The organism is Legionella pneumophila subsp. fraseri, from assembly GCF_000586315.1.
Classification (GTDB): Bacteria; Pseudomonadota; Gammaproteobacteria; order Legionellales; family Legionellaceae; genus Legionella; species Legionella pneumophila_B.
On sequence record NZ_KK074227.1, the window covers coordinates 115,344 to 173,014 of the forward strand.

The window sequence follows — 57,671 nt, forward strand, 5'->3', positions numbered from 1 at the left end:
TATGGCTTTTGGTGCGTTACAACATAGTATGGGTAATATTGCTGTATCAGTTACTGGTATCGCAGGTCCAGAAGGAGGCAGTATTGAAAAACCAGTAGGTACTGTATGCTTTGCCTGGGCAGTTCGTCATCAATTTCAACAAACATCAAGACAGCAATTCACTGGAAGTCGGCAAGAAATACGTTTGTCTGCCTGTCAATATGCTTTAAATGGAGTGCTTTCTACTCTTAAAAAAATTAGTAGTTAACCGAATAGTTTTTTAAAAATATAGATTAACTATTATTTGGTCTCAAATTCTTGTTTTTACCATTCAGCCAATAAAAATTACAATAAATCTCTTGCATAAACAGTGTCTTTTGTTTTATAGCTGTAACGCAAATAGTTCGTAGAGTGGATGTATACAATGAAAATCTACGAACCCATCGAAAATGTGTTTCTTGTTTTAAACTGAATAACTAAAGTTGCACAAGAAGTATAATAATTTGTTTGGTTAAAAAAATAGGGAAAAAATATGAGTCAATATACAAGGTTGTTTGAGTTTTTATGTGATCTGATTGATATCCAGATTAACAAATATCTTGAGCTCGCAAAACTTAAAGTAGGTGAAGATGCGATAATAAACGCCGCTCTCATATACGAAGAAGTGAATGAATTATTAGGATTCGCGGAGAAGTTATTAAAGGAAATAGAAGCCAATTCAAAATCTGACTCAATGGATATGACCATTTTTGATCATGTTTTTGAGCAAGTAAAATTTTATGTGGAACAAGAATATCTGAGATCCTATGCAGAATGGCTGCTTATTGAAAATAACTCTAAAGATACGGTCTACAATAGAACCAAAGAGCAATTACTCAGGCTTTCAGAAATTAAGAGTTTTAGTGATAAAGGTTTTTCACAGCCAAGCACTGAAATTCAACAGCAATGTCAACATGATAGCGTTCAGATAGTGTATTCCATTTTAAATTTGGCAAGAGAGGTAAGAAAAAATCCGGATATGGAGTTTGATGATAGCATCCCTCATAACAAGCTCAATGTATTAAGACGAAATGCAACGACAAGATATGTTGAATTCGGAAATGAAATAGACAAATTGCATCAGCATAGTGAAGCGTTTTTGCAACAGTCAGGCCTTGGGGTTTTCGACGCTGAATTAATCTATGAATCGGCACTCTCAAAGGCAAAAGACCATGATATTAAGTTAAATACCTTGCTTGGTCGTTATAAAGAAAATAAGGAAACTATTTCTGCTCCTCAGTCCCTCTCTTTGGACAACAAGGTGGATGAGGAAAATATTACGACAGAAAAAAAACCTTCAACTGAAGTGTCTGATAAAAAGAACTCCTTCTTTTCAACAAGCAATTTATTATTTTTCGGTGGTGTTGTTTTAGCCGCTGTTATTTTTATTCCCAGATTACTTACTCATCTCAAGGCCAATAAATTATGACACAGCATTATGATTAGCTGACATTTTGTTATTTTGATTGTAAAACCTTGGTTTTTGTGTCGGATTATCTGTATATTTTTTATATTGCCCCGTTACCAAGCTAAAAATCAAGGTTTGAAGCTCAAACGGACAACACCTTGATTTTTGGATAAGTGATCATGTCCTACAGCCTATAAATAAAAGTGCTAGAATCGATTGTTGTATGCTGCTTTTATTTAGCAATACACAACGATTACTGTTTGCTGCTCGCCCATATCTGTGTGATAATTTTGTTCTTGCACACATTATAATCTGGAATAAATTATGGAAGAGAATAAACAAAAAGCACTATCAGCAGCGCTTTCGCAAATTGAACGCCAATTTGGCAAAGGGTCTGTAATGCGCATGGGAGATAGCACGGTATCTCGGGATATCGAAGCAATCTCTACCGGTTCATTAGGTCTTGATATTGCCTTAGGGATAGGCGGTTTGCCAAAAGGCCGTATTGTTGAAATTTATGGCCCTGAGTCCTCAGGTAAAACCACACTCACTCTTCAAGTGATCGCTGAATGTCAAAAAATGGGCGGTACAGCAGCATTTATCGATGCGGAACACGCTCTGGATCCCAGCTATGCTCAGAAACTCGGTGTGAAGGTGGACGAGCTTCTGGTTTCTCAGCCAGATACAGGCGAGCAAGCTCTGGAAATTACTGATATGCTGGTGCGTTCAGCAGCAGTTGATGTAGTAATCATTGACTCGGTTGCTGCCTTGACTCCCAAAGCAGAAATTGAGGGAGAAATGGGCGATTCCCATGTTGGTTTACAAGCAAGGCTGATGTCGCAAGCTCTGCGTAAATTGACCGCTAATATTAAACGTTCAAACACACTGGTTATTTTTATTAACCAAATACGCATGAAAATTGGCGTGATGTTTGGTAGCCCTGAAACTACTACAGGGGGTAATGCTTTGAAGTTTTATGCTTCGGTTCGTTTGGATATTCGTCGTATTGGTTCAATTAAAAAGGGTGAAGAAATATTAGGTAGTGAAACCCGGGTTAAAGTAGTTAAAAATAAGGTAGCTCCACCGTTTAAAATGACAGAGTTTGATATTTTATATAACGAAGGTATATCTCGTGAGAGTGAAATTATTAATCTGGGTGTTCAATTGAATTTAATTGAGAAATCAGGCGCCTGGTACAGCTACAAACAGGAAAAAATCGGGCAGGGTAAAGAAAATGTCAGATTATATTTGAAAGAAAATCCCCAAGTCGCTGCAGAGCTTGAACAACAAATCCGTACCGAACTGTTGGAAAAAAAATTGTCTGTGTTGGCTAGTTCATCAGAAGATCTTTTTGAGACTATAGATGACTAAAGCATTCGATAGCGCCTTGCGCCTGTTAAGCAGGCGCGAGTATAGCGCTATGGAGTTATGTGATAAACTGAAACAAAAAGGATTTAATCTCAATGATGTTCAAAATGCTTTGAATGAATGCCAACGTCTTGGGTATCAGAGTGATGAACGTTATGTAGAAAGCTATATCAGAGTTCGAATTCATCAAGGCTATGGCCCTTTAAAGATCATGCAGGAACTAAAAAACAAGGGTGTAGACCCTGAACTCATTCAAAGTGTTCTACAGGAAGAAAGAGATAATTGGGTTGATTATGCTTTGCGGGCATGGGAGAAAAAATTTAAGAGACAGGATGATTTCTCTTATAGTGAAATGCAAAAACAGCAGCGCTTTTTGCTGTATCGAGGGTTTGATAGGGATGTTATTTCAAAGGTATTTAAAGAGGTTAAATCTTCTTACTTAATTTAACTGGTAAATATTAAAAAATGAAAAGTTCTGAAATTAGACAAGCATTCCTTAATTATTTTGTTCAACGCGGTCATCAATTAGTAGCTTCTAGTTCATTGATCCCTTCAAATGACCCCACTTTGCTATTTACCAATGCAGGTATGGTGCAATTCAAGGATCTTTTTTTAGGTCTTGAAACCCGTCCTTACCAGCGTGCTGTTACAGCGCAGCGCTGTGTGCGTGCGGGTGGTAAACATAACGATCTGGAAAATGTTGGCTATACGGCGAGACACCATACATTTTTTGAAATGTTGGGTAATTTTAGTTTTGGCGATTATTTTAAACGCGAAGCCATTCAATATGCTTGGGAATTTCTAACAGAAGTGTTACACATACCGACAGAACGGCTGTGGGTTACAGTTTATAAAGAAGATTCGGAAGCAGAGGATATTTGGCTAAAGGAAATGAAGGTATCTCCCGAGCGGTTTTCTCGATGCGGAGAAAAAGACAATTTCTGGTCAATGGGGGATACAGGTCCATGTGGTCCCTGTACGGAAATTTTTTATGATCATGGACCTGAAGTAGCGGGTGGTCCCCCAGGCAGCCCAGATGAAGACGGAGATCGTTATATAGAAATATGGAATTTAGTATTCATGCAGTTTAACAGGGATAGAGAGGGATGTTTGCACCCCTTGCCAAAGCCCTCAGTTGATACTGGCATGGGATTGGAGAGATTAGCTGCAGTTATTCAAGGTGTCCATAGTAATTATGAAATTGATAGTTTTCAGTATTTGATTAAAGCTATAGCACAATTGGGGTACGGTATCGATTTAAATCATACTTCCTTAAAAGTGATTGCAGATCATATTCGTTCCTGCTCTTTTTTGATAGTTGATGGGGTTTTGCCTAGTAATGAAGGCAGGGGATATGTATTAAGAAGAATTATCCGCAGAGCAGTCAGACATGGAAATAAATTAGGTTTGCCCAGCCCATTTTTTTCCAAACTTGTTCAGCCTTTAATTGACGTCATGGGGGATGCTTATCCCGAATTAATCAATTCAAAAGCGCATATAGAAAAGATCTTGCAACAAGAAGAAAATCAGTTCATCCGTACTTTGGAGCAAGGATTGCGTTTATTGCAAGATCATATTAAAAACTTGAAAGGTCAGGAGCTATCAGGAGAGGTAGCATTCAAGTTGTATGATACTTATGGTTTCCCTATCGATTTGACAGCAGACATCATTCGTGAACAAGGTTTGCATATTGATATGGAAGCCTTTAATCAATTGATGCAACAACAAAGAGAGCAGTCTCAGGCTGCCAGTCAGTTTACTACCGATTATCACGCCGTGTCTCAATTGGATCATCAGTCTGAATTTCATGGGTATGAAAAAGAATCCATGGATGGAAAGATTATTGGATTACTTCAAGAAGGTAAAGAAGTGAAATCCCTTAATAAGGGAGCAAAAGGCGCTGTAATTCTTGATCATACCCCATTTTATGCTGAAAGTGGTGGTCAGGTAGGAGATAAAGGTTTACTCATAGGAAAAGAATTTTCTTTTCAAGTGGATGATACACAAAAAGTAGGACAAGCCGTCGTACATTATGGAGAAGTAATCAAAGGCGAGCTGACTTTAGATTTATCGATTCATGCGCAAGTGGATAATATAAGACGTGATGCAATTCGATTGAATCATACTGCAACTCATTTGTTGCATGCTGCTTTAAAAAAAATTGTAGGACAACATGTTCAACAAAGAGGATCCTTGGTTGATGCTGAACGGGCACGTTTTGACTTTTCTCATTTTGAGCCATTGACTCCTCAACAAATCCTGCAAATTGAAGAGGTAGTTAATGCGCAGATTCGAGCTAATAATGAAGTAATAACTCAAGTAATGGACATTGAATCAGCCAAGCAAAGTGGTGCTGTTGCTTTATTCGGGGAAAAATACTCCGATGCGGTACGGGTATTATCCATGGGTGACTTTTCCAAGGAGCTTTGTGGAGGAACTCATGCACGACGGACTGGAGATATAGGTCTTTTCAAAATCGTAGCAGAATATGGCATTGCCAGTGGTATCAGGCGGATTGAGATGGTTACGGGTCGTTATGCATTGGCTTGGGTTAATGAACAATTAGGATTTATGAATAATCTGGCAGCTATCCTTAAAACAACACCTAATAATCTACAGGAAAAAGTTTCTCAATTATTGAATGATAATAAAAATCAAGAAAAAATGATTGCAAAACTTTTAAGTGAAAAAGCACAACAATCTGGAGCAGATATTCTGGGTGAGGTGGAGCAGATTAAGGGTATTAATTTATTGATTAAGCAGTTAGAAGGTATGGATAGCCAAACCATGCGCCATACTATGGATCAATTAAAATCAAGAATTGATTCAGGAGTGATAATATTATTTACTGTTGAACAGAATAAAATGAATGTCATTGCCGGAGTGAGTAAGAATATTATTGGTAAAGCACCAAGTGCTGCTCAATTAGTAAGGCATCTCTGCGGTAAAGGAGGTGGTCGAGATGACATGGCTCAAGGTGGAGGGGTTGTTCCTGAAGATTTGAACGGCAAGATCAAGGAAATAAAGGAAATGATTGAAAATTTTTAATATTTTTTAGATTACTCTTTGGGATTACTTAAAAGCAAATTATCTGGGGATTTGCTATAATATAAACATTGGTTCACTAATGAGCACTATTATGAATGACTTACTGAATTTAATCGCAGTGATAGTGGTTTTTGGTGTAGGCCTATGGTTAATTAATGTTTTTATACCTATGCCTGGGGCTATTAAAAGTCTGTTAAATGTTTTGGTGTTAATCATTTTAATCATTTATATTTTGCAATTTTTTGGGGTAATAAAAACAATATTACCAGTGATTAAAATTTTAAAGTGACTTTTTCCCCTCAAATTAATCAGGAGCGGCCTATTTTAATGGGCCGTTTTGTATTAGACAATCAAGATTTTATCCTGGAACATAAATTTCATCTCAAGTAAAAATTTGAGATGAAATTAATCCAAAAGACCTTAATGTGGCTTGAAAAACTCAGATTTGTATTTCATTAAGAAGAATTGATTTAATTTTGATCCCATGATATTTTGCACAAAATTTAATCGGAGAATTTGCTATGCCGCCACCATATAGTAGTCATGTGATTGTCAATGTATTTCGTAGTGTTGCCCAATTAGTATCACAAAACCCAGAGCTATTAAATAGACCAGGAGTATTTCGACTGGCTGGATCAAGAGAAGAATCTGAAAAGTTGCTTGAGCAAATCATTGATGAGAATTTTAGTGTACAGAATTTGGCGGATTATATCGTAGAAGATGGCCAGATAAATAATTTACATCTGAATAATGTTTTGGGAATGTTACCTTTAGTTCTTAAAGAAAGTGTATTGTTGAAAACCGGAGATCCATTGCTCAAGCATTTTACGACAGAATTAAAAAATCTATTGGGTTCTGACAAGAGTGATGTCGAAAATACTGATGTAATAGTACAGTTGCTGGATAATTTTATTGATTCTTTATTACTTTCAAAAATACTTGACCATCAACGGGTTGGAGAAATTCTTTATCATTATTGTTACTTAATGCATACGGCAGGAGGCTTTCATGAAACCAATCTAATGACATGGAAAAATCTTGCTATTATTATGGCTCCTCATTTCACTAACGAGTTTGGTTTATACCCTGCAGAAGATTTGTTGGGATTAATACAATTTACTAATCAGTTGAAACCCATCCTGGAATGTTTTATTGCGCATCCTGATAGCGGAGTTCCTTTTAAAGAAAGGCATGCTGACAAGTTAGAGCACTTGGCTAATACTCGACATAATATCATTGAAAAATTAACACATATGGGAAGTGAATCCAGAAGAATAGTTGTCGTTCCTATGAAAAGCTTGATGCTACAAGCATCTATGTTGAGATCTCAGATTGATGCTGTAGAAACTCAATTGAAGGACTCCTCTCTTAAAAAGAAGAATAAAAAGGAATTAAATAAACAGTTAGGGGAATTAACAGAAGAATTAGAAAAACTGAATATAGAAATTTCTGAATTAACAAGAAAAATTAAAAAAATGAATCATGGTCATGCGAAGATAAAAGAAGAAATTAGAGTAATATCGCGCTCTGAGGATGCTGTAAGTACTCATGCTACCCAACAATCAGGAGCATCATCAAGCAGTAGTAGCTCAGTTAGAGTTCAATTGGGAATTTTTGGTAACAATAGTGCTTCATCTGCTTATTTGATAGCAGAACAGGAAGAAGACGAAGTTACTGAAAATGATTACAGTGGTTTAGATAGTGCAAAGCTGACTTAAATCGGTAATTTTTAACGGGTATCTGTAGCCTGAGAGATTTCTTGAAACAGGGGTTGGGGTTCTGCAGATGCCTCGACAAGGCTATAAAGAGGTTTTCTAATTAGCAAGAGAAAAAGAACTTAATTCACTCGAGGTATTAACCCAATTGACCAAATTATCAATAAAAATACGGATCAATCGTTCATCTGTACGTTTCTTAAGAAAATGACAATAAAAATCAATGCTGGGAGCATAATCAGATAGTTCGAGTGGATTTAAATTAGGATTCAATAAGCGTTCATTAATCATGCTCCAGGCCATACCCTGTTCGACAAGAGCAATGTTATTATAAATTATATTGGCTTCAGCTCTTATTTTGAGTGTCAACTTTTGTTTTTCGGCTTCTTTATCAATAATTCGGCGTATTATAAAGTTTTTTTCCATAAGTACGGCATCAAATTCAACTAATTCAGTAAAGGATAGCTTTTCTTTAATTTGTGCCAGAGGATGTGATATTCCGACAACAGGAATAAGTTTTTCTCTCCATAAAGGTACAGATTTAATTTCAGCAGAATTATTCATGAACGGGGAGATAATCAGATCATAAGTCCCTTCACTTAAACCAAGAGCTACATCTTTGTCAGCAATCAGTTTCGTGTTAATAAAATAGTTCAAGTCCAAGGAGTTCATATGGATAATCAGAGGAGGAATAATGGTCTGAGCAATGTATACTGTGGTACCAATATTAAGCAGTAATTGAGGCTTTTTTTTATCTTTACCGGTATTGTTAATTAACTCATCGCTCAGATAAACCATCTGTCGAACATAAGGCAATAATTGTTTTCCTTTTTCAGTGAGCTCAGTTCTTAATCCTGAAGAAATAAAAAGTTGAGTATTCCACTCTGATTCAAGTTTTTTAATTCTTTTACTTAAAGCAGGTTGAGTAATATGCAATTTTTTTGCAGCTAAAGAGATAGAGTGGAGCTCCACGACTGCAAGAAAAGATTGCAAATCAGCAATATTCATTATTTTAATACCAATCCTGATATGGCTTAAATTAATACTAGGATAGTTTTTATCATTCTACAAAAGCCTATAACTGAGGTTATAACTGATAAAAACGAATTGTTGCGATAATATTACTTATATTTTTCCTATTCTTTTATAAATGAAAAAAGGGAGCTTTGTAATAATACCCATGATTACTTTCCAGAAAGAAGGATAGTAAAAAAATCTTTTTTTATGATTTATTTTTTCCCAGCATGCCTTTGCACATTCATGAGGTTGTGCCGCGTAAAAAATTCCTGATAGTCCATAAGTTTGTCTTGTATCAATGTATCCAAGACGAGCGATTAAGATATTCTGGCGTGGAGTTGCTTTTTGTTGCAAACCTTCGAGAAATAGTTCAATTGCTGCTTTACTGGCGCCATAAAGACTATTTTTGGCGCGGCCGCGGCAGGCAGCAACAGAACTTAAATAAACGATATGATGTCTTTCTTGTGTCGATTGTAAATAGGTATTAATCAAGATCGCCGTAGATGAGATATTGGTATCAATTAAATGTTTAATCGATTGAGGATTCAAATGGCTATTATCGGTGAAATCACAATGCGCAATAAATAAATCTAATTCTCTTTCTCCGGTTTCTAAAATGGTAAGCAATTGCTCATTAGGCTCGGATAAATTCATGGCGATCGCGTCACAAGGGATTTTATATCGCAATTGAATATCTTTTGAGATTAAGGCTAGTTGTTCGGAATTACGTGCAACCAAACATAAATGGTTACCAGCTAGCGCAGCAAGATGTGCGAATTGTTCGGCAATAACTGAAGTAGCTCCTAAAATAACCCATTTTCTCTGCATCATTTTATGATTCCTAAACGAATTGCAAGATCTGAACGCATGGGGCATCGATATTTTGTAAGTATTTGAGCAAATTTCGATTGATTTTCGTACATTGTAAAGTATTGTTCTGGGCTTAGTAATAAATCCTTAGCCAAATAAATACATCCATCATTTTCTACCATGAATTGATTCATCGCGCTTATCGCTTTTTTGGCCTGGGGATTATTAATAAAATCAATAGCCAGAGTAAATCCAGGTCGACAAAAGGAAAGCAAACCTAATCCAGGTTGTGTAAATAATTTGAGGACAGTGAGGGTTGGAGTAGCATTATGAGCCCTAATAATCTCTGCCAGGCGATTAATAGTTTGTATGGCCTTATCTTGATCAAATACGGCTTGAAACTGGATGAGGCCTCTGGGTCCGTAAAGTCGGTTCCAATGTGATATTTTATCCAGAGGGTTGTTGTATTGGGTGAGACTCATTATTTCATTTTCTTTTTGTCTTAAGTAAAAATATTGATTAAATAATTTTATGTTCCATTTTTTGATAAGTCCAAATGGTAATTTAGGCAGGCTATAACTTTTAAATTTTTTATCAGGACAGGTTGGGGATTCACAATAATTTGCTGTTGATAAAATGGATCGGGGTTCTGAGTATAACAAGTCTAACCAGGCTACTTGATAATCTTGTTGCAGACCATAAACCGTCATTTCTGCAATTAATTCTTGGATAGATGCAAATGGCTTATTTTTTATTGCCAGTTGGCGTGGTGCTTTTTTAAGGCGAATAGCGACTTGCGTAATAATGCCTGTTAAACCTAAACCTGCTATAGTTGCGAAAAATAAATCACTATTTTTTTCCCGGCTACAATGCATGATTTGATCACCTATCAATAAATCAAACCAGGAAATATGATGGCCAAAACTCCCTGCAGAATGGTTATTTTTACCATGAACATCATGGGCTATTCCACCTGCTACGGTGGCAAATGCTGTGCCTGGGAGAACAGGGGGAATGAATTCATCATGAAGTAAAAACAGATCCTTAAATGGTGTTCCACCCTGACATACCACAATGCCAGTTTCGACATCAAAATCGATGAAATGATTCAAGCGACTAGTATCAATTACCAGACCATCTTGATTTAGACAGCTATCGCTATAACTCAATCCCACCCCTCTTGTTAGCATGTTTTTAGGCCGATTTTGGGCAATATAGTGAATAAGTTCTTTCTCTGTATCAGGTCTTATGCAATAGGATTCACTATATATTGCGTGGGTAAAATTAGTTAATATGATTTTTTTGCTGCGCATATCAGAATTTTTTTTAAAATAGATAGTTGAGTGTCGCATGATTTTTTTATTATGGAAACAGGATCAAAGGTTATACGCTGTCTATAATTAAATCAAATCTCATTTGAAGGTATTCTAATGAACAAAATATTCAATCTTGTCAGCGTAACCTGTTTTTTCTTCTTTTCCTTGATAGCATTTGCAGCAGATATTCCTAACCTGGATGAAGGCACGGATAAATTAAATATGGAAGAATGTGTTGGGGAGAATTATCAGCAATGTCTGGATGATGTTTGTTTAACCTCTGAAGAAATAGATTGTAATTCCAATTGCCAAAGTTTAGCTGAAGATAAATGCGAACAACAAGCAGCAGATTAAGTGTACCCTCAAGAAATATTTTAAAGCTTAAAGTATAAGGATTATGAGCATAATGGTCCCATGTTCTTTTATCAGGATAAACTCTATAAAGGCAAAGTAATCAATAAAGTCTTGAGGTTTTTTATGTCAATACTTTGACAGAGTCACATTGAATGAGTTAATCAAAGTCGTATTATTAGATTATCTATTTGATTTATCAAAATATTTTTTGAATGGCATAGGCTTTGCATAAACATAATTATTCTTTGATTGTTATTCATTTAGGAATTTGATTTTAAACTAATCAACACTTCAACTTTAAAAAAGATTGAAAACCTGGTTGAGATGCAAATGGATTGCTTATGACTGAGAAAGATGTGTTATCACAAGAAGAGATCGATGCATTACTGGATTCAGTGGATGAGTCAATTGATGATGAAACGAGTAATGAAGCGGTGAACTCAACAGAGCAGCCAGCTCGTAAGAAATCAGAAGATACTGCTAACCAGGAAGTAAGTTCCTCATTTGATTCTGACAAAAAAACGGCAGAAGATAGTGTCAAAACACTTAATTTTACTGGACAAGAACGTATTGTTAAAGGACAGCTTCCGGTATTAGACAAGATCTATGATAGGGCAGTTCGTCTGTTTGCAGCAGATATTTATCATTTAACGGCTAGAGATTTTGAAATTAAACAGGATCCTCTACTTATTACAAAGCATAAGGAGTTTATGCAGAGTTTACCTAACCCTAGCCTGATAAGTATCTATAAATTCAAGCCTCTTCGTGGTAAAGGAATTATTCTGTTTGATAGTACCTTTGTGTATGACTTGGTCGATTATTATTTTGGCGGAAATAGCCAGTTTGGTGCACAAAAGGATAAAACGGATTTTACTGCTACTGAGCTTCGTGTTATGGAAGTCGTAACTAAAAAGCTGGTAGCTAATTTAATGCATGCCTGGGAACCCATAATTCAACTGGATGTAACAAAATTCAATGACGAAACAAATCCCCAATTAGTGAATATTGCCGAGCCAGAAGAAATGTTGCTTGTGGCACGGTTCATATTAAATTTTGGTAAGGAAACGGGAGCCTTTTACTTCATATTACCTTACTCTATGCTTGAGCCAATCAAGCAACAATTGGAGTTGGGGGCATCAAGACCAGATGATGAAATCGATCCTAATTGGATTAATTCTCTGAAAGAAGAGCTTATGGACGTTGAATTGACGGTAAGTGCTTCAATGGCTGAAACCGTGAGTACTTTAGGGCAAGTAATGTCCTGGAAAGTAGGAGATTTCGTACCTTTGGAAATGAATGACGAAGTGACCTTGGACATAGAGGGAACACCAAGCTTTACTGCGACCTTAGGTAGTGCAAATGAAAAACGAGCTTTGAAAATAATTAAAACAATACGTTATTAGGGGACAAGGATGACTCAAGTGAACGAAACCACTATGGAGCAATTAAATCAAGGGAATCCACTGAATCCAGATCCTGGCAGTGAAAAATTGGAATTAATTTTAGATATCCCTGTTTCAGTGACAGTAGAAATCGGTCGGACCAAAATGACTATTCGTAATTTACTTCAATTAAATCAGGGAGGCATCGTAGCACTTGATCGCTTAGCTGGAGATCCCCTTGATGTGCTGGTCAATGGTACTTTAGTCGCCCATGGTGAAGTCGTAGTGGTTAACGATAAATTTGGTGTCAGATTAACTGATATTGTTAGCAAGGCTGAACGAATAAAACGTCTCAAATGAAAAATAAAGTACTCTATTTGACATTTTTGAGCCTTTCTCTAATTAGTACGGTCGCTTGGTCATCTTCTTTAAGCCCAAACGCGATCAGCCATGGCGAACTGATACGAATCATTTCAGGGCTCCTGTTTGTTTTATTCATTATTATTTTTTTATCTTGGATAGTGAAACGTATGCATAAAGTAAGTATTACTTCATCTAAAGGCTTTCAAACTATAGCAAGCATAGTGTTAGGTCCAAAGGAAAGAGTTGTATTGCTGAAAACTGGGGACAGGTATTTATTAGTAGGCGTAAGTTCCTATTCTATTAATCTCTTATGTGATTTTGGTAATCAACTTCCTGAGGGGTTTGATGCTGATCATAAATCGTCTTTTACCGATGTGCTGAAATCAGCGATAGGAAAATCATAAATGAAAAGTAAAAGTTGGTTACTGATTCTTATAGTATTTTTCTTATTACCTATTACAGGTCATGCAGATCCTTTATCCTTTCCTGTTGTCACAATGCAGCCTGGAGTTAATGGTTCGCAATCTTATAGTATCAATCTGCAAATTTTAATTTTTATGACTTTATTGACTGTTTTGCCAGGGTTACTGATGGCGATGACATCATTTACAAGGATAATTATTGTCTTGTCAATTTTACGACAGGCAATAGGGATGGCTCAGACGCCTACCAATCAAATATTAATAGGCATTGCTTTGTTTATGACTTATTTTGTTATGTCACCAGTATTCAATAAAATCAATGAAACGGCACTACAACCCTATATGGATGAAAGGATTGATTTTTCTCTGGCATTATCCAATGCGCAAAAGCCGCTTCGCCAGTTTATGCTAAATCAAACGAGAAAAAATGATTTGTCTTTATTTGAAAAATTTGCTCACAATGTACCAAAAACTGTAGATGAAATTCCTATGAGTGTTCTCATCCCCGCTTTCATCACTAGCGAGTTAAAAACCGCATTTCAGATAGGATTTATATTATTTTTACCCTTTTTAATTATTGATCTTGTTGTATCCAGCGTTTTGATGGCTATGGGTATGATGATGCTTTCACCCTTGATTATTTCCTTGCCTTTTAAAATCATGTTGTTTGTGATGGTCGATGGATGGACCTTGGTTTTGGGTTCACTTGCGTCAAGTTTTGCCATTGCCTAGGAGGCTATATGACCCCAGAATCGGTTGTTTCGTTGTTTAGCGACAGTGTTTATATCATTTTGTTATTACTGGCAGTGTTGATATTACCAGGATTGATTGTTGGACTAATCATATCGATGTTTCAGGCTGCGACTCAAATCAATGAGACCAGTTTAAGTTTTATACCTAAATTATTTGTTACTTTTTTGGCTCTAATATTAGCAGGGCCTTGGTTATTAAAAACATTGATAAATTATACAGATACTCTGATAAGCAATATTCCTTATTTGATTGGATAGACAAATGAATCTCGATTATCAAACTATGATTCGCTTAATGAGTCAATTTATTTGGCCCATGGTGCGTATTGGCGGTTTGATGCTTACAGTGCCAGTTTTATCTTCAGCACTGTTACCGGCACGAATTAAAATACTCTTTGTTTTTACTCTAAGCTGTGTGTGTTTTGCCTATGTGCCTCACGACTTGTCTTTCGATAATTTTAATGGTCTTTATCTTGTCTATCTCGTACAGGAATTATTATTGGGCTTGCTAATGGGATTTGTTTTACAAATAGTATTTCAAGTATTCATTCTTGGGGGGCAAATTATATCCATGCAGGCTGGTTTGGGATTTGCTGTGATGGTTGATCCAACCAGCAACGCCAGTGTTCCTTTAGTCAGTCAATTCTATTTAATGATGACCACATTAATATTTTTAACATTGAATGGTCATTTAGCTGTTCTCAAAACTCTAATAGAGAGCTTCAAAGTAATGCCAATCGGTAAATCTTATCTGGATCCATCGATTATCTGGAGCCTGATTATGTTTTCAGGGTGGATGTTTAAAGAAGCGGTATTGATTTCAATCCCAGCGATTTTATCTTTGCTTATTGTAAGTTTGTCTTTTGGAATCATGACGCGAGTTGCTCCGCAATTAAATCTTTTTTCTTTAGGTTTTCCAATTACATTATTGATGGGTTTTGTCATCATAAAAATAGGTTTGCCTACTGTCGGGACAGAAATGGTAGAGAGCATTAAGCATGGAATTCAGTTTATAACAGGAATATTGCGCTGATGGCTGATGAAGAACAATCACAAGAAAAAACGGAACAACCCTCTTCCAGGCGATTAAAGGAATCACGAAAAAAAGGGCAGGTTGCACGTTCCAAGGATTTTAATGCAACGGTCATTTTATTATTTACAGGACTTGGTTTCTTTATTTTTGGTAAGCAATTATCACTGCAAATGGCCACTATAATGCAACGGGCGTTTGATTTCGATCAAGAAATTCTTGTTACCGGGAATAATTCGTTGAACAGTTTGTTTCAGTTAGCAAAAGCCGGGATTTGGTCGGTTGTTCCTCTGTTGGTTGTTATTTTTATTTTATCTTTGTTAGCGCCATTGCTTATGGGGGGATGGGTTTTTAGCGGGCAGTCCATACAGCCAAAATTTTCCCGTTTAAATGTACTTAAAGGGTTTAAGCGCATGATTTCTCTCAAAGGATTTGTTGAGATGCTTAAGGCTTTTTTAAAATTTGTTTTGGTAGCAAGCGCATCCATTATAGTGCTTAGATCGCAAGTTCCTTTGTTGCTTGAACTGGGTAAAGCACCATTAGAAACTGCGATCACTAGTGGTGTAATGATTCTTTTAAAATCTTTTGTATTGATTTCCGCAAGTTTGATATTAATTACGGCAATAGATGTTCCATTCCAATTATATGAACACAGTAAATCCATTAAGATGACCAAGCAGGAATTAAAAGATGAATACAAAGAGACAGAAGGAAAACCCGAGGTAAAAAGCGCTATACGTCGTGCACAGCAGGAGATTGCAAGGCGACGAATGATGAGCGAAGTGCCGAAAGCCGACGTCATATTGACTAATCCTACGCATTATGCAGTCGCTCTTAGTTACCAAAAGAAAGGAAGAAAGGCTCCAGTGGTGATTGCCAAAGGCAAAAACCTGATTGCTTTTCAGATATCCAAAGTTGCTAAAGAGCATAAGATCCCCATCATTTCAATTCCCTCATTGGCTCGAGCTATTTATTTTTCAACCAGACTGAATGCAGAAATTCCTAGAGGATTATATGTTGCTGTGGCTCAAGTGTTAGCCTACATTTTTCAGCTACGTGACAAGCAACGATATGATTATAAACCTGAAATTTTACAAAATGTACCTATTCCACCTGAATTGGCTCGCGAAGCAGAGGAGGATATTGAATGAATAATGTGATTAATTATATAGAATATTGGATGCGCCAAGGGTTTGGTACTCCATTAATACTGATTGTCATGATAAGCATGATGATGTTGCCTCTACCTCCTTTCCTCTTGGATATATTTTTTACTTTTAATATCGCTCTTTCTTTGGTTGTTTTATTGGCAGTTATTTATAGTGAAAGACCCTTGGATTTTGCCGTGTTTCCCACCGTGATACTCGTGGCAACTTTGTTAAGATTGGCTCTCAATGTAGCTTCTACACGAGTAGTCTTACTCAATGGTCATAATGGCACTGATGCCGCCGGTCAGGTCATAAAATCTTTTGGTGAAGTGGTGATTGGAGGTAATTACACGGTAGGTATAGTGGTATTTATTATCCTTGTTGTTATTAACTTTGTTGTAGTGACTAAAGGTGCTGGCCGTGTGTCTGAGGTAAGTGCGCGATTTACTTTAGATGCTTTACCTGGAAAGCAAATGGCGATAGATGCCGATCTCAATGCGGGTCTAATCAATCAGGAGCAGGCAATCAAGCGTCGAACAGAAGTAGCTCAGGAAGCGGATTTTTACGGTTCAATGGATGGTGCCAGTAAATTCGTCCGCGGTGATGCCATAGCAGGAATTTTGGTTTTAATCATTAACATCGTTGGTGGATTAATAATAGGCATATTTCAATACAATATGAATTTTAATGACGCTGTCCATAATTATATTTTATTGACAGTTGGAGATGGTTTGGTCGCTCAGGTTCCTTCACTCTTGTTGTCTACTGCAGCAGCAATCATTGTGACCAGAGTTTCAAGTGCCCAAAATATGGGGCAGGCCGTAATCTCTCAAGTGTTTGCAAAACCAAGGTCACTTGTCATTGCAGCAGCCATTATTGGTCTAATAGGAATAATTCCTGGTATGCCGCATATTGCATTTATTTTATTGTCGGCCGGATTAGCCGGGATTGCCTATTTGTTTATCAAGCGGGAAAAGGTTAAGCGTGAGAAGCAGGATAAAGAGCAAAATGAGTTCTCACAAGTTAGTGACTCTAAAGTGAGTGAATTATCATGGGATGATGTTAATCCTGTGGATGTCATTGGTTTGGAAGTAGGTTACCGATTGATCCCCATGGTTGATAATGCCCAGGGAGGAATTTTACTTTCGCGAATTAAAGGTGTTCGAAAGAAAATATCGCAAGAGTTGGGGTTCTTAATTCCATCTGTCCATGTTCGCGATAACTTGGATTTAAAGCCTAATCACTACAGATTGAGTTTGGCAGGAGTGGTTATGGGTGAATCCATGATTCATCCCGATAAATGGTTAGCAATAAATCCCGGACAGGTATTTGGTGATTTAGAGGGAATTCCAACAAGAGATCCTGCTTTTGGAATGGATGCTGTATGGATTAGTGAAAGCCAAAAGGAACAAGCGCACACTTTAGGCTATACAGTAGTGGATGCATCAACTGTAGTTGCTACTCATTTGAGCATGATCTTGGAACAAAACAGTCAGCAATTACTTGGCTATGAGGAGACACAGCAACTATTGGATAAATTGGCTCTAAGTTCCCCTAAACTGGTTAAAGAGCTTGTACCGGATGGGCTTTCTTTAGGTATGGTTAGCAAAGTATTGCAGGGATTATTATCAGAACATATTCCATTAACAGACATACGAACTATAGTCGAAACTTTGGCGGAATATGCGTCAAAATCTAAAGACACTGAATATTTGATCAGTCAAGTGAGGATTGCCTTATCACGATTGATAACTCAGAAAATCAGTGGTTTAAATGAAGAGTTGCCTATTATCACCTTAAAACCAGAGTTGGAACAATTGTTGCACAATACCATACAAAGCAGTGGACATGGCGGAATTAGCTTTGAACCTGGAATGGCGGATAAAATTCAACAGGCACTGGTTCAGTTTGCTGCGCAACAGCAGGCAAAACAAGAAAGTTCGGTTTTAGTAGTTCAACCAAGCATACGAACCGTTTTGGCACGATTTGTGCGTACAATATCCAATGACTTTCATGTTTTGTCTTATCAGGAAATACCTGATAACAAACAAATAAGAATAATAGGAACTGTAGGTTAGTTTCAAAAGTTGCACAACTGTGTTGAAGGCAGGAGGCATTATGAAATTAAAACGGTTTGTCGCTGCAGATACTCGCAGTGCCATGCAGCAAATAAAGGCTACATTTGGCCCTGATGCCGTTATTTTGTCAAGCCATAATATAAAAGATGGCGTTGAAATAGTTGCTGCTATTGATTTTGACGAAACAGTGATGTCAACTCAAGCTGCTGTAGCTGTAGCAGAACCCCCAAGTAGAACAGAAAAGTATTCTGTACAAACGCCATTAGACGACATGCGGCAAGAAATTTTGACTCTGAGAGGAATGCTCGAAGCACAACTGCGAGGAAATATTGGCATTCATGAGCCTTTACATACGGTTATGCTGCAAAAACTCTTGTATTTAGGTGTTAGTCCTGATACGGCGACAATTTGGGCTCGCTCAGTAAAGCCTGATTTGAATCAACAAAGAGCCTGGCAATTCATTTTGTCACAAGTGACAGAACAATTGCCAATTCGTGATTCTAATAGAATAGAAGAAGGTGGTGTCTATGCGTTTGTTGGCCCAACTGGTGTTGGTAAAACGACAACCTTAGCTAAAATTGCGGCACGCTTTGCTTTACGTTTTGGTGCTGATAAGTTGGGTTTGGTTACTATGGATACTTACCGAATAGCAGCACAGGAACAACTAGTCCTCTATGGAAAAATTTTGGGAATTAAGGTCTGTATCGCTCAGGATGAAGTCTCTTTGGCAAGAGTATTGCGTCAATTAAATGACAAAAAATTAATTTTGATTGATACAGCCGGGATGAATCCTGCTGATGAACGTGTAACCAAACAAATGACTGTTTTAAGTAATTATCTGCAATCCATAGAAAAAGTATTGGTATTACCAGCTACCAGCCATTACCAGGTATTAATCGATGCGATTAAGCGTTACCAGGCAAATCATGTGGATCAGTGCATTATTACGAAACTGGATGAATCTCTTGCAATAGGTGGGGCCATAAGTGCTGTTATTGAATCAAATTTAGCCCTGGGTTATTTAACCGATGGACAACGGGTTCCAGAGGATATCAAAATTGCTACGCGTCACCAACTTGTTGAGTTATTTGCTCAACAAGAGCGTCAGTTATTTCATCAAGAAAGGGACATCAGCAAAGTAAATCCCAATGTTAGGAGAGCGAATTATGTCGAAACTTAGCAAAGGTATAAAAGATCAGGCGTCTGGCCTCAGAAGTTTGTCCCGAAACAAACCTGTTAAAGTGATTGCTGTTTCCGCAGGGAAAGGTGGTGTAGGTAAAAGCAATATCTCGGTCAACTTAGCTATAGCGTTATCTCAGCTAAATTATAGCGTTATGCTTCTGGATGCCGATTTAGGATTGGCGAATGTGGATATTATGTTGGGTTTGCACACCAAATACAATTTATCTCATGTTCTTCAGGGCATATGTCATTTAAGTGATATTATTTTACATGGTCCTGCTGGTATAAGAGTTATTCCCGCTGCTTCGGGAACAGAGTTTATGACGCAATTGAGTCCTGCAGAGCATGCAGGAATTATTGATTCATTTAATGAACTAACTGATGATTTGGATTATATGATTATCGATACTGCGGCAGGGATTTCCGAGACCGTGTTGAGTTTTACCCGTTCATCACAAGAGTTGATTGTTGTTGTTTGTGATGAACCGACCTCTTTGACTGATGCTTATGCACTAATTAAGGTGATGAGTAAACGTTATGAGTGGATGCATTTTCATGTTCTGGCTAATATGGTTAGAAATATTAAGGATGGTCGTGACTTGTTTAATAAACTGTTTCGTGTCTCAGAACAGTTTCTGGATGTGCAATTAGATTATCTGGGCGCAATTCCATTTGATGAAAACATTCATAAATCAGTAAAAAAACAAAATCCTATTTTAATTGCTTATCCCGATTCACCTGCTGCTCTGGCTTTACTAGAGTTAGCTGAAACGGTGAGTAATTGGTCATTTAAACCGTCTTTAGGTGGAAACACTAGTTTCTTTTTGGAGCGTTTAGTTGCGGGACAATTTTAAATTATTCGCTATACTTAAAATTAGCTGTACTCTGTTTGTTTTAGATTTACCAAATTACTAATAATTACAATCTGCTGTTATGGTAAGGAGAGTATCGTGGATGCTTTGGCTGCATACAGCAAAGTAAATCAACAAACCCAGGAAGCTCTGGTAAAAAATCATGCCACATTGGTAAAACGCATTGCACATCATTTGCTCGGACGATTACCGCAGAGTGTTCAACTGGATGACTTAATACAATCAGGAATGCTTGGCTTGCTTGAAGCAGCAAGACATTATGATTCATCTAAAGGGGCGTCCTTTGAAACTTATGCGGGAATACGTATCAGGGGGCATATGCTTGATGAAGTGAGACGTAACGATTGGGTGCCTCGTTCTGTATATCGCAACTCCAGAATGATTGCTGATGCTGTGCGCATTTTAGAGCATAAGATTGGACGTGAGGCTAAGGACAATGAAATTGCCGAAGAGCTGGGTGTGTCATTAGATGAGTATCATGACATGTTGCAAGATTCCATTAGTAGTCATTTATATGGTTTTGACGATTTGGGAGTAACAGATGATATCTTATTTGATCATGAGGGGAATGGCTCAACCGAACCACACAGGAATGTTATGCGTAGTGATATGATGAATCAACTAACTCAAGTGATTGATAGCCTCCCTCGTAAAGAACGGTTGGTGCTTTCCTTGTATTATGAGCAAGATTTGAATTTGAAGGAAATTGGGGAAATACTGGAGGTTAGTGAGTCTCGAATTTCACAGATTCTAAGTCAAGCAACGCTCCGCATTAGATCAAGATTACCGGAATAAAAGATAAGTATGGACGCTTTGACTTTAATAGGATTATTGACAGGTTTTCTTGCCATTATCATAGGCCAAATGTTTGAGGGGGGCGATTTAAATTCCTTACTTAATTTTCCGGCCTTACTGATTGTCATGGGTGGAACCTTAGGAGCTGTTATGGTGCAAACTCCTTTGGCTACTTTTAAAAGAGCATTTAGAATATTGCCCTGGGTAGTGAAACCTCCTCACCATAATTTTGAAGAATGCCGTGCGACTCTCATAGAGTTATCTAGAAAAGCTCGCCAGCTTGGCCTTCTCTCCCTAGAAGATCGTTTGGATGTCGAAACCAATCCTTTAATTTATAAGGGGTTGGAATTACTGGTTACAGGAGTGGACAAGCTTACCTTACGACAAGTTTTGGAAGCAGAAATAGATCGAACGGAGCATCAGGATTTGCGTGCTGCGCATGTCTTTGAAAGCATGGGCGGGTATAGCCCCACCGTAGGAATTTTAGGTGCAGTGTTGGGTTTAATTCAAGTCATGAGGAATCTTGCTGATCCCAGTCAATTAGGTTTAGGGATTGCGGTTGCTTTTGTTGCAACCATTTATGGTGTTGGATTGGCGAATCTGATTTTTTTACCTGTTGCTAATAAATTAAAAAGTTGTATTTCTCATAGAGTACATTTTGATGAAATGGTTGTTGAAGGTTTGGTCGCGATGGCAAGTGGCGAGAGTCCTAATATGCTGCAGTTAAAATTAAACAACTATGGGCAACACAAGCAAGATGAAATCAAAACACAAGAAAGATGAAGAACATCAGGATAATCATCGATGGGTCGTATCTTACGCTGATTTTATTACGTTATTATTTGCTTTTTTTGTTGTGATGTATGCGATTTCTTCGGTTAATGATTCAAAATATAAATCTCTTTCTGAGGGGATGAAATCGGCTTTTAATCAAAAAGATCAAAATAAAGCGACTCAATCAACAGATAACCTAAAAGATGGCCCTGAAGAAAAGAAGACTAAAGGAACTTTTAAAGATGGTTTGGATGACCTGAATAAATCTCTTTCTGAACTGGAAGATGGTGATTTCAAGTTAAACAGGCAAGATGGCTGGGTTGAGATAGATATAAAGGCAGGGTCATTATTTGATTCTGGAAGCGCGGATATTAAGCCAGAAGCATTAATCAAACTAATGAAGCTGGCTGAGAAAATTAAGGATCTTCCTTTTCCAGTGGTTGTAGAGGGATATACTGATAATGTGCCTATTGAAACACCCCAATACCCTTCAAATTGGGAATTATCAGCTGCAAGAGCGGCTACTGTTGGTCGAATTTTAAATGGTTTTGGAATAGCCAATCATCGTATTTTGGTTACGGGGTATGGTGATCAGTATCCAATAACTGATAATGATACAGAAGCTGGGAGAAGTCAGAATCGAAGAGTGAATATTGTTATTACTAAAAATAGAAAAGTGGATAGAATTCTCAATCCTGATTTAAGCAGAGTCCATTTTAGTGTTATAAGTAATACTAACTCAGTAGAGTTTAATCAAAAGGATATTGAAATTAAGGAAAAAAAATGACACATATCATTCTGTATTTGAATGCGATAATTTTTGTACTCTTGGGCAATTATTTATTAAATCAACGAAAAAATATCAATAAATTGCAGGATAAAATAGATTTTTTGGAAAAATTGACTAACCAAATAGTAAAAGATCATCCTATGCTAATTAATGCCGATTTATTATTTGCGAAACAACTTAATGACATTAACCAACAATTAATTAGTATTGAGACTCAATTACAAGAATTGGAAAACATAAGACATAACGATGGCAGTTATCAACATGCCTTGAGAATCCTGGAAATGGGTGGTACTCGTGAGGAAATTGTCAGTAGTTGTCATTTATCAAATGCTGAAGCAGAGTTATTAATGAATCTTCAAGCTTATAGAACAGCATTAAAACATCAGAATTAGTGTAGATAGAATCTTGCTTTCGCTGTAAAATCTCCTATTTATTTTTAAAAGAGACACTGATGCTGGAAGTGAATCAAATTAATTTAAGTTTAATCGATCTTAATGAGCGCATAGAATCGCTTAGGGGGTATCTTTGACTTCGAAGGGAAACGTGAGCGCCTGGAAGAAGTAATTCGTGAATTGGAATCATCCAATGTATGGGACAATCCGGATCAGGCTCAGGCATTGGGACGTGAAAGAACTCAGCTGGAAACTATAGTCCACTCATTAAGCCAATTAAGCCAATCGATTAGTGATCAGAGGGAACTGTTTGAATTGGCTCGAGAAGAAAATGATGAGCAAACCATCAATGACATTGGTGAGGAATTAAAGTCAATTGAGCAACAAGTTGCCAGTTTGGAATTTAGAAGAATGTTTTCTGGCAAAATGGACCACACCAATGCTTATCTTGATATTCAAGCAGGTTCTGGCGGCACTGAAGCGCAAGATTGGGCTGAAATGTTATTACGTATGTATTTGCGTTGGGGCGAACATCATGGATTTACCACTGAATTGATAGAATGCTCTCCTGGTGAAGTGGCAGGAATTAAAAGTGCAACCATTCATTTTACAGGTGAGTACGCATTTGGTTGGTTAAGAACCGAAACAGGTGTGCATCGTCTAGTGAGAAAATCACCATTTGATTCTGGCAACAGGAGGCACACTTCGTTTGCAGCTGTCTTTGTCTCTCCTGAAATTGACGATGATATTGAAATTGAAATCAATCCGGCTGATTTGCGGATTGACACTTACAGAGCTTCCGGGGCTGGCGGGCAGCATGTTAACCGTACTGATTCTGCCGTAAGGATTACACATATCCCTAGCGGGATAGTAGTTCAGTGTCAGAATGATCGAAGCCAGCATAAAAATAAAGACCAGGCAATGAAGCAATTGAGAGCAAAGCTTTATGAATTGGAAATGCAAAAGAAAAATGCAGAACAGCAAGCATTGGAGGCTAGCAAGTCTGATATTGGTTGGGGATCACAAATTCGTTCCTACGTATTAGACCAATCTCGTATAAAAGATTTGCGCACCGGTGTTGAAACCAGTAATACTCAGGCAGTATTGGATGGTTCATTAGATCAATTTATTGAAGCCAGTTTAAAGGCGGGAGTAGGGCAAGCATGAGTGAAGAACATTTACATTTAGATGAAAGTGAAGTTTATCATATTCGCAAGCAAAAATTAGCAGAATTGCGTACAGGTGGGTTTAATTTCCCGAACAAGTTTCGCCGCGAACATCTAGCCGATGCTTTGCTAAAGCAATACTCCGAAACTGAGAAAGAAACATTAGAACAAAAGCATGTGAAAGTATCTGTTGCAGGCCGAATCGTTCTGAGAAGAATTATGGGTAAAGCCAGTTTTTTTCATATTCAGGATGTATCAGGTCGGATACAGGTTTATCTTCGTTCAAATGATCTTCCTGAAGTGTATGAACAGTTTAAACATTGGGATTTAGGAGATATTGTTGGTGTACAGGGTGAGTTGTTTAAAACGAATACTGGTGAACTGACCATTAATGCAGAACATGTTGAGTTGCTAACCAAATCTTTAAGGCCGCTTCCTGATAAATTTCATGGTTTGGCTGATCAGGAATTGAAATACCGTAAACGTTACGTTGACTTGATTGCAAATGAAGACAGTCGAAAAACTTTTTTAATACGTTCACATTTAATTAAAGCTTTCAGAGAGTTCATGGATGACAATCGTTTTCTGGAAGTCGAAACACCGATGATGCATCCAATTCCTGGAGGTGCTTTGGCTCGCCCTTTTGTCACTCATCACAATACACTGGATATGACCATGTATTTGAGAATAGCCCCCGAATTGTACTTAAAACGCTTGGTTGTTGGTGGTTTTGAGCGTGTATATGAAATTAACAGAAATTTTCGCAACGAAGGGATTTCTACTCGTCATAATCCTGAGTTCACAATGCTGGAGTTTTATCAGGCTTATGCTGATTACAATGATTTGATGAATTTCACGGAACAATTGTTTCATTACCTGTGTGATAAGGTATTGGGTACTCGACAAATTGAATATCAAGGTCAGATCATTGATTTCAATAAACCTTTTGGACGGTTGAGCGTAAAAGAAGCGATATTAAAATATCATCCTGATATGAAGGCGCAGCAACTGGAAACTGTTGAGGGATGTAGAACACTTCTTAATGATTTAGGGTTGCCTTATAAAGAAACTGATGGTCTGGGCAAACTACAAATTATTCTTTTTGAAGAGACAGTAGAACATCAATTATTTCAGCCTACTTTTATTACTGAATATCCAACAGAAATATCTCCTTTAGCCAGACGTTCTGATACAAACCCGGAAGTTACTGATCGTTTTGAATTTTTTATTGCTGGCCGTGAGATTGCGAATGGATTTTCTGAATTAAATGATGCAGAAGATCAAGCTGAGCGCTTTCGAAAGCAAGTTGAAGAAAAGGATGCGGGTGATTTAGAGGCAATGCATTTTGATAGTGATTATATTGAAGCATTGGAATATGGCTTGCCGCCTACAGCCGGTGAAGGGATTGGAATCGATCGCTTGGTGATGTTATTTACTAATTCGCAATCAATCAGAGACGTTATTTTATTTCCGCATTTGAGGCAGTAAAGTACAGCGATTTTTAGATAGCAATGGTTTGTTTAGAACCATTGCTATGTCAAGCAATACATAAAATACACTTGGTTTAGATAAAATTATCTATGTCCATGAACATTACTTGGAGTAGCGTGGACGTGAACATTATTACCATGTGTATGTACTGGATTAGAATGGGTATGAACGGTTCCTGAGTGATGAGTGTGGTAAGTACCGCCATTGTTATAAACAGGATGCGAATGAAAAGTTGGGTTATAGCCTGTATACCATGCACTGCTCCAAGGTCTGTAAGCTGGTGAGTTTGACACAGTATATACACTACGGCTGCTACCACAGCAGAGCAATAATGGAAGGCAGCAGATACCCACAGCGGCTAGTAATGCTCCTCCTACAAATAATAATGGCGATAGAGCGACACCTGTTGCTGCAACACCAAAACCCACGGCAGCTGTAGCAGTTGCTTTGACCACTAAAGCAGTTACTATCGCTGCTGTAGCAAGTGCTGCTGTAGCTGCTGCCATGCATTTTAATAGAAAGCTGTAATTTGTATTGTCTTCTTTTTTGTGTATTTTAGACTGCATAACTTACCTCATCTTGATTTTCAGTTAATAGAATGCATTTTTTCTGGATGTGTTATATGTTTTAGCGATGTTGTTATTATTTTGTTGGCATAGCATTATTCCTATGCGTTTGGGATTTTACCTGATCATACTGAAATGTCACCATAAATTTGGATTTGGAAGTTGATTTGTTCTAAATTAATCCAAAAATGATAGAAGTATGTAGAATATTATTGAATTTTCTTAAGTTAAAGACAGGGTATGCCATTTCTCACAAAGTGAGGGATTTCTCTAAATTATATTACAGAACTCCCTTACTTTGCTCAAGGTAACACATTAGACTCTATTCATCATCCCAGCTTAAAGTACCGCCAGCCTGATATTCAATGACACGAGTTTCAAAAAAGTTTTTCTCTTTTTTGAGATCCAGCATTTCACTCATCCAGGGGAATGGGTTTTCAGCGCCTGGATATTGATCTGGCAGACCTATTTGATTTAAGCGACGATTTGCAATAAAGTGCAAATATTCTTCAAACATCTCGGCATTCATTCCGAGAATGCCATGAGGCATAGTGTCTCTGGCATATTGGTATTCGAGCTCAACACCTTCCCTGATAAGTTGAATTATTTCATTCTTAAATTCAGGTGTCCATAAATGAGGATTTTCGATTTTGATTTGATTAATCACATCAATACCAAAATTCATATGCATGGACTCATCGCGTAGTATATATTGGAACTGTTCCGATGTTCCTACCATTTTGTTACGACGTCCCATGGACAGAATTTGAGTAAAGCCGACATAAAAGAAAATGCCTTCAAATACAACATAAAATGCAATTAAATCGCGTAGCAGGCGTTGATCATTTTCAGGAGTGCCTGTATGGAAGGCTTCATCACCTAAACTTTGAGTAAATGGTAATGCCCAAACTGCTTTTCTGGATACGGACGGTATTTCTCTATACATATTAAATACTTCAGCCTCATCCAGCCCTAAACTCTCTATAATGTATTGATAAGCATGGGTGTGTAACGCTTCTTCAAAAGCTTGCCTTAGAAGATATTGTCGACACTCAGGATTAGTAATATGTCTGTAAACTGCAAGAACCAGATTATTCGCAACGAGTGAATCAGCGGTTGAGAAAAATCCCAAATTACGCTTAATGATTAAACGCTCATCTTCAGTAAGGCCATAGGGATCTTTCCATAAGGCGACATCGGCACTCATACTGATTTCATTGGGCATCCAATGATTGGCACAGGCTGTCAAGTATTTATCCCATGCCCATTTGTATTTGAAAGGTACCAATTGATTTAAATCAGCACGACAATTAATGATTTGCTTATCATCGACATGAATGCGTGCTGCTCCCATTTCTAAAGTTTCGAGCCCTGTCGCGCCCATAAGAGGAGTTACGACAATTTCTTGAGTATCATTGTAGTTCATAAATTTCTCCTGATTATTGGCAAGCCTCGCAGTCTGGATCAGTAATAGAACAAGCTTTTGGTTCGGTATCTATTAATTTGACTGCGTTAAGTGCTCCGTCTGTAACAGTGGATTTTTCAGCATTACTTGCACCTAAACTGCGTAAGTAATAAGTGGTTTTTAATCCACGAGTCCAGGCATGCATATAAAGTTGATCCAGTTTTTTACCAGAAGGTTGAGCCATATAGATGTTCAAGGATTGAGCTTGATCTATCCATTTTTGACGGCGTGACGCAGCTTCAACCAACCACATGGGATCAATTTCAAAGGAAGTGGCATAACGTCTTTTCAGTTCATCTGGAATTCGACTGATAGGTTGTACACTGCCATTAAAGTATTTTAGATCATTGACCATGACTTCATCCCAAAGGTTCAGCGCTTTTAAATCAGCGACCAAATATGGATTCACCACGGTAAATTCACCTGACAAGTTGGATTTGACGTAAAGGTTTTGATAAGTTGGTTCAATAGATTGTGATACACCACAGATGTTGGATATTGTGGCTGTAGGTGCAATAGCCATTACATTGGAGTTACGCATGCCTTGTGTGCGAACTTTAACTCGTAATGGTTCCCAATCCAGTTTTTGTGAGCGGTCTTGTTCCAGATATTTATTACGGGATTGTTGCAAGAGGTTAATTGAATCGATAGGTAATATGCCTTTGCTCCATAAAGAACCCTCATAGGTTGAGTAGCTACCCCGCTCTTTAGCCAGGTCGCAAGAGGCTTCGATAGCATAGTAGCTGATTAGTTCCATGGATGAGTCGGCGAACTCAATGGCTTCTTTGGATGCGTAATCCATTTTTAATTCGTATAGCGCATCCTGAAAGCCCATGATACCTAGACCAATTGGTCGATGTTGCAAGTTGGAGTGACGAGCTTGGGGTACAGAGTAATAATTAATATCAATAACATTGTCCAACATACGGACAGCTGTTGATATTGTGCGCTTGAGTTTTTGCTCATCCAGTTTGCCATTTTTAATATGCGCGGGAAGATTGATACTGCCTAAATTGCATACAGCAATTTCTTCTTCAGAAGTATTTAGAGTAATCTCTGTGCATAAGTTAGAACTGTGTATTACTCCAACATGTTGTTGTGGTGAGCGCAAATTACAGGGGTCTTTGAATGTTAGCCATGGATGACCTGTTTCAAAAAGCATGGAAAGCATTCTACGCCATAGTTTGACAGCTGAAATAGTTTTTGTGTTTCTGATAATACCTTGTCGAGCTTTTTCTTCATATTCAACATAGAGAGCCTCAAACGCTTTACCATATTGATCATGTAAATCGGGTACTTCGTCAGGTGAAAATAAAGTCCAATTGCCATCTTCACGAACACGCTTCATAAACAAATCAGGTACCCAGAGGGCAGTATTCATGTCGTGAGTACGGCGGCGATCATCGCCGGTATTTTTTCTTAACTCCAGAAATTCCTCTATATCTCTGTGCCAGCACTCCAGGTAAGCGCAAACAGCTCCCTTGCGTTTACCACCCTGATTTACTGCTACGGCAGTGGCATCGGCAACATTCAGGAAAGGAACAACACCTTGAGATTTACCATTAGTCCCTTTGATATGAGCGCCCATAGCTCGTACCGGAGTCCAGTCATTGCCTAGTCCCCCAGCATATTTAGAGAGCAAGGCGTTGTCTTTTATAGCGCTATAAATACCATCCAAATGATCAGGTACTGTTGTTAAATAGCAACTGGATAACTGCGGTCTTACTGTTCCGGAATTAAATAAGGTTGGAGTGGAAGACATATAATCAAACGAGGAGAGTAACTGATAAAATTCTATTGCTTTCTCTTCCTTATGTTGTTCACGAAGAGCAAGCCCCATGGCTACCCGCATGAAAAAAGCCTGGGGAAGCTCATATCTTACTCCGCGCTCATGAATAAAATAACGATCATATAAAGTTTGTAAACTTAAATAGGTGAACTTCATATCTCGTTCGGGAAGAAGAGCTTGGCTAAGCTTGTCCAGGTCGAAGTCAGCCATCTTGGGGTCAAGCATCCCTTGGGCAATACCTTGCTCTATGTAAGATTTGAAATAAACTGGATAGATTTGAGCCATTTCATCAAATGTAGCTTCTGATTTGATATTGAGTTTAGTCAGTGCCTCAGAACGTAAGCTGTCTAGCAACAAACGCGCACTGACATAAGTGTAATTAGGTTCTTTTTCAACCAATGCACGCGCTGACATAATTAAAGCTTTATGGACGTCTTCATATTTGGCTTGGTTATAAAGATTACGCAAGGCATCTTTAATAACAGGTTCTGCTTTGACGTTGCTGAGGTCACGACATGATTCTTTGACGATAGTATTGACCCTGTCCATATCTAATGGTTGTACTTCTCCATTAGGCATAGTTATTAATAAATGCTTACTGTCTTTTGTTTGTTTTTGTTTCGATTCTGATTCGCGTGCTTTTCGGCGTTCTTCTCTGTATAAAACATAGGAGCGAGCTACTTTATAATGTCCGCTGCGCATAAGAGCAAGTTCAACCTGATCCTGGATCTCTTCGATATGAATAGCTCCACCACTAGGTAAACGGCGTTTAAATACCTGGGTGATTTGTCTGGTTAGTTCTTCGATTTGTTGGTGAATTCGATCAGAAGTTGGAGCTGTACCCCCTTCGTCGGCAATAAAAGCTTTGGTAATAGCAATTTTGATTTTAGTATCATCATACACAACTACCTTACCATTTCGTTTGATCGTTTTAAGCATGCCTGGGACATTAGCAGTCAATTCCAGTTGATTTGTTAGCGGTATATCCTTTACCGGCTCAAGAATTTCGGACATTTTTCCTCCACGAAATATATTTTGGCAAGCCATTGTTTCAGTGAAGCCAGCCTGTTTTACGAACTTGTTTAAGGCGATCCTGGTTTCATTGAAACGATGATTTGCTCCTGTTTTTACGACAGTCAAGAGAAGCTTTTATTTACTGTTACCATAATTATAGCAAAAAACCCAATATATAGGGTGTTTTAGGGGTTTTTATAACAAGATAATGTGTTTTTTTGTTTTGGTCAATAGGATAATCTGGGATTATTCTGTGGATAAGTTGTGGGTTAAAATACTCTGCGAGGGTTAAATTTATGAGAAATAATGTTTAATAAGCTAATTATAGGCAGCATGAATAGAAATAAAATTTTTTCTATTATTTTAAACGCGATTTTGGAGATTCCTGTTGATAATGCAAAACGACGGCTAAATTTCTCAAAAAAAGACCATTTGTAAATTTTAAAACCAGATTCTTCTTTATACCCCAAAAAAAAATTGCCAGTAAAATATCCATAATATTGGAAAAATTTTTTAGGATAAAACACATAAGTAGCGGCAGATGATGCATCAAGATACTCAGTGTAATGCCAACAATTTCTAGGCATGAACAACATATCGCCTTTCTCAAGCAGAACTTGATATCCTTCAGCCTGATTCAGTCTGGGGTATTGTTGAATTAAAACCTCCAAGGGCTGAGAGAAATCAATCAAAGAATCCCCAATAAAGGGGAGTTTATAAAGGTTGTCGCTTTGTTTTTTGGTAAACAGCAATACTTGTTTTTTCCCGCTCAAACACAAATGAAGATTGCAGCAATGTTCTCGGTCAAAATGCATTTCTGAAACAGCCCCCTTGCCTCCAAAAAAATAAGCCACTTTTTTTGTTTCTCTAAAATACCTTGGTCTAAAAGGAATTTTCTGCCAAAGTGGGACATGCTTTTCTATCTCTTTAGAGTGTTCTCTGGATAAAATTTGTCCAAAAATTCGAATGGGTTTGTTGCTTTTTATTTGATGGATGACTTCAGAAAAATTGCCTGCCTGGAAATCTACACATCGCTTGTTTTCAAAGGTACAATACGTGGTTTTGGCCTGAGTGAGTTGTTCAAAATAATCCAGTGAAAATTGACTGGTAAAATCAGGTATTTTAATTAAGATGGGTTCTTTAGATTCATACAAGATATGTTTAAGGATTTCTTCCTCACCATAGTGGTAGATGATTGTTCTGATTTTTTTTAATTTCATTAAATTACCTGTTGAATGGAGTAATTTATAAATATTTTTTATTCCAATAATCTATATTATATCATTAATAAAATCATGACATGATTGTGATTTATGCCTACGAATGATAGAGCAGATTCGGGATTACAAATCTGGCAAAAATGAAGACAGTATTTCAGAAGAGAACTTATATGCATTGTCTAGCTGGCGTGAATTTGGGTATATAGACAGTTTGACTCCAATCAATTGATAAGTTGTTTTCCTTGAATGATACTATATTTTCTTAACTATAATTGCATCACTGACATTAGAAAAGCCATGTACATTGAGTTGGAAACTATCAATCTTCGCATATAATTGACTGGAACTTCCGCCATCCAAATTGATTGCATCACTACAGGATAATGGAGGAGCTCTCATAATTTGAGCTAATTGTCTGGTTGACATGGCTGCATTTGTTGTAACTAGTATAATCACTTTGCCTTCGTCAGTGATACCTAAAGCCGTTCTGTCAGCAACCCCGGCCTTAAGAGAAGGGATATTTCCTCTGATTAATAATCTGGGTCCGCTTTGAATAGCAAAATCAATGTTACTGTCATAATGAAAATTGCGTATGTTAGTAATGCGAGGCTTATTATCCTTAACATAAAAAATTCCCCACCAGCTAATGCGTTTTAAGGGATTTTCCTGTTTTTTATTGTTAATCCTAAGCCCCAGAGGATTGAATTCATGATCAAAAAATCCACCATTGATACTGAGTAAAGCTTTACTGTGTTCGGCAAATTGATCAACAGATGCATTTTTTTGAGCAAGGTTTTTGGCTGTCACCAGCGCCATCTGATTTTTATTAAGATCGATACGAAATACATGAATGTGAGACCACGGATTTAACAAGCCTCCTTCGAGATCCTGATATTCAATACCTGGAGTAAGTTCTTGCCAATGACCGGCAGAGTAGGAAGTAAAAGGAATTACAATGGCGAGTGCTAAAATAAGCAAGTGCCATAAATTCAATCTGTTTGCAGGATAAACATTGGTTTGCGAAGACATGTTATTGTATCCTTATGTACATCATTCAACACCACGGAATCTCATATGCAAATTAAATCGCAAAATAACAATAGTGAAGTATATAAGTCAACAACAGATTTAAATCGAGTGATAAAAGATGTTTTAGAACTTGCCAAAAAAGAAGGTGCCACCGATGCAGCAGTAGCGGTAAATTATGATCGAGGTTTTTCAGTCGATGTGAGAATGGGGGAAGTGGAGACAGTCGCTTTCAGCGAAGATAAAGGAGTTGGTTTAACCGTATACATAGGTCAACGCAAAGGGGGCGCAAGTAGTACTGATACATCTCCTGAAGCATTACAATCTTTGGTTAAGGCAGCCTGTGAGATAGCGAAGGTTAGTGCTCAAGATCCTTGCTTTGGATTAGCGGATAAAGAATTGATGACAAAGAATCATCCAGATCTTGATTTATATCATCCTTGGGATATTACCCCACAACAAGCTATCGATTTGGCATTGAAATGCGAATCACATGCCTTGTCTTTAGATAAAAGGATTACTAATTCAGATGGTGTTAATGTTTCTTCCTATGAATCACATCACGGTTATGCCAACACGCGTGGTGGAGAGGGATTTATTCATAGTACTCGACATAGTATAAGCTGCTCGGTAATTGCCAAAGAAGGTGATGAAATGCAAAGAGACTATGATTATACGACTGCCAGAAATGCAGAGAATTTAGTCGCAGCCGAGTTGATAGCAGCCAAGGCCGTTGACAGGGCACTAAGCCGTCTGGGATCAAAACAAATTAAAACACAAATGACTCCTGTTATTTTTTCTTCAAGAGTTTCCAGTGGGTTATTGGGTAGCTTTGTGAGCGCTATTAGTGGTTCGAATTTATATAGAAAGAATTCTTTTTTGCTTGATTCCATTGGACAACAACTGTTTCCGGAATTTGTGCGTATCTACGAACAACCACATTTAAAAGGTGCTTTGGGGAGCGCCTCTTTTGATGGAGAAGGGGTGCCTACGCGACCCAATGTTTTAGTTGAGAAGGGACGTTTGCTTCAATATGTTCTTGGCAGTTATTCGGCGCGAAAAATGGGTTTAAAGACAACCGCAAACAGTGATGGTGTGCATAATTTAACCATTGACCCTACTTGCGGGGATCTAGGTGATCTTTTGAAAATGATGCAGAAAGGCTTGCTGGTTACAGAACTAATGGGGCAGGGTGTGAATGGTATTACAGGAGATTATTCACGTGGAGCAAGTGGATACTGGGTTGAAGATGGGGTCATACAATATCCGGTTGATCAAATTACTATTGCAGGGAATCTTAAAGAAATGTACCGGATGATACTGGCAGTAGGAAGCGATATTAATCCTAATATTTCCATGCGCTGTGGCTCTATTTTAATAGAAAAAATGATGGTTGCCGGGAAATAAAATGCTAAACCATGGAGGTTAACCGCTTACTCTGTAATCTTGGTGATAGTTCCTGAAATTTTTAGCGATATACCTATAAGTCTACCCTGGCTGCCTGCAGCCAGCTTTTTATAAATTTCAGCAGATTTTCTTTAATGAAAACAGAGAACAGCTATAGAAATTGGATAGAACGCATTTAGCCTTTATCGCGAAAGATGATACGACCTTTTGATAAATCGTAAGGGGTTAGTTCTACCTTAACCTTATCTCCAGTCAGAATTCTAATATAATTTTTTCTCATCCGGCCTGAAATGTGAGCCGTAACGATATGTCCATTTTCCAACTCAACGCGAAACATGGTGTTGGGTAGTGTATCTATAACAGTACCAGCCATTTCAATGTGATCTTCTTTTGCCATATGTCTCTCAAATGATGTATCAAATTTTTAAAAGTGAAATAGTGCACTAAATTGCGGAAAATGGCAATCCAGTCTTGCAATTACATTTTTTAAAGATATAGCGCAAGACCCATTATTGAGAGATATTCAATTATTTTACCAGACAGTATCCAGCCTCTAGCCATCCTTGCAATCCAGTGTTCAAAGAAGATACATTGGTATATCCCATTTTTTGTAAATTATCGGCTACTAAAGCACAGCGATAACCCCCGCTGCAATAAACTACAATGCTGCTTTGTCTGTCTGCAATAATTTTTTCAATGTCACGCTCAATAATCCCTTTGCTTAAATGAATTGCATTCGGGATTTTGCCTGTTTTCAATTCATCTTCTTCACGAACATCTATTATAATTAATTTTTCATGGTTATCGATTTTACTTTTTAAAATTTGAGGACTTATTTCATTTATACGTGTTTTAGCTTCTGCTACCAGTTTTAAAAAACCTTGTGAATGTTGCTTCATGCCTGTTCTCACTCTATTTAGTTTTGGTTATCGATAAAAAAATTTAATTAATAGACCAATTTCCTTTTTTATCAGGGTATTTTAAAGTGTCCTGTAACCTATGAAGAAATTCTTTTCGACCTATTATTTTTGCGCCAAGGCTCATTAAATGTAAGGTTGGCAACTGGCAATCAATGAAATCAAAATTCCATGATTGCATAATACTACATAAAAAATACAGGGCGACTTTAGATGCATCTGTTATAGTATGGAACATCGATTCACCAAAGAAAGCATGCCCAAGGCTGATTCCATAGAGCCCACCAACAAGCTCGGAACCATCCCATATTTCGAAGGAATGTGCATACCCCATTTCATGCAATTGGATATATGTTTCTATCATTTCACTAGTGATCCAGGTTTTATTAGTCCTGTCTGAACAAGTTGCACAGTATGAAATGACTCGTTGAAAAGCAGTATCGATAGTCAGTTTAAATGGTTTTTTTAGAGTTTTTTTTAAACTTCTGGATATTTTAAATTCGTCAGGTATTAAGATCAGGCGCGGATTAGGTGACCACCAAAGAACAGGGTTGCCGGGTTCATACCAAGGGAAAATTCCTTGAGAATAGGCTTGCAAAACTCGCTGGGGTGTCAAGACACCCCCAATAACTAATAAACCCTGTTTATCACTTGTTTCCGGGTCAGGGAAAGTGTAGTCGCTATCGTAGGCCAATTTTATATTGAATCCAGGTACTTTTCAGCATCCAGGGCTGCCATGCATCCAAATCCTGCTGATGTAATAGCTTGTCGATAAACATGATCAGCAACGTCGCCACAAGCAAATACTCCAGGAACGGATGTGCTTGTTGCCATTCCATCAAGTCCTGACTTAATCAAGATATAACCGTCTCTCATAGCCAGCTGATCTTGAAATATCCCAGTATTTGGTGTGTGTCCGATGGCTATAAAAATGCCATCCATTGCAAGTCGATCAGTTTCATCCGTTTTAAGGTTACGAATTATGGCTCCTGTGACTTTTTTCTCATCACCCAGTACTTCATCAAGGGTTGAGTTCCATATTATCTTGATGTTACCAGAATGTGCCTTTTCAAAGAGTTTATCCTGCAATATTTTTTCTGCGCGCAAACTGTCTCTTCTGTGAATCAGCGTCACTGAAGAAGCCAAATTTGATAAATAAAGCGCCTCTTCAACTGCGGTATTTCCCCCTCCAATTACGCAAACGGTTTTATTGCGGTAAAAAAATCCATCGCAAGTAGCACATGCTGAGACACCTCGTCCCTGGTAGGCAGTTTCTGAGGGTAACCCTAAATAACGAGCAGAGGCGCCTGTCGCAATAATTAACGCATCGCAGGTGTAAGTAGTACTATCCCCCTGAAGTGTAAAGGGAGCTTGCGCTAAATCAGCTTTGACAATATGATCGAATATGACCTGAGTATCAAAGCGTTCCGCGTGCTTTTGCATACGCTCCATTAGCGCGGGGCCTTGTAACCCTTCAATATCGCCGGGCCAGTTGTCTACATCAGTCGTGGTTGTTAATTGTCCACCAGGCTGCATTCCGGTGATTAAAACGGGATTCAGATTGGCTCTTGCGGCATAGACTGCAGCGGTGTAACCTGCTGGACCTGAACCGAGTATGATTAAGCGATGGTGGTTGCTTATGCTCATTGTCTCCGCCTTCCTTATTTTTTGTGTTAAGATGGCAAATATTATGACAAAAATAAAAACATTAAAATACCTATGGCAAAACAACATTCGGGAAAACAGGCTGGAATCCCTAAAAAATCCATGCCAGGCTTTATAATAAAACGTCTGTGTGAAGGCAGTTTTATATTAATTTTGACAGGAGCCCTTTTTATTCTCTTGTCTTTATTTACGTATTCAACCAATGATCCAGGTTGGTCTCATGCTTCCCGTTCTGGTGTGTCTGTTTCAAACTCCGGGGGACAAGTTGGTGCTTATATTGCGGACGCTCTTTATTTCGCATTTGGATATTTTGCTTTTTTATTACCAATAGCATTTGTTTACATTGCCTGGGCCATTTTGAAGGACTTTCGCTCTTTTAAAGCGCTGGACAAAATGGTTCTGGTACTAAGAACAGTTGGTTTTGTCCTCATGGTTTCTGGAGGTTGCGGTTTACTGAGCATAAATCATCGCTTTGAAGCAGTAGATACTATTCACAGCTCAGGAGGTATTATTGGACAAACAGTTGGCAACGGTTGGTACCAAATGCTAAATGTGGAAGGAGCTACTTTACTTTTATTAGCAATGTTTCTTGTGGGAACAACCTGGCTAACCGGATTATCCTGGATAAAAGCAATTGAGTTAATCGGATATTACACGTTAAATCTTTATACATTTCTTGATAAATTCATTAGAAAAGGAATGCAATTTGTTTCTGATAACGTTAATAAAGAAAAATTAAAACAACCATTGAGCAAACCTGAACCACTCTCCAAACCTGATAATGAAAAAAAGAAATCTATCCCTAAATTATTCCAGGACAAGAAAGATAAAGAACATGAAAAAGCAATACCTATTTTAATTGCAAGTGAAGAAAAACCTGAAATTGTCAGAGCCATCAATGAATTCAAGGAAATTCGTCCCCCTAAAACGACGATACCTGGAACTCTTCCCAGTTTGACATTATTGGATAAAGGTCAACCAGGGAAGCCGATGGGGGGGTATACTCATGAGGAATTAGAAAGTCTTTCAAGAGATGTAGAGCAACATTTACTCGATTTTGGTATTCAAGCGGATGTTGTCGCTGTTCACCCTGGGCCAGTTGTTACCCGATTTGAATTGCAATTAGCAGCAGGAGTCAAAGTGAGCAAACTGACTGCTTTGGCTAAGGACTTGGCTCGCTCATTATCTGTTGTTTCTGTACGAGTTGTGGAGGTTATTCCTGGTAAAACAGTAGTGGGACTTGAATTACCCAATCATTCACGCCAAATGGTCAGGTTATCTGATGTGTTATCTGCTGATGTATATCAACAATCTCATTCTCCTTTATCTTTAGCCTTGGGAGTTGATATTAGTGGGCATCCTATGGTGGTTGATTTGGCAAAAATGCCTCATTTGCTGGTTGCAGGAACAACAGGCTCTGGTAAATCAGTTGGTATTAATGCCATGATTTTAAGTATTCTTTTTAAAGCAAGTCCAGAGCAAGTGCGTTTAATTATGGTCGATCCGAAAATGTTGGAATTATCAGTTTACGATGGGATTCCACATTTGCTTACCCCCGTTGTTACTGATATGAAAGAGGCAGCAAGCGCACTTCGTTGGTGTGTTGAGGAAATGGAAAGGCGTTATAGGCTAATGGCTGCGTTAGGTGTTAGAAATTTAGCGGGGTATAATGCTAAAATTGCGGAAGGGGTAGCTAATGGTCATCCATTGTTAAATCCATTATGGAAACCGGTCGATTCTATGGATGAAACAGCGCCAGAACTTCAAGCATTACCTTATGTAGTTGTTGTAATTGATGAACTTGCTGACATGATGATGGTTGTTGGCAAAAAAGTGGAACAGTTGATTGCGCGTATCGCACAAAAAGCCAGGGCAGCAGGAATCCATATGATTCTTGCGACACAAAGGCCTTCGGTGGATGTATTAACCGGTTTAATTAAGTCCAATATTCCAACACGAATCTCATTCCAGGTGTCTTCAAAAATTGATTCACGTACTATACTTGACCAACAGGGAGCTGAGCAATTGCTCGGACATGGTGATATGTTATACCTGGCGCCAGGGAGCGGGGCTCCTTTACGTGTGCATGGCGCTTTTGTTGACGATAAGGAGGTTCACCGTATTGCGGATGACTGGCGGTCAAGGGGAGAGCCTGATTATATTGATGATATTCTTAAAATGGGAAATGAAAATGGAGACGGTGCTTTCGATGAGGACAGTGGAGGTCAATCCGTAGAAGACGATGATCCTCTTTATGATCAGGCGGTAGAGTTTGTAATTCAGACACGTAAGGCTAGTATTTCTGCGGTGCAGAGAAGGTTAAAAATCGGTTATAATCGTGCTGCCAGAATGATAGAGGAAATGGAGAGGACAGGTATAGTCGGTCCATTGGATGGTGGGTATCGTGACGTATTAGTAACATCAGTGACTGAGGACTGAATATGAATAAATTGTTTCTCTTTGTGTTGCTCATTTTTTCGGGTGAAGTGTTTAGCCAAACCTCTGCTGAAGTACTGCAAAGTAAATTAAATGCTATACAAACTATGACTGCAAATTTTAGTCAAATTGTAAAAGCAAAGAATCGTGAGGTATCACGCTCTTCAGGCTCCATGGCATTACAACGTCCAGGGCGATTTCGCTGGGAAACAAAAGACCCACTGGAGCAGTTAATTGTCGCAGATGGTCAAAAAATGTGGATTTATGATGTGGACCTTGAGCAAGTTACAGTGAAAAATCAGGAAAAAGGATTAGGAGGTACTGCTGCGTTGTTTTTGAGTGGTTATGATGAAACTCTGACTCATGATTTCGATGTGAGTGAAAAGCAAACAGGAAAATTGACTGTTTTTGATTTGAAATCCAAATCCGCAAAAGAAAATTTTCAAAGGATTAAGTTAATTTTCAGTCAAAGCACTTTGATTGGTCTGGAGTTATATGATCAGTTAGGTCAAATTACTAATGTTAAATTAGTGCAAATTAAGGCAAATCCCAAATTGTCTGCCAAGTTGTTCCAATTCAAGCCTCCTAAAGGGGTTGATGTGGTAAAACAATAATTTCAATGTTGATTTATGAGCCTATTCAATAAAGAACCTGATCCACCATTGGCTGAAAGTTTAAGGCCTCAGCATATCAATGAGGTCATAGGTCAAAGTCATTTGCTTGGAGAGGGTAAACCCCTAAGACTTTGTTTTATGGGCTCCAAATTGCATTCTATGATCTTATGGGGGCCACCAGGGGTCGGTAAGACTACTATAGCAAGATTAACCGCACAGGCTTTTGATTGTGAATGGATAGCATTATCAGCTGTGTTTTCGGGTGTTAAGGATATTCGAGCTGCGATTGAGAAAGCGCAGGAATATTTAATTCATGATAAACAGACTATCTTGTTTATTGATGAAATTCATAGATTTAATAAAGCTCAGCAAGATGCCTTATTACCTTATACAGAATCAGGTTTAATTACTTTCATTGGGGCAACTACAGAAAATCCGTCTTTTGAGGTTAATCCAGCGTTATTATCACGGGCGCAAGTTTATGTTTTAAAACCGCTATCGGAGCAGGACTTAAAACTCTTATTTCTTAGGGCTCACCAAAGAGCTTTATCTTCTCTGCAATTTACAGAGGAAGCCATTGCTTTTTTAATTTCTTGTGCTGATGGAGATGCCAGGCGATTACTCAATTTGCTTGAGCAAACAAAAGCAGCCTGCCTGACAATTAAAACAGTAACTGTTGATGTAGATCTTTTGCATAATGTGATAGTACAAAGTGGTCGACGTTTTGATAAAGGCGGAGAAGCATTTTACGATCAGATTTCTGCTTTACATAAGTCAGTACGAGGCTCTAATCCTGATGCGGCACTATATTGGCTATGTCGAATGCTGGACGGCGGAGTGGATCCATATTATTTAGCCAGACGTATTATTAGAATGTCATGGGAAGATATAGGATTAGCAGATCCAAAAGCAATTCAAATCGCTAATGATGCCGCTGATACTTACGAGAGGCTTGGCTCACCAGAGGGTGAGCTCGCTTTGGCACAAGCTGTGATTTATTTGTCTGTCGCTGCCAAGAGTAATGCTGGATATTTAGCATTTAATCAAGCTATGGAATTTGTAAAAAAGGACAAGTCAAGAGAAGTTCCAATTCACTTGAGAAATGCCCCTACTCAATTGATGAAAAAACTAGGTTATGGTCATGAATATCGATATGCTCATGATGAACCCTATGGTTATGCTGCAGGCGAGCGTTATTTACCTGAAGGAATGCAAGAGGTTAATTGGTATAATCCAGTACAAAGAGGTTTAGAAACTAAAATTGCAGAAAAGCTCGCTTTTTTGCGCCAATTAGACAAAGATGCGAAAAAGAATATTTGAATTATTCCCTATTTAAGCCAGGTTAGGTTTGTCACCCAATTTTACCCCGAAGAAGAAGTTTAATCGACATTGATATCCAGTGAAGTATAAAGAGCATGTCAAAATTCTGACTGTATGAGTTACAGATGATGTTTTAAAGTCTCATGGATCTCATTTACAATGATTTAAAAATTACAAATTGTTTATAATTTTAAATGTTTTCAGAAAAATCTTATTATCAATTAGTTAATTAATTGATTTTAAATACATTTTAATTTTGGCCTAAACTTTGCTTGAGACATTACTATAATAATTAAAATGAATACCATGCATTATTCAACTTATCAAACTTGTGCGGTCAAACCTCAGATAGACTTATCCGAATGGGATATTTTGTCCAGTTTACCTACTGCCTTGGTAATTTTGAATGCCCAGGGCAAAGTAGTTTGGTTAAATCCTTCAGCTGAAGCGATGCTTGGTTATGGATTAATTGGTTCAGTATGGTTAGATGTGATTCAAAAAGCATTTGTTCCAAGAGCTGATGATGGGCACGAAGTATCTCTAGCTGATGGAAGACGTGTGCACGTGGCCATTTCTTCTTTAGAGAGTTTACCCGGTATATTGATTACTTTGTCTGATATTACTGCAAGCAGAGATTATGAAGAGGCCAAAGAAAATGAAAAACGATTGGTTTCTATTGGGACAATGACTGCGCAATTGGCTCATCAGATTAGAACCCCCTTATCTTCTGCCATATTGTATACCGAGCATTTAAATAATCTCCCGAATTTGGATCATCGTATTAAAAACTGGATTCACAGATTGCAAGAGTGCCATGCGAGCATAGAACAGCAAATTCAGGATTTATTATTATTTGCTAGAGGAACTTCCATCGAACCCAAATATGTGGATATGGAGTTTTGGTGCTCTCAATTAATACAAAGAGCTCAGCCATATATTGAGTCTTATGCGGCTGTCTTACACGTTAATAACCATCTTATTACTCGTGAATCATCCATACATGGAGAGTCTTTAATTGGAGCAATTTTGAATCTGATAATCAATGCGCTGCAGTCTGATGCGACCCAAATTGATTTAACGCTTGCATCCATGGATGATTCAGGTATACAAATATCAGTAGAGGATAATGGAAACGGGATGTCTGAGGAAGTCAGGGCACAAGCATTTTCGCCATTCTATACAACAAAAGCACAAGGCACAGGTCTCGGATTAGCAGTAGTTTTTGCTGTAGTAAAAGCGCATGGTGGTCGAGTGACTCTTGAGTCGACTGAAGGTATAGGAACACAGGTAACTATTTATTTACCTTGCCTGAATAGAAACGTAGGATAACTTTATCAAACAAAGGATTTTCTATGAGCCATGTTTTAATAGTTGAAGACGATTCAGTATTACGAGAAGCGTTGGCTGAGACTATGACTATCTCAGGCCATACCTATATCACTGCTAAAGATGGTAAAGAGGCATTATCGCTTCTTGAATTACATAATCCGAGTGTTGTACTCACTGATATAAGAATGGATAAATTAGATGGAAATCAGTTATTAAATGAAATACAAAAAAAGAGGCCAGGCCTGCCGGTTATTTTAATGACAGCCTATGGCTCTGTAGAAGATGCTGTTACAGCCATGCGACATGGTGCTGTTGATTATTTGCAAAAACCGTTCAGTGCACAAGTCTTAATTGAAAAAATAAAGCAGTATATAAAAACTGATCTGAGCGATGAGGATAATGATCCTATTGCACGGGATCCTAAAAGCCAGGCCTTACTGACAATGGCTTTGAGAGTCGCTCAATCGGATGTGGGTGTTATGATTAGTGGAGAAAGTGGTACCGGAAAAGAAGTGCTCGCACATTTTATCCATGATCATTCTTATCGAAGTAAACAGCCTTTTATTGCAATCAATTGTGCTGCAATTCCTGAACAAATGCTGGAAGCAACCTTGTTTGGTTATGAAAAAGGTGCTTTTACCGGAGCCTACAAATCTACTCCTGGTAAGTTCGAGCAAGCCCAAGGCGGGACTTTACTTTTAGATGAAGTGAGTGAAATGTCCTTAGGTTTGCAGGCAAAATTGCTTAGAGTCTTACAAGAAAAGGAAGTAGAAAGAATCGGTTCAAACAAAATAATAAATCTTGATGTACGCATTATCGCTACGACAAACAGACAATTAAAAGAAGAAGTTGAAGCAGGGCGTTTTAGAGAGGATCTTTATTATCGATTGAATATTTTTCCTTTGCAATGGCATCCATTAAGAGAGAGAACAAGTGATATTATACCATTAGCGAATTATTTAATTCGTAAACACTGTCAGCATAAGCAACCAATAGTCCCAGTCATTAGCCCAGCAGCTCAAAAAGCAATGTTATCTTATTCCTGGCCAGGTAATGCACGAGAACTGGACAATGTTATACAAAGGGCTCTGGTGCTACAGACTCAAGGCATCATCGAAGAAGAACATTTGCAGATAACGAATTCAACTACCATCCCTTCGCAAACGAAGACAATGGGTAAGAGTAAAAATTTACAGATACATGAATATGAACTTATAGAGAAAACATTATTAGAAAATGAAGGCAACAGACAAAAAGTTGCTGCATTATTAGGGGTTAGCGAAAGAACTTTGCGCTATAAGCTCGCAAAAATGCGTGAAGAAGGATACGTGGTTTAACAGAGGCTAAGAAAATGAGCGATATTAATACAGTAAATTTAATCAATCAAATGAAAACTCTGGCTGCCCAGGCTGAGGGCATAAAACTGGATTCTGGTTTAAATCAAGCTTCTTTCAGTTCGGTTTTTCAACAGGCATTGAATCAAGTCAATGAATTGTCACAAACAGCAGATGGTTTAAAGACCCGCTTTGAAATGGGTGATCCTAATGTGTCTCTTGGAGAAGTAATGATAGCTAGTCAAAAATCCAATTTAGGGTTTGAAGCGACATTAAGAGTTAGAAACAAATTGGTACAAGCATACCAGGATATTATGAACATGCCAGTTTAGTTTAATATTTTGGGTAGTAGAACTTTTTCAACAGATAAATATTATCAAACTCAATAACAGGTTCTTATGAGGTTTTTCAATGCCATAATGAGTTTGAAAATATTCTCTGTAAAGTTTTAAAACCCAGAGTGAAGTGTTCTGGAAAAAAGGATAAAAATTACAGGAGTAAATCATGGCATTGGCTGATAATGCTTCAGTAGCAGCTACGAAATTTGCAAGCTTATCTATACCACGCCAAATTGGAGTGTTGTTTGGATTGGCTGCAAGCATTGCAATAGGTGTGGCAGTGGTTCTATGGTCTCGCGATCCAAGCTATGTTCCATTATATAGCCAGATCAATGCGCAGGACTCATCGGAGATTTTAACTATTTTAGAACGCAATGGCATTGACTTCAAAATTGACAAGAACAATGGGTTATTGATGGTGCCTGTCGATGAGTTGCAAGGCGCGCGTTTGAAATTGGCTGCGCAAGGGTTGCCTCGCGATACGGCTATTGGCCATGATCTTTTGGGCAGCAGCGGTGGCGTGTTTAATACCAGCCAATTTATGGAAAACGCCCGATATAAACAAGCTCTTGAGGCAGAATTAGCACGTACGATTAGTAAATTTAATAATATTAAATCGGCCAGAGTCCACTTGGCAATTCCAAGGGAGTCAGCATTTGTAAGAGATTCACAAGAGCCTAGTGCTTCTGTATTTATTGATGTGTATTCTGGATTTGAAATAAAAAAACATACTATTGCAGCTATTGTTAATTTAGTGGCATCAAGTATTCCGAATTTAAGGGCAGGAAGAGTAACTGTTGTTGATCAAGATGGGCAACTGTTAAATGAAGGTAGCGGATATAATCTATTTTCAGAAACTGAGCGTTTTCTTGATTACAGACAAAACCTGGAGCATCAATACGCTCAAAAAATTCAGGATATCTTAACTCCAATATTGGGATATGGCCGCGTCAGGGCCAAAGTATCTGCAGACATTGATTTTACCAGTTATGAGCAAACTCAAGAGTTGTTTAATCCGGAACTTTCCGCTTTACGCAGTGAACAAACTATGCAAGAGAGTCGTAATGCGTCAAATGAAGCAAGCGGGGTTCCTGGAACATTATCAAATACTCCGCAACCGAATACTTCTCTTGGGCAAAAAAATAATCCTCAACAAAAAGCAACACCAAATAACTTGCCTCAGCAAACATCATCAGATCAGATGCAAGCAAAAGATGTTCGCATGCAAACCACTAAGAATTTCGAATTGGACAAAACAATAAGCCATACGAAAAATCAGCCAGGAACAATAAAACGCTTGTCGGTTGCTGTATTGGTAGATAATAGACCTGTAATGAATGATAAAACCAAGAAACTGGAGAAGAAACCTCTAGCTAAAGAAGAAATTGAGCAGATAAAGTTATTGGTCTCCGATGCTATAGGATTGAATATCAAGAGAGGAGATAGCTTGAATGTAATTAACAGCAGTTTTGTAAAGCCAGATCCTATAGAAGCAATTCCAGAAGAACATTTTTGGCAAAAAGACAGTTTTTGGTCTGTGATTAAGCAGATTGGTGGGGCTCTTTTTATATTGGCAATGATATTTGGTGTACTAAGGCCTATGTTAAAAACTTTGGCAAGCAATAAAGACATGGACCAAGCTCCTAATAATCAGGATTCAGGGGACTTTACATTGGATGGAAGAATATCATTTAAGGATGTTCAGGATTATGAAACTCAGCTAAGTTTACTTCGTCAAGTGGTTGATAAAGAACCCAAGCGCGTTGCACAAGTAGTGAAATCATGGGTTGATCGGGGGTAATTATGGACGGAATAGAGCGAGCAGCTATTTTATTGTTGAGCATGGGAGAAAAAAACGCTTCAGAAGTATTAAAGCATTTAGAGCCCAGGCAAGTACAGAAAGTTGGGATGGCTATGTCAACCATGAATAGTGTGAGCAAGGCGAAAATGCAGAACGTTCTGATTGACTTTATCAGTGCAATCGAAGATCAAACGAGCTTAACTGTAGATACAGAACATTATCTCAGAACCGTTCTCATAGAGGCTTTGGGGGAAGAAAAAGCAAATCCATTTATTGATAGGATATTGGTATCAAATAAAGACAGTGGTTTGAATAAACTGAAATGGTTGGATGGACGTTTGATAGCCGAAGTGATTCGTAATGAGCATCCTCAAATCATTGCCACTATTTTAATTCATCTGGATAGTGAGCAATCCGCTGAAGTGGTTAGTTACTTTAGTGCAGAAAAAAGAGCGGAAGTGTTATTACGAATGTGTAATATTGATACAGTAAAACCTGAAGCAATTTCTGAACTCGGACATGTGATTGAAAAGCAGTTAAGTGGTCAAACTACAGGTAAATCATCTTCTGTCGGTGGAATTAAAACCGTAGCGGATGTGATTAATTTTTTGGATGGCGCTATGGAAGAAGAAGTGCTGGAGAGAATTAAAGATTGGGATGAGGAGTTAAGCGAAAAGATAAGAGACAAGATGTTTGTTTTTGAAAATATCAAAGACATGGATGATAGAAGTGTACAAACTTTATTGCGAGAGGTGACGTCTGATCAATTAAAACTGGCATTAAAGGGTACTACTGAAACAACGAAAGAAAAAATCTATTCGAATATGTCAAAGCGAGCTGCGGATCTTCTCAGAGATGACATCGAGGTTCAAGGACCAGTAAGAGTTAGTGATGTGGAACGAGCTCAGAGGGATATTTTAGCTATAGCAAGGAACCTGGCTGAAGATGGCAAGATCAGCTTGGGTGCAAAGGGGGGGGACGAGTTAATTTAGTCGTTTTCATAAGTTGGGCTTTAGCCATTTTATGTAAATAGTAAGGATCATTGAAATGAGAATCTGTTAAATTTGCTTTTTATTTGTTCTAAGTGGTTGTTTTTGGTATTATTTGGGCCTAGGATAAGGTTAAGCAGCTATGTCAAATGAATTTGAACCATATAATAAACAGGTTAAAAATATTGAATTTACCACTTGGGAGTATCAGCCTTCCAAAGGCACAGAGCATTCGCAGCCTGATGAAGAAGAGTTGATTAATGAACTGGAAGCAGTCAGGAAGGAAGCTTTTCAAAAAGGTTATGCAGATGGGTTGCAACAGGCGCAAGAAGAAATTAATACAATCAAAGCAGAGCTGTCCAAATGGCTGGATTTAATTCAAAAACCCGTTCAAATTTTAGATGAGCAACTGACGCAGGAAATCATTCAGACCATCATCTGGTTAAGTCAACATTGTGTCGCTATCGAGCTTTCTGTTAATACAGATAAACTAAATGATTTATTGAATAAAATAAAAGGTGAATTACCTTCTTTAAGTGGCAAGAAGTCTATAAGCATGCATCCTGATGATGTGCAATGGATTAAAGAGGCATTTCCTGAAAGCAATATCCCAGGTCTTCATGAACTGTTGGTGGCTGATCCAGCATTAAATCGCGGAGACTTCTATTTACAAGGTGAACATAGCGAATTGGATGGTCGGATTCAAACTCGTTTTACTACCTTGTTCAACGAATACATTAATAAAGAGAGTATAATCCAATTGGGCGTTACTCAGGAACAGTGATGACTATTTACCAAACACAACTCCATAAAATTTTATCAGGGGTAAGGAATAAACATCATTCCGGATTGTTGCATTGTGGTAGAATTAGCCGAGCAATAGGCTTAACCATTGAGGCAAAAGGATTTAATCAGCCCATTGGAGCGCGTTGCCTGGTTAAAATCAATGATGGACATTCTGTTCAGGCAGAGGTGGTTGGTTTTAGTAACGAAAGTGTTTATTTAATGTCTATAGGAGACATACAAGGAATAGCTCCAGGAATGAAAATCATTCCTACTGGATGCATTGCTCAAGTGAGTGTTGGCCACCAGCTGTTAGGAAGGATATTAAATGGTTCCGGAATGTTTATAGACGATGGGCCTCCTAACGAAATGGTGGAAACCTATCCATTGATAGGACAAGTGATCAATCCTTTAAAAAGAGCCCCTATTGAAGTTCCATTGGATGTTGGGATTCGTGCCATTAATGGCTTATTAACAGTTGGTCGTGGACAACGGATAGGTTTGTTCGCTGGAAGTGGAGTTGGTAAATCAGTTTTGCTTGGGATGATGACACGCTTTACTGAAGCTGATGTCATTGTGGTTGGATTAATCGGAGAACGTGGGCGCGAGGTAAAAGAATTTATTGAGTGTAACTTGGGTACAGAAGGTTTGAAGCGAGCAGTTGTAGTTGCTGCTCCAGCAGATGAAAGCCCTTTGATGCGTTTGCACGGTGCGAAGGTTGCAACAAGCATTGCTGAGTATTTTCGAGATCAAGGTAAACATGTTCTCTTACTGATTGATTCTTTAACCCGTTTTGCCCAGGCACAGAGGGAAATTGCGTTATCGATTGGTGAAGCCCCTGCTACAAAAGGATATCCGCCGTCGGTATTTGCCAAATTGCCTAAATTGGTTGAAAGAGCTGGAAACGGGACTTCAGAAGGAGGGTCAATTACAGCATTTTATACTGTCTTGACTGAGGGAGATGACTTGCAAGATCCCATAGCAGATGCGGCACGGGCTATTTTAGATGGCCATGTGGTGTTAAGCAGAGCGCTTGCGGAGCAGGGGCAATATCCGGCAATAGATCTTGAGGCTTCTATTAGCCGAGTCATGCAGGGTGTTGTCTCTGAACAACATATGAAAGATATGTTATTGTTTAAAAAATACCTGTCTGTTTATGAAAAAAACAAGGATTTAATTTTATTGGGAGCCTATGCAAAAGGAAGTGATCCCATGGTGGATAAGGCAATATTGGCAGTGAATAAACTCAAAGATTACCTGATGCAAGGAATGGATGAAAAAGTGAGCTACGATGAGAGTGTGACATCCTTAGCCAAACTGGTTTCAACTTTGGTAGGGAATGACCAATGAGCGACAGATTAGATCGTTTGATTCAGCTACTAAAAATTAAACAGGAAGCGACTCAACAGGCTTATATGGAGCTGATAAAAGCCAAGGAACAATTTAATCAAAATAAAGCAAGGCATGAACAATTAGTGGGTTACAGACAGGATTATTTACAGCAATTGGAAATATTAGGACAGCAAGGTAGCTACGTAGGGCCTTTACGTAATCGAATTAATTTTATTAATCATTTGGATACTGCTTTGGTACAATTAAATTCCTATTTGAGTCAACTTGCAAAAAACAGGATGAAAGCGGATTTAAATTATAAGCAAGCAAAAACTTCAGAAGAAGGAATAAATAAGCTAATTGAACGAGTAAAAAGAGCTGAACTGAAGCAATTACAGCGTATTGAGCAAAAGGAAACTGATGAATATGCGCAAAAGCAATGGTATAGTACTTTAAAACATGACCGATAATAACCTTTTGGCAAATAAATTTTTTAAAAAGATTTGGATGGTTTTAGCCATCTTGATAATTTTCGCGGCTGTCTTTTCCAGTGTATTTCGCGCTCTTACTCCCTGGGCTAAACAATATAAAGGGGAGGTGGAACAGCATTTGACATCACTTTTGGGTCAACCAGTTACCGTTCAAACTATGGAAACAGGATGGTATTGGTTTGAACCAGTCGTTAAATTAAAACATATAAAAATTCATGATGGTCATAATAAGTCAATTTATTTGGATAGGCTAATTGTCGGTGTTAATTTATTTAAATCCCTCTGGAATTGGCGTATTCAACCTGGTGTACTTTATATCGATGATATGCATTTGGTTTTTCGTGAAAAAGATGGACATTGGCGTATTGAGGGGATTTCAAGTAATGCAATGAACGACACTGATATTACACCTGAAAAAACCAGGGAAATATTAGATTGGCTTGCTCAACAGGAAAAATTAATTGTAAGGCATGTTTCTGCCCACTTACATTTTAATGACGGGTCATTAATTCCTGTTAACGGATTAAATCTATCGATAGTTAATAAAGGGGGAACTTATAAGATAAAGGGAGAAGCAAAACTCGAACAAACGAATGCAACCGTTTTCCAACTGCTAGGCAATGTACAATTTGATCCTGATCAAATTGAAAACACCAATGGACGTCTCTATTTTTCAGCCATTAATGTTTTACCTGCGCAATGGCAAAATTTATTGCCAAAATCCTCTATAAGGCTGGAGGGAGGTAAAGGAGATATTTCATTATGGGTTGATTTGGAGAAAGGGAATATTTCATCAATTCAAGCACAATTGAAACTTAAACGTCTGGCATGGAAATTATTAAATAAAAAAAATAGTAAGCTTATCCAATCATTTTACGCCAACATGGGATGGAAACTGGATAAACAAGGTTGGCAGTTCCAGGCAGACCATATGAAATTAAGAGTTGCAGGGGTTACTTGGCCAGAGAATCAATTGTCGATTCGTTTTAATAAAAATCAGAATACCTATCAAGTCTTTACAAAATTCCTCATTGTAGAATCATTATTATCTGGAGCAATTAATTGGCCGCCAGTTATTCAAAACGTGCTGCAGTTAAAACCGCATGGGATATTGAGTGATATTCAGGTATTAATCAAAGAAAATCAAATTAATTATATTTTAACTCGATTTGATCAATTAGGATGGAGTGCTAAGGACAACAATATTCCTGGAGTGAGTAATTTATCCGGTGTTTTAAATTGGCAGCCTACGGAAGGGCGTCTGGAGTTAGATTCCGAGAATTCAACGTTTGATATTAAAGGCTACCCTACTCAAAAACTGACGATTTTTAATGGTGCTTTTGATTGGAAAGAGTTAAATGAGGGGTTGCGATTAAGTATTGAACGCTTGGTTGCAAGTCAACCTGAGTTGACAATCAGTCTGGAAGGAGCTCTGGATCAACTGACCAAGAATTCTGTAGGCAATATTCGTTTAGCAGGCAATTTTTCTGGGAAGAATTTACAGAAATGGATGCCTTATTTACCTGCGAAGCACATGAAAGCCAAGTTATTTGCCTGGTTAAACAAAGATATTAAACGTTTAGGGCAAGCAACAGGTAAGATAACTATTAATGGAATGGCAAAGGATTTCCCATTTGATAACGGTAATGGGGAGCTTTCTATAGTAAGTCATGTTGTCGGTGGAGATATTTTAATTACTCCGGAATGGCAATTGATTAAAGATTTGGAAGGTTATATCAAACTAAAAAATAGAAACCTTGATATTGATATTGTTGATGGTGATGTTCAAGGTGTTCCACTTAAACAAATGAACTTACGTATCGATGATATTGGTAAAGATAGGGAAACCTTGTTAATTCATGGAATTGTTCATGGAAAAGCACAAAAAATGCTCAATTTTGTCATGAACTCTCCATTAAAGAAAAAATTATCGGCTTTAAAAATATTATTAATAAAGGGATTGATATCACTCAATTTGCGTTTGGAAATCCCTCTTTATCCAGAGAATGATGATAATCTGGCCCAAGGTGAATTGACTTTTGAAAATAATATAATCAACATCAAGCATCAGATGGGAGATTTTTCTGTAGGAGATGTTACTGGAAATTTATTGTTTAATGAAAAAGGTATCCAGGATAGTGACTTAACTGCTACGGCATTTGGTTATCCCCTGAATATTAAAATACAATCGGAAAAGTCTCCTCAATCATTAACTGCGATATCAATCGAAGGTGAATGCACTGTAGAATCCTTAAAGAAAAAATGGCACTTACCTATTTTCTCAGTACTTAAAGGAAATATTCTAGCCAAGGCATTATTAAAAATTACGGATGATCCTAATGACCTGGATAATATGAAGTTGAATTCTGATTTGATAGGATTGGCAGTTGATCTCCCACCACCTTTAGGAAAAACTTATAAAGAAAAAACCCCCTTACTGGTTAACCTGGATTTTAATCCACAAAAGACACTTCGTTTAAGAGTTAATTACAATGGACGATTAAGTACGGATCTTTTGATGCAAAAGCAAAAAGGCGTATTTAACTTAAAGTCAGGTCAAATACGTTTAGGTAGTGCACAAGCTGTAAGTCAGGAATATCCTGGCCTCAGTATTGCTGGTACATTAGAGGGCTTTGATTTGCAAGCATGGAAAGAAGTAATCAATAGATTCTCTAAAGAGAATGTCAACCCTTCTCTCTTGAGTTTGGTTAATATTATTGATGTAAAAATGGGTAAACTACACTTTCTGAATCAGCAGTTTGATAACATGTCTGTGTATGCGAAAAAACGTCCTGATAATGATTGGGCTGTCAATTTAAAACAGAAAAAAATCGATGCGGATTTAACCTACCATTCAGCAACAAATTCTCTGAGTGGCTTTGTCAAATACTTACATTTATCCGAAATGGGGTCTTCAATAAACAATAAAGATACTCCTTCACATGCCACTCCGGCACAAATTCCCAATTTGAATTTAAGAGTCGATAATTTTTCAATTGGAAAAATTCAAATTGGCAATATTACCCTTAAAAGTCATTCTACATCAGAACGTTGGCATATTGATTATTGCAGGGTAGATTCACCCTATTATCAAGCTAATTTTGAAGGAGAATGGATTCAGAAAGGAAAGGTTAATCAAACAAAACTACAGTCTAAAATGTACTTGAAAGATTTGGCCAAGAGTCTTGATCGTTGGGCGATTAATCCGGCGGTTGATGCGGGGAAAGGATATATAGAATTTCGCGGGGGTTGGCAAGGTACCTTATATGATTTTTCTTTGGCTAAGTTGAGTGGTTCAATGTATTTACAGCTGAAAAATGGTCGAATTACTCATTTGAGCCAGGAGACTGAAGAAAAACTTGGTTTAGGGAAGTTACTAAGTATATTGAGTTTGCAAACTATTCCAAGACGGTTAAAGCTCGATTTTAGTGATCTCTCAAATGATGGCTACAGTTTTGATATATTTAAAGGCAATTTTAATGTCAATAAGGGCATTATGAGTACTAATAACAGTTACATTGATGGGCCGGTAGCTTATGCCAGCATGAAAGGGGATCTGGATTTGGTAAGGCGATTATATGATTTGGATTTAAACATTTCACCGCATATCACTGCCAGCTTACCTGTTGTAGCTACGATAGCAGGAGGCCCAATTGCTGGTCTTGCTGCATGGATTGCAAATAAAATTATTAATCAAAGCATGCAGAAAATTGCGGGATATAGTTATAAAATTTCTGGCCCTTGGGATCAACCTGTTGTGCAACAGCTTAATATAGTGAAGAAATTGCCTTAATTAAAGGAGATAAGATTATTTAGCAAACAATTATGAAGTCACTTATGCCTCATGGAGGAATGTAAAATATTCTGCCTTGCTGAGCGAGTGGTTAAGCCTAAAGAAAATAATCAAAAATAATTATGAATACTTTAAAGTTACTATTTTCTTATTACTGGCGTCTGAGCCTATTGAAGGAAACTCCAGAAAATTCTCCTTATTCTGTTTTCCTTCTTGTAGTAATGTGTCTTCTATTCTCTATTATAATGCTGATTCAGTGGGATATCGCTGAACTTGATTTTTCCCGTGATTGGTTATTAAATTTAATGATGGCTATCAGCCTGATATTGTCTTTTATATTCTATACCTATGCTATTTTAAAGTTTCAAAATCTTGCATCCAGGCTTGTACAAACAGCAACATGTTTATTGAGTGCCTATATTATTATACATGTTTTAGCAACACCATTATTCTTAATTGATACTTATCTCTCTGCAGAGAATCTTAAAAACCCCATTTTTTTATTCATGGGTATGATATATTTGTTCATCACTTTGGGGCTTTCTATTTGGCAATTTGTAATTACGACCCATATTTATAAATTTGCTTTAGGCACTACTCCGGTGAAATCAGTTTTGGCTGCTTTTGGTTTAGTTGCTGTTAATATTTTAACCATTTCTTTTTGGCGATGACATCATGACACATTTACATATATTAGGAGTAAGTGGAACTTTTATGAGTGCTCTGGCTTTACTTGCCCGCGCTGCGGGATATAAAGTGACAGGAAGTGATGCCAATTGCTATCCACCCATCAGTGATTTACTTGCTGCCAAAGGTATTTCGTGGACTGAAGGCTATGATGATTCCACTTTAGCATTACAATCTGACATGGTTATTGTCGGTAATGCTATTAAGCGAGGAATGCCGGTTCTTGAAGCGGTTATGGAGTCGGAAAAACCATATATGTCAGGCCCTCAATGGCTTGCCGAAAATATTTTATCGAAATATCGGGTGATTGCTGTAGCTGGAACTCATGGTAAAACTACTACTACTTCAATGATTGCCTGGATTTTGGATCAAGCAGGAATGAATCCAGGATTTCTTATCGGTGGTGTGTCCAGTGATTTCAATACCAGTGCCTGCCTTGGTAAAGGGAGGTGGTTTGTCATTGAGGCAGATGAGTACGACAGTGCTTTTTTTGATAAACGTCCTAAATTTATGCATTATCGTCCACATATTGCAGTACTAAACAATTTGGAATTTGATCATGCGGATATTTATCCAGACTTGGCAGCTATTCAACAACAATTTCATTATTTATTAAGAACAATACCAAAAAGTGGTGTGGCTATAAAACCTCGAGATGATAAGGCTTTGAATGAAGTTCTATCGCGAGGTCAATTTTCGCGTATTGAAACACTGGCATTATCCGGGGACGCCGAATGGGTTGCCGAGCTGATTGAAGATAGTGGTTCAAAATTTAAAATACTGCATAATGGGGTAAGGGTTGCTGAAGTATCTTGGCCTTTAATAGGTCGATTTAATGTAGAAAATGGCCTGGCAGCAATTGCTGCTACCTGGAATGCTGGGGTAAGCCCTGAGGTTGCAGCCAGGGCTTTAGAACAATTTTCTCCAGTGAAACGAAGGCTTGAAGTTCGCTCTAACCGACATGGAATAACAGTTTATGATGATTTTGCCCATCATCCAACCGCAATTACTAAAACTATTGATGCTTTAAAAAGAAGTGGGCGCCATCAGCGTATTTTTGCTGTTATGGAGTTTGCTTCCTATACCATGAGAACAGGCGTACATGCCGGAGAAATGGCTTATGCTTTAGCTCCTGTAGATGGCGCCTATGTCTTGGATCCTCAGGATTTTAATTTAAAGGACTCTGTTAGCTCCTGGACTTGCCCGTATAAAATTTGCAAAAATAATGAAGAGATCGTTAAGGAGATCATCAATACAGTAAGAGAAGGTGACGCTGTATTAGTGATGAGTAATAGAGGATTTAATGGAATTCATCAACAATTAATCGATTCTATAGATAAACTTTTCACCCCACCACCCTACATCCCCTAGAATAACCTACGGAAAAATATATTAATTTTCTGCGTCCAAATAAAATTGGCGATTTGAAATATTTGTTGGCAAATAGTTAAATTAATAGTTGCAATATTATGTGTAGGTTGATATAAAAATTAAAAGAGTCTTGATCATCAGAGGTGTGTTGCTCGCTGCGGTTCTTGCGGGTGGGCCCTTGTGGGAGGGAAACCATGCTAGAGTTTGCCGAATTTCAGCAAAATGCATTGAAATTAACAGATCAATTAAAGAGGCGCAGCATACCATCCTTAGGATGTTTTTGTTTTTTTTCAGTGATATTACCCAATTCAGCTGCCATTGAAGATACTCATACGATTAAATTGGTTGCCTATAGCCTGGACAGCGAGAATGATGATGACTTACTCGCTTATCTTAAGGGTATCACAAGATATTCTGCTGTAACCCCAAAAAATATTAACGAATTCAAAAAAAAGGTACTGACTGGAATTTATTTAATGATGTGGTCACATTATAGCTCTACTGTTTCGAATTTAATGAATAGTACTTTGGTTGAGCTATTTCAAAGAGATTTGCAAGTGAGTTCCCCACAAAAGATGAGTGATACTTTATTTGATTCCAGTTTGGAGGCTTTAAGTCAATATTGTTCATTTGCCTATCAAAATCGTAATGAACGAATTTATGACAACTTAATTCGCCGTTTAGGTACAACGGTGCAAGCAGATATTCATACCTTACGTCTTTCCAGGGAGAAACAGGAAACTTCATTCTATGATATTTATAAAGGAATTATGCGTACTTTAGGACTTAATAGCGTGTTTTAGACAGGAGACACTATGACTTTTACTCCGCCCGAGTTCAAAATATTAAGTGTAAATGCTCGTAACTTAGAGACCGTATTCTCTACCTTGTTAGGTAGGTATAAAATTATTACTGATCCTCCTGTATCTGAAGCGGTATCAAGTAGTGAGCTAATTAGAAATACCCTGGAAACATTATTGGCCAGGACCCATAAGGTTGTGATTTGTAAAACAGACAGGGAAACTGCCAGAGATGTCTTTAAGCAGTTAAGTAATGAGTTGCGTGAAGTTTTAAAAGAAAATAATGAGGAAAAAAATAAACAAGCCATCTTGTTTTTGTTAGGCGCTTTGCTTCATCGCTATTTTAGACTGATTAAAGAGTATGATAATTTTAATTCATACATTCCTGTCCCATCATTTTTTTTTAAATATAAAGCACCATCTGATGTAAAAGATTGTCGATTGTTTCAAGCAATAAGACTCGCTTTAGGTTTACCTGAAGAGATGGAGAAGAATTATAGAATAAATGATCTGAAAATTATTGATGTAACAACGATTGTAACTGCTTTAGAAACATTTCGTGATAATATGCAATTGATTGTAGGTAAGGATGAAGGGAAAATGCCGCGTTATAAAAGCTATCCTCATTTTGCGGCAGACAAGAACTTTGAAACTTATTTACAAGAAATTATTGATGAGCATAAAAGACGTAATCCTGTTGTTTTAAATCAATTCAAAGCCATAAGTTTCATTCAATCGTTAGTAAAACAAATTGAAGAAGAGCAACGGCAAATCGAAGAGGCTTTGACTCATTTAGGCAAATTTCTGCCAAAAACTTGTTCCGATTTTAAAACTTTATCTTCAGAACTGATGGAAGAGCAAATAAAAGCTCAAATTGAATCGAACGTTCTACAAGAGAAAATTATAGACTTATTGTATACCGGACATATCCAGGAAAATTTTAGCACGATGGATTGCGGTTCGTTTATTGAAGCAATGAAAAATTGTAATAACAGTCTTGCAAGATATCGGGCTTTGGGTGGCTTTTGTTTGTTATTACAAAACGAGGGTGTAAAAGAGCAATTGCGGTTTTGCATTCACCAGGCTCTGGGTGTGGAAATAAATCCCAATGAGTTGACTGATAAGGATATGCTTGATGCAATCAGGCTTCTTAAAACATATTTTGAAGCTAATCCTAAAGTTGAGCTTAATTTTGATTTTTTTGGTGGAAAAGGACCAATGAATACATTCATTCTTCAAACAGAATTGGCTTTAGCTAAAAAAGTTCAAGCATTAAACAAAGCCCAGGAAGACAATGTAGAAACTCGCACTACTGCTTTATTTGTATGATGCGCATATGTAGCTTGTTCTGGAAATATGATCTCATAATACTGGAGTCCTGAATTAGGACTCCAGTGTTTTTATCCAAAATGATAATCTTAATCATTGCTTGGAAAATTCCATTACTCCATCTTTATAAGATACAATGATGGTTTCCCCTGATTTGAATT

At 37.8% G+C, this 57,671-nt stretch carries 54 protein-coding genes (2 of these 54 cut by a window edge); 41 read left to right on the forward strand and 13 right to left on the reverse strand.

Going from position 1 to position 57,671, the window contains the following annotated elements; translation table 11 throughout:
* From CC34_RS0114065 to CC34_RS0114095, 7 genes are all read left to right on the forward strand, one after another.
* A protein-coding gene (locus CC34_RS0114065; RefSeq protein WP_028378088.1) for a CinA family protein crosses the window boundary here: on the forward strand, window positions 1-247 show its 3' end. 248 nt of this gene lie to the left of the window's left edge; only the last 247 of its 495 coding nucleotides appear in the window; its start codon lies off the left edge, out of view; it ends in the stop codon at window positions 245-247.
* Window positions 248-511: 264 nt separating this feature from the next.
* Entirely contained in the window at window positions 512-1,447 is a 936-nt protein-coding gene (locus CC34_RS0114070) for a hypothetical protein (RefSeq protein WP_028378089.1), read from the forward strand.
* A 303-nt stretch (window positions 1,448-1,750) separates the two neighbouring features.
* Complete coding sequence (gene recA / locus CC34_RS0114075) at window positions 1,751-2,797, forward strand: recombinase RecA (protein ID WP_010947527.1); 1,047 nt, start codon at window positions 1,751-1,753, stop codon at window positions 2,795-2,797.
* Window positions 2,790-3,242 (forward strand): recombination regulator RecX, encoded by a 453-nt coding sequence (gene recX / locus CC34_RS0114080; protein WP_028378090.1) that lies wholly within the window; start codon window positions 2,790-2,792, stop codon window positions 3,240-3,242. The genes recA and recX overlap by 8 nt, the downstream gene beginning before the upstream one ends.
* Window positions 3,243-3,259: 17 nt before the next feature.
* A complete protein-coding gene (gene alaS / locus CC34_RS0114085; protein ID WP_028379634.1) occupies window positions 3,260-5,842 on the forward strand; it encodes an alanine--tRNA ligase in 2,583 nt (860 codons plus the stop codon).
* Between the two features lie 91 nt (window positions 5,843-5,933).
* The gene (locus CC34_RS0114090) at window positions 5,934-6,131 is read left to right on the forward strand and encodes a Thivi_2564 family membrane protein (RefSeq protein WP_032831911.1); all 198 of its coding nucleotides are present in this window, start codon (window positions 5,934-5,936) and stop codon (window positions 6,129-6,131) included.
* Window positions 6,132-6,363: 232 nt separating this feature from the next.
* Window positions 6,364-7,560: a Rho GTPase-activating protein gene (locus tag CC34_RS0114095; protein WP_028378093.1), complete on the forward strand. Its 1,197-nt coding sequence runs from the start codon at window positions 6,364-6,366 to the stop codon at window positions 7,558-7,560.
* 96 nt (window positions 7,561-7,656) lie between these two features.
* Here CC34_RS0114095 and CC34_RS0114100 read toward each other — a convergent pair whose 3' ends face one another.
* The 3 genes from CC34_RS0114100 to CC34_RS0114110 form a co-directional block, all read right to left on the reverse strand.
* Window positions 7,657-8,565 (reverse strand): LysR family transcriptional regulator, encoded by a 909-nt coding sequence (locus CC34_RS0114100; protein ID WP_028378094.1) that lies wholly within the window; start codon window positions 8,563-8,565, stop codon window positions 7,657-7,659.
* Window positions 8,566-8,682: 117 nt separating this feature from the next.
* Complete coding sequence (locus tag CC34_RS0114105) at window positions 8,683-9,405, reverse strand: SDR family NAD(P)-dependent oxidoreductase (protein ID WP_028378095.1); 723 nt, start codon at window positions 9,403-9,405, stop codon at window positions 8,683-8,685.
* Window positions 9,402-10,697 carry an FAD-binding oxidoreductase gene (locus CC34_RS0114110; RefSeq protein ID WP_028378096.1) on the reverse strand — a complete coding sequence of 432 codons (1,296 nt, stop codon included), beginning with the start codon at window positions 10,695-10,697 and terminating at the stop codon, window positions 9,402-9,404. The genes CC34_RS0114105 and CC34_RS0114110 overlap by 4 nt, the downstream gene beginning before the upstream one ends.
* Before the next feature lie 117 nt (window positions 10,698-10,814).
* On the opposite strand from CC34_RS0114110, the gene CC34_RS0114115 reads away from it, so the two are divergent.
* The 17 genes from CC34_RS0114115 (at window position 10,815) to lysS (ending at window position 25,691) form a co-directional block, all read left to right on the forward strand.
* Window positions 10,815-11,054, forward strand: a complete 240-nt coding sequence (locus CC34_RS0114115; protein ID WP_027227841.1) for a hypothetical protein — start codon at window positions 10,815-10,817, stop codon at window positions 11,052-11,054.
* Window positions 11,055-11,395: 341 nt separating this feature from the next.
* Entirely contained in the window at window positions 11,396-12,457 is a 1,062-nt protein-coding gene (fliM, locus tag CC34_RS0114120) for a flagellar motor switch protein FliM (RefSeq protein WP_027227842.1), read from the forward strand.
* A 9-nt stretch (window positions 12,458-12,466) separates the two neighbouring features.
* Window positions 12,467-12,796, forward strand: coding sequence for a flagellar motor switch protein FliN (gene fliN, locus CC34_RS0114125; RefSeq protein ID WP_027227843.1), 330 nt, complete (start codon window positions 12,467-12,469; stop codon window positions 12,794-12,796).
* Window positions 12,793-13,203 (forward strand): flagellar biosynthetic protein FliO, encoded by a 411-nt coding sequence (gene fliO, locus CC34_RS1000000117730; protein WP_027227844.1) that lies wholly within the window; start codon window positions 12,793-12,795, stop codon window positions 13,201-13,203. The genes fliN and fliO overlap by 4 nt, the downstream gene beginning before the upstream one ends.
* Window positions 13,204-13,953: a flagellar type III secretion system pore protein FliP gene (gene fliP, locus CC34_RS0114135; protein WP_027227845.1), complete on the forward strand. Its 750-nt coding sequence runs from the start codon at window positions 13,204-13,206 to the stop codon at window positions 13,951-13,953. It begins immediately after the preceding gene.
* Between the two features lie 8 nt (window positions 13,954-13,961).
* On the forward strand, window positions 13,962-14,231 hold the full coding sequence (fliQ, locus tag CC34_RS0114140) for a flagellar biosynthesis protein FliQ (RefSeq protein ID WP_027227846.1): 270 nt from the start codon (window positions 13,962-13,964) through the stop codon (window positions 14,229-14,231).
* A gap of 4 nt (window positions 14,232-14,235) precedes the next feature.
* Window positions 14,236-15,006 (forward strand): flagellar biosynthetic protein FliR, encoded by a 771-nt coding sequence (fliR, locus tag CC34_RS0114145; RefSeq protein ID WP_027227847.1) that lies wholly within the window; start codon window positions 14,236-14,238, stop codon window positions 15,004-15,006.
* A complete protein-coding gene (gene flhB / locus CC34_RS0114150; RefSeq protein WP_028379635.1) occupies window positions 15,006-16,154 on the forward strand; it encodes a flagellar biosynthesis protein FlhB in 1,149 nt (382 codons plus the stop codon). Before fliR ends, flhB begins: the two co-directional genes overlap by 1 nt.
* Complete coding sequence (gene flhA / locus CC34_RS0114155; protein ID WP_027227849.1) at window positions 16,151-18,229, forward strand: flagellar biosynthesis protein FlhA; 2,079 nt, start codon at window positions 16,151-16,153, stop codon at window positions 18,227-18,229. Before flhB ends, flhA begins: the two co-directional genes overlap by 4 nt.
* A 40-nt stretch (window positions 18,230-18,269) precedes the next feature.
* On the forward strand, window positions 18,270-19,409 hold the full coding sequence (gene flhF, locus CC34_RS0114160; protein WP_028379636.1) for a flagellar biosynthesis GTPase FlhF: 1,140 nt from the start codon (window positions 18,270-18,272) through the stop codon (window positions 19,407-19,409).
* Entirely contained in the window at window positions 19,396-20,265 is an 870-nt protein-coding gene (locus CC34_RS0114165; protein WP_027227851.1) for a MinD/ParA family protein, read from the forward strand. The genes flhF and CC34_RS0114165 overlap by 14 nt, the downstream gene beginning before the upstream one ends.
* 96 nt (window positions 20,266-20,361) lie before the next feature.
* Window positions 20,362-21,078: an RNA polymerase sigma factor FliA gene (locus CC34_RS0114170; protein ID WP_027221966.1), complete on the forward strand. Its 717-nt coding sequence runs from the start codon at window positions 20,362-20,364 to the stop codon at window positions 21,076-21,078.
* Between the two features lie 9 nt (window positions 21,079-21,087).
* Window positions 21,088-21,861 carry a flagellar motor protein gene (locus CC34_RS0114175; protein ID WP_027227852.1) on the forward strand — a complete coding sequence of 258 codons (774 nt, stop codon included), beginning with the start codon at window positions 21,088-21,090 and terminating at the stop codon, window positions 21,859-21,861.
* A complete protein-coding gene (gene motD, locus CC34_RS0114180) occupies window positions 21,836-22,639 on the forward strand; it encodes a flagellar motor protein MotD (RefSeq protein ID WP_032830263.1) in 804 nt (267 codons plus the stop codon). The genes CC34_RS0114175 and motD overlap by 26 nt, the downstream gene beginning before the upstream one ends.
* Window positions 22,636-23,037 (forward strand): DUF2802 domain-containing protein, encoded by a 402-nt coding sequence (locus CC34_RS0114185; RefSeq protein WP_027227854.1) that lies wholly within the window; start codon window positions 22,636-22,638, stop codon window positions 23,035-23,037. Before motD ends, CC34_RS0114185 begins: the two co-directional genes overlap by 4 nt.
* A 59-nt stretch (window positions 23,038-23,096) precedes the next feature.
* Window positions 23,097-24,204, forward strand: a protein-coding gene (gene prfB / locus CC34_RS0114190) for a peptide chain release factor 2 (protein ID WP_100917206.1) whose coding sequence is annotated in 2 segments (ribosomal slippage) — window positions 23,097-23,171 and window positions 23,173-24,204 — 1,107 coding nt in all. Because the reading frame shifts where the segments join, the coding sequence is not laid out codon by codon here.
* Window positions 24,201-25,691: a lysine--tRNA ligase gene (gene lysS, locus CC34_RS0114195; protein ID WP_027227856.1), complete on the forward strand. Its 1,491-nt coding sequence runs from the start codon at window positions 24,201-24,203 to the stop codon at window positions 25,689-25,691. Before prfB ends, lysS begins: the two co-directional genes overlap by 4 nt.
* 86 nt (window positions 25,692-25,777) lie before the next feature.
* Here lysS and CC34_RS0114200 read toward each other — a convergent pair whose 3' ends face one another.
* The 5 genes from CC34_RS0114200 to CC34_RS0114220 form a co-directional block, all read right to left on the reverse strand.
* Window positions 25,778-26,260, reverse strand: coding sequence for a lpg1776 family Dot/Icm T4SS effector (locus tag CC34_RS0114200; protein ID WP_027227857.1), 483 nt, complete (start codon window positions 26,258-26,260; stop codon window positions 25,778-25,780).
* A gap of 322 nt (window positions 26,261-26,582) precedes the next feature.
* A complete protein-coding gene (locus tag CC34_RS0114205; RefSeq protein ID WP_027221959.1) occupies window positions 26,583-27,686 on the reverse strand; it encodes a ribonucleotide-diphosphate reductase subunit beta in 1,104 nt (367 codons plus the stop codon).
* Between the two features lie 13 nt (window positions 27,687-27,699).
* Entirely contained in the window at window positions 27,700-30,528 is a 2,829-nt protein-coding gene (locus CC34_RS0114210) for a ribonucleoside-diphosphate reductase subunit alpha (RefSeq protein ID WP_027227858.1), read from the reverse strand.
* 269 nt (window positions 30,529-30,797) lie between these two features.
* The gene (locus tag CC34_RS0114215; RefSeq protein ID WP_027227859.1) at window positions 30,798-31,748 is read right to left on the reverse strand and encodes a cupin-like domain-containing protein; all 951 of its coding nucleotides are present in this window, start codon (window positions 31,746-31,748) and stop codon (window positions 30,798-30,800) included.
* A gap of 252 nt (window positions 31,749-32,000) precedes the next feature.
* The gene (locus tag CC34_RS0114220) at window positions 32,001-32,777 is read right to left on the reverse strand and encodes a phosphodiester glycosidase family protein (protein ID WP_027227860.1); all 777 of its coding nucleotides are present in this window, start codon (window positions 32,775-32,777) and stop codon (window positions 32,001-32,003) included.
* 45 nt (window positions 32,778-32,822) lie between these two features.
* Between CC34_RS0114220 and pmbA the strand changes: the two genes are divergently transcribed.
* Complete coding sequence (gene pmbA, locus CC34_RS0114225; protein WP_027227861.1) at window positions 32,823-34,181, forward strand: metalloprotease PmbA; 1,359 nt, start codon at window positions 32,823-32,825, stop codon at window positions 34,179-34,181.
* Between the two features lie 175 nt (window positions 34,182-34,356).
* Here pmbA and infA read toward each other — a convergent pair whose 3' ends face one another.
* The 4 genes from infA to trxB form a co-directional block, all read right to left on the reverse strand.
* On the reverse strand, window positions 34,357-34,578 hold the full coding sequence (gene infA / locus CC34_RS0114230; RefSeq protein WP_010947496.1) for a translation initiation factor IF-1: 222 nt from the start codon (window positions 34,576-34,578) through the stop codon (window positions 34,357-34,359).
* A 130-nt stretch (window positions 34,579-34,708) separates the two neighbouring features.
* The gene (locus tag CC34_RS0114235; RefSeq protein WP_027227862.1) at window positions 34,709-35,080 is read right to left on the reverse strand and encodes a rhodanese-like domain-containing protein; all 372 of its coding nucleotides are present in this window, start codon (window positions 35,078-35,080) and stop codon (window positions 34,709-34,711) included.
* Window positions 35,081-35,123: 43 nt separating this feature from the next.
* On the reverse strand, window positions 35,124-35,792 hold the full coding sequence (aat, locus tag CC34_RS0114240) for a leucyl/phenylalanyl-tRNA--protein transferase (protein WP_028378103.1): 669 nt from the start codon (window positions 35,790-35,792) through the stop codon (window positions 35,124-35,126).
* Window positions 35,793-35,794: 2 nt separating this feature from the next.
* Window positions 35,795-36,745, reverse strand: coding sequence for a thioredoxin-disulfide reductase (trxB, locus tag CC34_RS0114245; RefSeq protein ID WP_027227864.1), 951 nt, complete (start codon window positions 36,743-36,745; stop codon window positions 35,795-35,797).
* A 72-nt stretch (window positions 36,746-36,817) separates the two neighbouring features.
* Between trxB and CC34_RS0114250 the strand changes: the two genes are divergently transcribed.
* The 16 genes from CC34_RS0114250 (at window position 36,818) to CC34_RS0114325 (ending at window position 57,510) form a co-directional block, all read left to right on the forward strand.
* A complete protein-coding gene (locus CC34_RS0114250; protein WP_028379637.1) occupies window positions 36,818-39,202 on the forward strand; it encodes a DNA translocase FtsK in 2,385 nt (794 codons plus the stop codon).
* A 2-nt stretch (window positions 39,203-39,204) separates the two neighbouring features.
* Window positions 39,205-39,813 (forward strand): outer membrane lipoprotein periplasmic chaperone LolA, encoded by a 609-nt coding sequence (gene lolA, locus CC34_RS0114255; protein ID WP_027227866.1) that lies wholly within the window; start codon window positions 39,205-39,207, stop codon window positions 39,811-39,813.
* A gap of 15 nt (window positions 39,814-39,828) precedes the next feature.
* The gene (locus CC34_RS0114260; RefSeq protein WP_028379638.1) at window positions 39,829-41,133 is read left to right on the forward strand and encodes a replication-associated recombination protein A; all 1,305 of its coding nucleotides are present in this window, start codon (window positions 39,829-39,831) and stop codon (window positions 41,131-41,133) included.
* 297 nt (window positions 41,134-41,430) lie between these two features.
* Window positions 41,431-42,462 (forward strand): sensor histidine kinase, encoded by a 1,032-nt coding sequence (locus CC34_RS0114265; RefSeq protein WP_027227868.1) that lies wholly within the window; start codon window positions 41,431-41,433, stop codon window positions 42,460-42,462.
* A gap of 23 nt (window positions 42,463-42,485) precedes the next feature.
* Window positions 42,486-43,799 (forward strand): sigma-54-dependent response regulator transcription factor FleR, encoded by a 1,314-nt coding sequence (fleR, locus tag CC34_RS0114270; RefSeq protein WP_027227869.1) that lies wholly within the window; start codon window positions 42,486-42,488, stop codon window positions 43,797-43,799.
* Between the two features lie 14 nt (window positions 43,800-43,813).
* The gene (gene fliE, locus CC34_RS0114275; RefSeq protein ID WP_027221946.1) at window positions 43,814-44,128 is read left to right on the forward strand and encodes a flagellar hook-basal body complex protein FliE; all 315 of its coding nucleotides are present in this window, start codon (window positions 43,814-43,816) and stop codon (window positions 44,126-44,128) included.
* A gap of 172 nt (window positions 44,129-44,300) precedes the next feature.
* The gene (gene fliF / locus CC34_RS0114280) at window positions 44,301-45,935 is read left to right on the forward strand and encodes a flagellar basal-body MS-ring/collar protein FliF (RefSeq protein WP_027227870.1); all 1,635 of its coding nucleotides are present in this window, start codon (window positions 44,301-44,303) and stop codon (window positions 45,933-45,935) included.
* A gap of 2 nt (window positions 45,936-45,937) precedes the next feature.
* Window positions 45,938-46,927, forward strand: coding sequence for a flagellar motor switch protein FliG (fliG, locus tag CC34_RS0114285; RefSeq protein WP_027227871.1), 990 nt, complete (start codon window positions 45,938-45,940; stop codon window positions 46,925-46,927).
* Between the two features lie 139 nt (window positions 46,928-47,066).
* Window positions 47,067-47,708 carry a flagellar assembly protein FliH gene (locus CC34_RS0114290; protein ID WP_027227872.1) on the forward strand — a complete coding sequence of 214 codons (642 nt, stop codon included), beginning with the start codon at window positions 47,067-47,069 and terminating at the stop codon, window positions 47,706-47,708.
* On the forward strand, window positions 47,708-49,057 hold the full coding sequence (gene fliI, locus CC34_RS0114295; RefSeq protein WP_027227873.1) for a flagellar protein export ATPase FliI: 1,350 nt from the start codon (window positions 47,708-47,710) through the stop codon (window positions 49,055-49,057). The genes CC34_RS0114290 and fliI overlap by 1 nt, the downstream gene beginning before the upstream one ends.
* On the forward strand, window positions 49,054-49,509 hold the full coding sequence (gene fliJ / locus CC34_RS0114300; protein WP_027227874.1) for a flagellar export protein FliJ: 456 nt from the start codon (window positions 49,054-49,056) through the stop codon (window positions 49,507-49,509). Before fliI ends, fliJ begins: the two co-directional genes overlap by 4 nt.
* A complete protein-coding gene (locus CC34_RS0114305; protein ID WP_028379639.1) occupies window positions 49,499-53,323 on the forward strand; it encodes a YhdP family protein in 3,825 nt (1,274 codons plus the stop codon). The genes fliJ and CC34_RS0114305 overlap by 11 nt, the downstream gene beginning before the upstream one ends.
* A gap of 122 nt (window positions 53,324-53,445) precedes the next feature.
* Window positions 53,446-53,994, forward strand: a complete 549-nt coding sequence (locus tag CC34_RS0114310; RefSeq protein ID WP_027227876.1) for a hypothetical protein — start codon at window positions 53,446-53,448, stop codon at window positions 53,992-53,994.
* 1 nt (window position 53,995) lies between these two features.
* Window positions 53,996-55,381, forward strand: a complete 1,386-nt coding sequence (mpl, locus tag CC34_RS0114315) for a UDP-N-acetylmuramate:L-alanyl-gamma-D-glutamyl-meso-diaminopimelate ligase (RefSeq protein ID WP_027227877.1) — start codon at window positions 53,996-53,998, stop codon at window positions 55,379-55,381.
* 155 nt (window positions 55,382-55,536) lie between these two features.
* A complete protein-coding gene (locus CC34_RS0114320) occupies window positions 55,537-56,184 on the forward strand; it encodes a lpg1752 family Dot/Icm T4SS effector (RefSeq protein ID WP_080272157.1) in 648 nt (215 codons plus the stop codon).
* Between the two features lie 12 nt (window positions 56,185-56,196).
* Window positions 56,197-57,510 (forward strand): lpg1751 family Dot/Icm T4SS effector, encoded by a 1,314-nt coding sequence (locus CC34_RS0114325; protein WP_027227879.1) that lies wholly within the window; start codon window positions 56,197-56,199, stop codon window positions 57,508-57,510.
* 93 nt (window positions 57,511-57,603) lie between these two features.
* Here the strand turns inward: CC34_RS0114325 and clpB are convergent, their stop codons facing one another.
* Window positions 57,604-57,671, reverse strand: the final stretch of a protein-coding gene (clpB, locus tag CC34_RS0114330; RefSeq protein WP_027227880.1) for an ATP-dependent chaperone ClpB. The gene runs 2,509 nt beyond the window's last position; the window shows 68 of its 2,577 coding nt (coding positions 2,510-2,577); its start codon lies off the right edge, out of view; the stop codon is at window positions 57,604-57,606.

Bases quoted from the DNA above. Each gene is read 5' to 3' on its own strand.
- CC34_RS0114070 (WP_028378089.1), top strand. From the start codon at position 512: ATGAGTCAATATACAAGGTTGTTTGAGTTTTTATGTGATCTGATTGAT.
- recA (WP_010947527.1), top strand. From the start codon at position 1,751: ATGGAAGAGAATAAACAAAAAGCACTATCAGCAGCGCTTTCGCAAATT.
- recX (WP_028378090.1), top strand. From the start codon at position 2,790: ATGACTAAAGCATTCGATAGCGCCTTGCGCCTGTTAAGCAGGCGCGAG.
- alaS (WP_028379634.1), top strand. From the start codon at position 3,260: ATGAAAAGTTCTGAAATTAGACAAGCATTCCTTAATTATTTTGTTCAA.
- CC34_RS0114090 (WP_032831911.1), top strand. From the start codon at position 5,934: ATGAATGACTTACTGAATTTAATCGCAGTGATAGTGGTTTTTGGTGTA.
- CC34_RS0114095 (WP_028378093.1), top strand. From the start codon at position 6,364: ATGCCGCCACCATATAGTAGTCATGTGATTGTCAATGTATTTCGTAGT.
- CC34_RS0114100 (WP_028378094.1), bottom strand. From the start codon at position 8,565: ATGAATATTGCTGATTTGCAATCTTTTCTTGCAGTCGTGGAGCTCCAC.
- CC34_RS0114105 (WP_028378095.1), bottom strand. From the start codon at position 9,405: ATGATGCAGAGAAAATGGGTTATTTTAGGAGCTACTTCAGTTATTGCC.
- CC34_RS0114110 (WP_028378096.1), bottom strand. From the start codon at position 10,697: ATGCGCAGCAAAAAAATCATATTAACTAATTTTACCCACGCAATATAT.
- CC34_RS0114115 (WP_027227841.1), top strand. From the start codon at position 10,815: ATGAACAAAATATTCAATCTTGTCAGCGTAACCTGTTTTTTCTTCTTT.
- fliM (WP_027227842.1), top strand. From the start codon at position 11,396: ATGACTGAGAAAGATGTGTTATCACAAGAAGAGATCGATGCATTACTG.
- fliN (WP_027227843.1), top strand. From the start codon at position 12,467: ATGACTCAAGTGAACGAAACCACTATGGAGCAATTAAATCAAGGGAAT.
- fliO (WP_027227844.1), top strand. From the start codon at position 12,793: ATGAAAAATAAAGTACTCTATTTGACATTTTTGAGCCTTTCTCTAATT.
- fliP (WP_027227845.1), top strand. From the start codon at position 13,204: ATGAAAAGTAAAAGTTGGTTACTGATTCTTATAGTATTTTTCTTATTA.
- fliQ (WP_027227846.1), top strand. From the start codon at position 13,962: ATGACCCCAGAATCGGTTGTTTCGTTGTTTAGCGACAGTGTTTATATC.
- fliR (WP_027227847.1), top strand. From the start codon at position 14,236: ATGAATCTCGATTATCAAACTATGATTCGCTTAATGAGTCAATTTATT.
- flhB (WP_028379635.1), top strand. From the start codon at position 15,006: ATGGCTGATGAAGAACAATCACAAGAAAAAACGGAACAACCCTCTTCC.
- flhA (WP_027227849.1), top strand. From the start codon at position 16,151: ATGAATAATGTGATTAATTATATAGAATATTGGATGCGCCAAGGGTTT.
- flhF (WP_028379636.1), top strand. From the start codon at position 18,270: ATGAAATTAAAACGGTTTGTCGCTGCAGATACTCGCAGTGCCATGCAG.
- CC34_RS0114165 (WP_027227851.1), top strand. From the start codon at position 19,396: ATGTCGAAACTTAGCAAAGGTATAAAAGATCAGGCGTCTGGCCTCAGA.
- CC34_RS0114175 (WP_027227852.1), top strand. From the start codon at position 21,088: ATGGACGCTTTGACTTTAATAGGATTATTGACAGGTTTTCTTGCCATT.
- motD (WP_032830263.1), top strand. From the start codon at position 21,836: ATGAAATCAAAACACAAGAAAGATGAAGAACATCAGGATAATCATCGA.
- CC34_RS0114185 (WP_027227854.1), top strand. From the start codon at position 22,636: ATGACACATATCATTCTGTATTTGAATGCGATAATTTTTGTACTCTTG.
- lysS (WP_027227856.1), top strand. From the start codon at position 24,201: ATGAGTGAAGAACATTTACATTTAGATGAAAGTGAAGTTTATCATATT.
- CC34_RS0114200 (WP_027227857.1), bottom strand. From the start codon at position 26,260: ATGCAGTCTAAAATACACAAAAAAGAAGACAATACAAATTACAGCTTT.
- CC34_RS0114205 (WP_027221959.1), bottom strand. From the start codon at position 27,686: ATGAACTACAATGATACTCAAGAAATTGTCGTAACTCCTCTTATGGGC.
- CC34_RS0114210 (WP_027227858.1), bottom strand. From the start codon at position 30,528: ATGTCCGAAATTCTTGAGCCGGTAAAGGATATACCGCTAACAAATCAA.
- CC34_RS0114215 (WP_027227859.1), bottom strand. From the start codon at position 31,748: ATGAAATTAAAAAAAATCAGAACAATCATCTACCACTATGGTGAGGAA.
- CC34_RS0114220 (WP_027227860.1), bottom strand. From the start codon at position 32,777: ATGTCTTCGCAAACCAATGTTTATCCTGCAAACAGATTGAATTTATGG.
- pmbA (WP_027227861.1), top strand. From the start codon at position 32,823: ATGCAAATTAAATCGCAAAATAACAATAGTGAAGTATATAAGTCAACA.
- infA (WP_010947496.1), bottom strand. From the start codon at position 34,578: ATGGCAAAAGAAGATCACATTGAAATGGCTGGTACTGTTATAGATACA.
- CC34_RS0114235 (WP_027227862.1), bottom strand. From the start codon at position 35,080: ATGAAGCAACATTCACAAGGTTTTTTAAAACTGGTAGCAGAAGCTAAA.
- trxB (WP_027227864.1), bottom strand. From the start codon at position 36,745: ATGAGCATAAGCAACCACCATCGCTTAATCATACTCGGTTCAGGTCCA.
- CC34_RS0114250 (WP_028379637.1), top strand. From the start codon at position 36,818: ATGGCAAAACAACATTCGGGAAAACAGGCTGGAATCCCTAAAAAATCC.
- lolA (WP_027227866.1), top strand. From the start codon at position 39,205: ATGAATAAATTGTTTCTCTTTGTGTTGCTCATTTTTTCGGGTGAAGTG.
- CC34_RS0114260 (WP_028379638.1), top strand. From the start codon at position 39,829: ATGAGCCTATTCAATAAAGAACCTGATCCACCATTGGCTGAAAGTTTA.
- CC34_RS0114265 (WP_027227868.1), top strand. From the start codon at position 41,431: ATGAATACCATGCATTATTCAACTTATCAAACTTGTGCGGTCAAACCT.
- fleR (WP_027227869.1), top strand. From the start codon at position 42,486: ATGAGCCATGTTTTAATAGTTGAAGACGATTCAGTATTACGAGAAGCG.
- fliE (WP_027221946.1), top strand. From the start codon at position 43,814: ATGAGCGATATTAATACAGTAAATTTAATCAATCAAATGAAAACTCTG.
- fliF (WP_027227870.1), top strand. From the start codon at position 44,301: ATGGCATTGGCTGATAATGCTTCAGTAGCAGCTACGAAATTTGCAAGC.
- fliG (WP_027227871.1), top strand. From the start codon at position 45,938: ATGGACGGAATAGAGCGAGCAGCTATTTTATTGTTGAGCATGGGAGAA.
- CC34_RS0114290 (WP_027227872.1), top strand. From the start codon at position 47,067: ATGTCAAATGAATTTGAACCATATAATAAACAGGTTAAAAATATTGAA.
- fliI (WP_027227873.1), top strand. From the start codon at position 47,708: ATGACTATTTACCAAACACAACTCCATAAAATTTTATCAGGGGTAAGG.
- fliJ (WP_027227874.1), top strand. From the start codon at position 49,054: ATGAGCGACAGATTAGATCGTTTGATTCAGCTACTAAAAATTAAACAG.
- CC34_RS0114305 (WP_028379639.1), top strand. From the start codon at position 49,499: ATGACCGATAATAACCTTTTGGCAAATAAATTTTTTAAAAAGATTTGG.
- CC34_RS0114310 (WP_027227876.1), top strand. From the start codon at position 53,446: ATGAATACTTTAAAGTTACTATTTTCTTATTACTGGCGTCTGAGCCTA.
- CC34_RS0114325 (WP_027227879.1), top strand. From the start codon at position 56,197: ATGACTTTTACTCCGCCCGAGTTCAAAATATTAAGTGTAAATGCTCGT.